Raw genomic sequence first — 51,701 nt, forward strand, 5'->3', positions numbered from 1 at the left:
ATACAAGAAGCCTTGCGCAACTGCCATCAGTCGCCCGAAGACCCAACATCGTGGTCGCGGCTTGGCGATATTCTCCAGAAATCCGGCGATTTCGACAGGGCGATAGCAGCCTATGACAAAGGATTGTCGCGCTTTCCCGAGGATTTTCGCTGCCTCTGCAACAAGGCGCAGGCGCTGGAGGCGACCGGTCGCTGGCGCGAGGGCCTAGCTACGGCGCAACGGGCGCTGCGTGTCGAGCCGACCGATCGCGAAGCATTGATGCTTTGCGGAAAGTTTGAGCTCAAGCTTGGAAATCCGGCGGCGGCGCATGTTTGTTTTCTGGCGGTCGCCGAGATGGGCGTCGTCCGCAACTATCCGGCGGCGAAAAGGCCAGCAAAGTTTCGAGTGCTGCTGCTCTTCTCACCCGAAGCTGGCAACACGCCCTATGAGGATCTGATCAGAGACAGTTACTTCGACACGGAGGTGATCTTTATCTTGCGTGGTTATCGCAATGACCCGCAAGTCCGCAGCGATCGGGTTGATGTCATCGTCAATCTCGTTTCGGACACTGATTTTGGGCTCGATGTGATGGCGTCTGCCATCGATGTTGCCGATTCCCTGGAAAGGCCGGTCGTCAATCACCCGCGGCTGATGTTGGCGACGGATCGCGAATCCATCTCGCGACGCCTGAGCAGCGTTGCGAACGCGGTCATGCCGACGACCATTCGTATCGAGGCCAAAGATCTGTGCCGGCGGGTGCGTGACGGCGACACCGGCGCCTTTCCGGTGATCGTGCGTCATACCGGCAAGCATGGCGGCGATATGATGGAACTGGTGGCGGATGCCGGCGCCCTGCTGAGCTTTGCCGAGGACGCCGGAGAGCAGACCCTCTATCTGACGGATTTCGTCAACTACAGTTCACCCGACAGGCTTTTCCGCAAGTACCGCTTCGTCTTCGTCGGAGATGAGATACTTCCCTATCACCTGGCCATCGGTGATGGCTGGAAGGTGCATCATGTCACGACGCGCATGTCCGACGTCGAGTGGATGCGCAAAGAGGAAGAGGCCTTTCTGAACGATCCCGGCAGCGTCTTCGGGCTAGAAGGCATGGCGGCCCTCGATGCCATCCGCCGTCAGATCGGTCTCGATTATTTTGGTATCGATTGTTCGCTCGATTCCCAGGGCAGGGTGGTGATTTTCGAGGTCAACGCCTCGATGCTGATCCACATTCACAATGAGCGCTTTGAGTATAAGACGCCGCATGTGAATAGAATCAAACGATCGTTTGAGCTGCTTCTGGAGCGGCGCGCCAACGAGTACCGCGCATCGGTTTTGGCTTCCCGGTAACGTCCCCTCACCACGCGCTTTCGCGCGACCTTTGCCGGGGTTGAGCCACAGGTCTCAACCCGTCCTTCAGACCCCCATTGGGGGCGAGGTATTCTACCGTGTCGGAACCGGCACTTCGCCGCGATAGTCGTAGAAGCCACGGCCGGATTTGCGTCCGAGCCAGCCGGCTTCGACATATTTCACCAGCAGCGGGCAGGGGCGATACTTGGAGTCGGCGAGCCCGTCATGCAGCACCTGCATGATCGACAGGCAGGTGTCGAGGCCAATGAAATCGGCGAGCTGCAGCGGGCCCATCGGGTGGTTGGCGCCGAGCCGCATGGCGGTGTCGATGGCATCGACGGTGCCGACGCCTTCATAAAGCGTATAGATCGCCTCGTTGATCATCGGCAGCAGGATGCGGTTGACGATGAAGGCCGGGAAGTCTTCGGCCACGGTGATCGTCTTTTCCAGCGAGGTGACGTAGTCTTTGGCGGCGGAGAAGGTCGATTCCTCGGTGGCGATGCCGCGCACTAGCTCGACCAGCTTCATCACCGGCACCGGGTTCATGAAATGGATGCCCATGAAGCGTTCCGGCCGGTCGGTCGCGGATGCGAGCCGCGTGATCGACAGCGATGAGGTGTTGGTGGCGAGGATCGCCTCGGGCTTCAGGATCGGACAGACCTGAGCGTAGATCTTGCGCTTGACGCTTTCGTCCTCAGTCGCGGCCTCGATTGCGAGATCGACGTGGGCAAGGTCGTTGAGATCGGAGGAGCCGGTGATGTGCGACAACGCCGCCTTGCGGTCCTCGTCGCTCATCTTGCCGGAAGCGACGTGCCGGGCAAGGTTGCCGTTGATGGTGGCAAGGCCGCTTTCGATGCGATCCTGCGACAGATCGTAGATGTGAACCTTGTAGCCGGCCAAGGCGGACACGTGGGCAATACCGCAGCCCATCTGGCCCGCGCCGATAATACCAATCGTCTTCAGCGAACTCATTGCCAACTCCCCGGCGGCGCGTTCTTGAAGGCGCGCCATGCTTTGCATCATAAATTTGCCGGACTATTTCTAGCCCGGCAAGATTGATAGCTCTATAAAGGACAATTTTCCAGTCTTTCGCAACTGCGAAAGAGAGTGATCGGTGCGATCACAGCGCCTTTTCGAGTTCGGGCAGCGCCTCGAACAAGTCCGCGACGAGGCCATAGTCGGCGATCTGGAAGATCGGGGCCTCTTCGTCCTTGTTGATGGCGACGATGACCTTGCTGTCCTTCATGCCGGCGAGATGCTGGATGGCGCCGGATATGCCGCAGGCGATATAGAGCTGCGGCGCCACCACCTTGCCGGTCTGGCCGACCTGCCAGTCGTTCGGCGCATAACCGGCATCGACGGCAGCACGGCTTGCGCCGACGGCAGCACCGAGCTTGTCGGCAACCGGCAGGATGACTTCCTTGAACTTTTCCGCCGAACCGAGGGCGCGACCACCGGAGATGATGATCTTTGCAGACGTCAGTTCCGGACGATCCGAGGTCGACAGTGCGTCGGCAACGAAGGTCGACAGACCGGGATTGGCGACCGCCGCGATCGCCTCGACGGTGGCCGAACCACCCTCTGTGGCGGAAGCAAACGAGGCGGTGCGCACGGTGATCACTCGTCTGGCATCGCTTGCCTGCACCGTCTGGATGGCATTGCCGGCATAGATTGGCCGCTTGAAGGTGTCGGACGACACGACTTCGATGATTTCCGAAACCTGGGCGACGTCAAGCAGGGCTGCAACCCGCGGCATGACGTTCTTGCCGACCGAGGTGGCGGCCGTCAGGATGGTGTCGTAGCCTGCCGCCAGCGACACGATGAGATCGGCAAGCGGCTCGGCAAGATTGTTGGCAAGCTCGTCGCTTTCCGCCAGCAGCACCTTGGAGACGCCGGCAAGTTTGGCCGCCTGCTCGGCCGCCGCCTTGGCGGCCTTGCCAGCGACGAGAATATGCACATCGCCGCCGATCTGGCTTGCTGCCGTCAGCGCCTTGGCGGTCTGGTCGGAAAGGCTTTGATTGTCGTGGTCAGCCAGAAGAAGAATGGCCATGGTGAAGTTCTCCCTTTCCTATCCTCAGAGCACGCCGGCTTCGGTCTTCAGCTTCTCGACCAGCTCGGCCACCGACTTGACCTTGACGCCGGCCTTGCGGCCGGACGGCTCCTCGGTCTTCAGCACCTTCAGCCGCGGCTCAGTCGAGACCCCGAAGTCGGCGGGTGCCTTCTTGTCGAGTGGCTTCTTCTTCGCCTTCATGATGTTCGGCAGCGAGGCATAACGCGGCTCGTTGAGGCGAAGGTCTGATGTGACCACGGCTGGAAGCTTGACCTCGATCGTCTGCAGGCCGCCGTCAACCTCGCGGGTCACCTGAGCCTTGCCGTCACCGATCTCGATCTTCGAGGCGAAGGTTGCCTGTGCCGTGCCGAGCAATGCCGCCAGCATCTGGCCGGTCTGGTTGCTGTCATCATCGATCGCCTGCTTGCCGACGATGATCAGGCCCGGCTGTTCGGCATCGGCGACGCCCTTGAGGATCTTCGCCACCGCCAGCGGCTCGACGGCGTCGTCGGTCTCGACCAGGATGGCGCGATCCGCCCCCATGGCAAGCGCGGTGCGCAGCGTCTCCTCGGCCTTCGCAGGCCCGATCGACACCACCACCACTTCCTCGGCCTTGCCGGCCTCCTTCAGGCGCAGCGCCTCCTCGACCGAAATCTCGTCGAACGGGTTCATCGACATCTTCACATTCGCAAGCTCAACGCCCGATCCATCCGGCTTCACCCGGATCTTGACGTTGTAATCCACTACCCGCTTAACAGGGACGAGAATCTTCATGGAATCCTTCCTTCAACACTGCGCCCACAGAACATGGCCTGTTCAGCGCCTCTCCGTTTGTCGAATGGCGACATGGATACGCGTTTTTACCCCAATTACAACGCTCGCATGACGCAGAATGGCAAATTGCTCTCGGGACATAAATAACGTTTACGTCAACGTCAATAGGATGGATGCCGGCAGGCACAATTTGCCTCACCCTACCGATTCTTACCCGGAACCCACAGCACATCGGCACGCCCCTGATCATTCGCGTGGCGCGCCGCGACAAACAGGAAATCCGAAAGACGGTTGACGTATTTCATGGCCGCCGCGCTGACGCGTTCGCCCTCGCTGCGCGACAGGGCCACCATCAGCCGCTCGGCGCGCCGCGCGATCGTGCGGGCGAGGTGGAGGTGCGCAGAGGCGGGGCTGCCGGCAGGCAGAATGAAGGATCTCAGCGGTTCGAGATGGGCATTGAGCGTATCGATATCCTGTTCGATGCGCTCGACCTGGCTTTCGATGATGCGCAGCGGCTCGTAGGAGAGTGGTTCGTCCGTTTCCGGTGTGGAGAGATCGGCGCCGAGATCGAAAAGGTCGTTCTGGATGCGCATCAGCATGGCATCCAGTTCGGGCATGTCGGCGGTATGCAGCCTGACAACGCCGATGACCGAGTTGGTTTCGTCGATCGTGCCATAGGCTTCGACGCGCAAATCGTGCTTCAGCCGGCGGGGGCCGGCGACAAGGCCAGTGGTGCCGGCATCGCCGGTTTTGGTGTAGATCTTGTTGAGCTTGACCATGGTGATCCCGCCGTCAGGTCGGACGGCCGCCGCCGGTCAGCCACAGCGTCAGCATGATCAGGATGACCGCGATTGCCTGCAGCAGCACGCGAAGCTGCATCAGCCGGTTGGAGAGATTCGGATTGTCGCCCTTCATCATGTTGAACAGGCCGCGAATGAGGACGATCACGACCAGGCCCATGACGATGATGGCGGCGATATAGGTAACGGTAGACATTGCTTCGGGCCTTCGTCTTTCAATCCAACCGGCGCATCAGACGATAGAAAAGGTTAGCCGGCAACAGCCTTTTCAGAAGAACACCCTGTTTTGCAGGCGTGGTCACAACATAATGCGGACGGGGATTCTTGGCGTTCAATGCGGATTTTAACACGTCATAGACCGCTTCGGGTCCCAATTTGTGCCTGTTGACCGGGCCTGTGCCATTCAGCCGCGCCAATTGCCGCCGATATTCGACAGCATGGGCCGAATGTTCGAGGTCGATATGCTCCTTGATCTTGGCGAGCGCATTGGCGGTAAAGCGCGAGGTGATCGGGCCGGGCTCGATCAGGCTGACATGGATGCCGCTATCCTGCAGCTCCATCCGGAGGGTGATCGTCAGGCCCTCCAGCGCGAATTTCGAAGCCGTGTAAGCGCCGCGGAAGCGATAGGGAACCAGGCCAAGAATGGAGGAAACATTGACGATGCGGCCTCGGCCCTGCCTGCGCATCAGCGGGATCACCTGCCGCGTCAGCTCATGCCAGCCGAAGAAATTCGTCTCGAACTGTTCGCGGAGCACATCCGTGGAAAGATCCTCGACCGCGCCCGGCTGGCCATAGGCGCCGTTGTTGAACAGGGCGTCGATACGGTCGCCGGTCCGTTCGCGCACGGTTGCGACCAGCGCCGAGATCGTTTCCGGCAGGGTATAGTCCATCAGCAGCGTTTCGATCCCATCGGCTTCGAGGGAAGCACGGTCGGCCTTCTTGCGCACGGTTGCGAAAACCCGCCAGCCGTCCGCCTTCAACGCGCGGGCGCAGAAAGCGCCGATGCCGGAAGAACAACCCGTGACGATGATGGTGCGTTGATCTGCCATGGAATGATTCCTGTACAAACGAAGAGTCGTTTCCCATATTCAAGGACCCGACACAATCGACAACCGGCAGACGAGAACCGGGCTCAAGCGGAGATGGAATGCCGATATTCGTTCGTACGCTCTATAGGGTCGTCTACGACGCGGTGTTTCATTTCGTCGAGGACGACGGTTTCGCGATGGCAAGCCATGTGGCGCTCTCGACGCTACTCGCTGTTTTTCCGTTTCTGATCTTCGGCACGGCGCTTGCGAGTTTCCTCGGAGCCAGCCAGTTTTCCTCGACGGCGGTGCATCTGATTTTCGATACCTGGCCGGAGGCGATCGCCAAGCCGTTGGCGGATCAGGTGGTGCAGGTGCTGACCATTCCGCGCGGCGGGCTGCTCACCATCTCCGTGCTGGCCGCGGCCTATTTCGCTTCCAACGGTGTGGAGGCGTTGCGCATCTCGCTCAACCGCGCCTACCGCGTGCCGGAAAACCGGCCCTGGTATTTCAATCGTCTTGCGAGCCTCGGCTATGTGCTGATCGCGGTTTTGATCTTTGCCCTCCTCAGCATCATGCTCGTCGCCGTGCCGCTGGTGCTGAATTATACGCGGGAGTGGGTGCCGCGGCTTGCCGATATTCTGGAGGTCGTCTTCAGTTGGCGCATCTATGGCACTGTCTTCCTGCTGCTTGCCGGGCTGCTGATCCTGCATCTGTGGCTGGCAGCCGGCCGGCGGCGGCTGTTGGATGTCATCCCCGGCGTGTTCCTGACATTGCTCTTCTGGTCGCTCGGCGCATTGATCTTTGCCTATTACCTCGCGACCTTCGCCAATTACACGGCCACCTATGCCGGTCTTGCCTCGGTCATGATCGTGCTGGTTTTCCTCTACATGCTCGCGGTGATCTTCATTCTGGGCGCGGAGTTCAATGCGGCGTTGATGAAGTTCAAGGTGCGGCGCATGCTCTTCGGCAAGGGCGGTCCCGAGGCGGATAAACAACGATTGGAAAACCAATCACAGGCCGAGGCGGCGGCGAAGCTCCGCCGGTGACCAGCCCTGCCGGCGCCATTCGGCAATGCCGGTATCGCCCTGGCTCTTCGAGAGCTTCTTGCCGTCTTCGCCGAGAATCAGCCGATGATGATGGTAGAGCGGCTGTGGCAGGTCGAGCAGGGCCTGCAGCAGGCGGTGGACCGCGGTGGCGTGAAAGAGGTCGAGACCGCGAATGACATGGGTCACGCCCTGTGCCGCATCGTCGACGACCACGGAGAGATGATAGCTTGACGGCGCATCGGAGCGCGACAGCACGACATCGCCCCAGGCAGAGGGATTGGCAAGAATATCGCCCCTCTCGCCATCGCCGTTTTCCTGCCAATGCAGCGCCCCCCCGACCTCGGTGATGGCTTTTTCCATGTCGAGCCGCCAGGCGTGTTTGAGGCCGGCGTCGAGCAAGCGCTTTCGCTCCGTGGTGCTACGCAGGCGATCGTCGGGCGGATAGAGCGGCGTGCCGTCCGGATCACGCGGCCACGGGCTGCCGCTGGCAAGGCCTGCCGCGACCCGTGCCTTCACTTCCCCGCGCGTCAGAAAGGCGGGGTAGACGAGGTCGCGCGCGATGAGCGACTGCAGGGCGGCTTGATAGGCCGGGAGGTGTTCGGACTGCCGGCGCACCGGTTTTTCCCAGGAGAGGCCCAGCCAGGCGAGATCGGCAAATATGCCCGCTTCGAATTCGGGTGTGCAGCGGGCCTGATCTATGTCTTCGATGCGCAGGAGGAAACGGCCGCCGGCCTGCTCCGCCATGTCGTGATTGAGGATCGCCGACAAGGCGTGGCCGAGATGCAGCGGGCCATTCGGGCTCGGCGCGAAACGGAAAATCGGCTTTTGACGGGGAATCGCGTTCATGCTTTCTTCTGCCACGAATTTTAATCCCGCACTACGAGAAGCCATGCACATCATCCGCGGCGAAGACGATATCAGGGAGGGGCTGGCGGCGCTGGTCGAGCTCGATCCGCGCCTGCGGCAGATTGTCTCCGAGGCGGGGCCTGTGCCGCTGCGCCTGCGCGAGCCGGGCTTCGAAGGGCTTGCCCATATCATCGTGTCGCAGGTCGTGTCGCGGGCGAGCGCCGATGCGATCTGGGGGCGGATGACGGCGAGGACCGGGCGGGTGACCGCCGAAGCCTATGCCGGGCTGGAGCCGGATGCCTGGCGTGGTTTCGGCCTGTCGCGAATCAAGGCGGATACGCTGGAGCGCGTTGCCGACGCCGTAGTCAGCGGCGGCCTCGATCTTCAGTCGCTGAGTGCCGAAAGCCCGGAAAAGGCGCTTTCCGGGCTGACTGCCATCAAGGGAATCGGCCCCTGGACGGCGGAGGTCTATCTGATGTTCTGCGGCGGTCACGCAGATGTGTTCCCGGTCGGCGACGTCGCCTTGCAGGCGGCTGTCGGCATGGCATTTGGGCATGAGGTCAGGCCCTTGCCCAAGGCTTTGGCCCGGGAAGCGACGGCTTGGATGCCCTGGCGCTCGGTCGCGGCCCGGCTCTTCTGGGCCTATTATGCCGTCAAAACCCGGCGTGACGCGCTGCCTATCGACTGATCGGACGCTCTCGTCGATTCGACGCTATGCACTGAATTTATTGGACTTCACAATCCTGTAACAACCGGCCTAATATACAGATACAGATGCCGAATCGATCAGGAGGGTTCCTTGACGATTGCAGTCTCGCCGCAGTCCTTGCCAGCGCTCGTGTTGAACGCTGACTATAGACCGCTAAGCTATTACCCCTTGTCGCTCTGGTCCTGGCAGGACGCGATCAAGGCGGTTTTCCTTGACCGTGTGAATATCATTGCTGAATACGATCAGTCCGTATCGTCGCCCAGCTTCTCGATGCGGCTGCCAAGCGTCGTCTGCCTCAAGACTTACGTCCAGCCCTCCCGCAACCCTGCCTTTACCCGGTTCAACGTCTTCCTGCGCGACCGGTTTGAATGCCAGTATTGCGGTAATCATGACGATCTGACCTTCGACCACGTCATCCCGCGCGCCCATGGCGGCGAGACGACTTGGGAAAATGTCGTCGCGGCCTGTTCCCCATGCAACCTGCGCAAGGGCAGCAAGCTGCCAAAGCAGGCCGGCATGTTCCCGGCGCAGAAGCCCTACCAGCCGACCGTGCAGGACCTGCACAACAACGGCCGCCTGTTCCCGCCGAACTATCTGCACGATAGCTGGCTCGACTATCTCTACTGGGATACGGAACTGCAGCCGTAAGGTTGATTGTCTTGGAAGGTCGGGCGAGTTCCGCTTTGCCGCGCTTATTTGCATGGCCCCTCACCCTAGCCCTCTCCCCGCAAGCGGGGCGAGGGGACGACAGCGCAAAATAATTGGCCTCACCATATGAACATAGGCGGCGTCGGGCATTGTAGAGCTCCCTCGCCCCGCATAGGCGGGGAGAGGGCTGGGGTGAGGGGCCAGGCACGTAGCTGCAACAGCCGCTCGCTCGCCTGACGAGCTCAGTTCAATCAACCCGCCTTCTTCACACCCATAAACGCAATCGCCGCCAGAATGACGCTGGCGATCACGTTCCAGCCGGCCATCGACAAGCCGAGGACGCGGAGTGCGGCTTCCGTGCAGGACGGGCCCTTGATGGTGCTGAGTTCGTTCAGCAGGTCGCCGGCATTCTGCGTCATGCTGCTGGCAGTCGTGGAGCAGGTCGTCGGGCCGGCCCAGAAGTGCCATTCGACGCCGGCGTGATAGACGCCGATGCCGCCGCCGACCACCATCAGGATGCCGGCAATGGCGAGCAGCGCGCGGGTGATCCACGAGGGCAAGCCGGCCACCGCCGTCAGAGCGGCAACGATCGCGACGGGAATGCCGTAATAATAGGGCTGGCGCTGCTCAAGGCAGAGCGCGCAGGGAATATAGCCGCCGATATATTGGAAGCCGAGCGCCGAGCCGATGACGATGATCATGCCGACGGCAAGCAGCGCGGAATAGGTGAGGCCGGCGCGAGAGGTCAAGGTCTTAGACATGCAAGGGCTCCGTGCTCAGTGCGCCAGCACATAATGGAAGAGGATATAGAGAAGAATGAGGACGACGGCGGCCGCCATGGTGATCTGGCCCAGGCGCTTCTCGATGAAATGCCGGATCGATTCGCCATAGCGGCGCAGCAAAAAGGCCAGGAAGAAGAAGCGGGCGCCGCGGGCGACGATGGCCGAGATGATGAACAGGCCGAGATCGATATGGGCGACGCCGGAAAGGATGGTGACCACCTTGATCGGCGGCAGATGCGCCAGGCCCGACGTGACGAGCAGCAGAACGACCCATCCGTAGGTGACGCCGGCGCTCATCTGGTTGAAGGCGTCGAGCTTGCCGTAGAAGATAAGGATAGGCTTGGCGATCGCCTCGAAGGCGTAATAGCCGAGCGCCCAGCCCGCAATGCCGCCGAGCACGGAAGCGACCGTCGCCGTCAGCGCATAGCGCCAGGCGCGCTCGGGCTTTGCGAGAGACATCGGCAGGAACAGGACGTCGGCGGGCACGAGGAAGATCGAGCTTTCAACGAAGGCGATAATGGCCAACCAAACTTCCGCCGATTTGCGGCGGGCCAGCGACATGGTCCAGTCGTAAAGTCTACGAAGCATTCTGCCCCCTTTTGCTGCGTTGCACACCTTTAGGGGGGAGGATTATGGCTGTAAATGGTCGGGGGATGACGGAAAGGGCACAAAATCAAAAATTTTCGTGATGGTGGGTGTTCGGCGCTGAGACTTTGCCCGGTCGTCAGTGCCCAAACCAAAATCCAACACCCTTGAAGTGCAGCGCATTGAATGCTCAATACTCGGTGTATCCAAGGGGGGCATCGATGCGTCACTTACTCTTTGCGGCGTTATTTTTGTTTTCTTCTCTCGCGGTCGGTCACGCAGCCCAAATAACCAGCGAGCCGGGTGTGAGCGGGATTGACCTAATTACTGTGAAGGGCGTGATCAACGTTGGTGATGACGCGGTGTTCCGCAGGTTGGCGACGGCATCTGATAAGGCCCTCGTCGTGCTGAACAGCGAGGGAGGCGCGCTCAGCGCGGGGATTGAGATAGGCCGCGCTATCCGCTTGCGTGGTTTTGCAACGGTGGTCGCGCAGCAGACATTATGTGCTTCTGCCTGTGCCCTCATATGGCTGGCCGGCTCTCCGCGCTTTCTCGATCGGGCATCGAAGATTGGCTTCCATGCTGCTTTTCGCTTGGCCGATGGAAAGGCGAGTGAAAGCGGGGTCGGCAATGCTCTGGTAGGTGCCTACCTTGATCAGATCGGGCTTCCAGAAGCGGCAATCATATATGTGACGACGGCCCCACCCGAGGGGATTGAATGGTTGACGCCAGAGAAAGCCACGCGGGTTGGCATAGCGTATCAGCCAATAGAACCGGAGACTGCAGCACGTGCACCGCGGTCGGAGTCGGAGAGTGTCTTTGACCCCATGACCACGGTAAGTGCCTTCTATTCTGCTCTGTCGGCGGCCGATGGAGAAAGGGCGTCAGCGCTGGTCGTGCCTGAAAAGCGCGGTAAAGGCCCCTTCAACGAACGGTCGATACAGGATTATTTTGGTGACATGTCGATGCCGTTAACTCTGCGCAGCGTCACTAGGTCAAACGATGAGGTTCGTGTCGCCTACGACTATGTAACGAATGCGGGGAGAACTTGCCATGGTCGCGCAGTCGTTCAGACTGTCTTTGTTTACGGAAAGACGCTCATTTCGCGCATCAAAGCTTTGGATGGTTGCTAAACTGGTCGAGCGCAGCGGTGTTCCGCTATTTGGCTGAACAGCATACCTTTTTAGCATAGGCATTTCCGTAAGTCGCAATGGAGTCGTCCGGGATAGAGCCATTTGCCTTCATCGTTTCCAGGAGGGTCTTCGCTTCATTGGGCTCAAACGTTCTGTCCAGCGCGATGGCGAACCATCCGTTTCTCGATATGTATGCAACAAGGGGCAGACCAGAGGAACGGACGTACTGCTCAGTCTGAGCCAGATTGTCAAAGCTCTTCACCTGCACGAATTGCCTGCCAAAAGGTGCTGCGTCGAATTGGTCCACCCAGACCCAATCGCGGAACATATACCCAACTCTTGAGCCCACCCTTACACGGTACCACTTGCCGGTGTCGCCAAGGATAGTGGCAGGCGAACCGTTGGCGAAATTCTCAACAGTTGGCGACGCCATCGTAGGGGTCGCCTTAAGAGGTGCCATCCCCTTGTAAGTCTGCACCTTCCCTGATCGCGCTGCGGGGATTGACAGGTCCAGGGTCGGTGCGAGGACCGGTGGAAGGCTTGCTACTGCCGGGGCAGTCTGTGCGTTCGGCCAGGATGTCGACGGAACTGCAGGAGTACCTGACGGATTGACCTGTGCAGAGGCGTTGGGCAGTGGTTTCGCCCCATTTAGGGCAACGCGATACTGTTCCATCTCGCTACCAGACAAATAGCGGATGTCGTCGCTGTCGTACTTCAAAGCGAGCTGCATCAGCGCGGGGTCAATGCCCATCTCAGTCATGTAGGTCATGACGTCGGCGGTGAGTTGCTGGACTGCGGAAACTGCGTCAGAGACATTCATCCCACTAGTGTCGGCAAATGACGACTTGTGCACGCCAATCGAGCCGGGGTCTGCAAAGCGAATGACACCGCCCATGAAGGCAAGCGCACACGCGGACTCGCACTCTCCGGCCCTCACTTGAACGGTCGCTAGCCGTAGCGAGCGGATCAATCTACCAAGCTCCATGGCTTTCAGGACATTGCCGCCCGGTGACTTGAAAAGGATCACGCGCGTATTGTTTGCTTGGACGGCCGTCACGAACTTTGACAAGTCTTCGTTTGCGTCAATCTCGCCAGCAACCAACAGGAAGTTTCCAGCCTCCGCGGTTTGTCCGGGAACATAAGAGAGGCTCGCCTGCGCGGTTCCACATCCTAGCATAAGCGCCATTAATGCGCCGGGCGCCCATCTCCACCAATACCGCCGGAACATAATACGCCCCCCACGCCATGCGACCTGACCCACCTTGATAGTGCGCCAGAGTAGGTTGAAGCGCAAGCTGCGTGTATTGGTGGAATATAATCGCCAAAAGGCTGCATATATCCTCCGGAAGTTTTAGCCGTGAGCGTCTTCGAATAAATCGCGACATCAGCCCGTGAACCGCATAACTCCTGTAAGCCACTAGCGGGTTCGGTAGAACGGCGTCAAAATAGGCGCGGCACCTGCCGCCTGTGTTCGAGGCTGCCGGTCTTTATCACGCATTTCACGGTAATTCTTTCGCACTCCATCCGCCTTCAGTACCGGCAGGACGAATTAGCGCGTTATTTCCAATGATATAGGGTTCTCAGTCTGTAAGATGGTGCCCCATGCCGGAGTCGAACCAGCACTTCTTTCGAAACTCGATTTTGAGTCGAGCGCGTCTACCAATTCCGCCAATGGGGCAACGGATCGCAACGAGGCGGGTGTCTAACATGTGATTGGCCGGACGCGCAAGACGGGTTGCGAAGGAATGCGTCTTGTTTTCCGGGACTTGCAATTCGGCCCATGGCGGCAGCGGACGCCATGGGCCGTTTTGTCTCTCGAGGCGCTGGCCTCAGTGGGCCATTGCCGGGGCCTTGTCCGTCGAGCCGGAGCGGCTGATCGTCAGTGCCAGGATGGCGGCGAGCACGCAGAAGGCGCCGGCGATGAAGAAGGCGGGCAGGTAGGTGCTGAGTTCGGTGCGCGACAGGCCTGCACCATAAGCCGCTGTGGCGGCGCCGAGCTGGTGGGCGGCGAAGACCCAGCCAAAGACGAGGCCGGCTTTTTCGCGGCCGAAGCGGTCGGCGGCGATCTTGACGGTCGGCGGTACGGTGGCGATCCAGTCGAGGCCGTAGAAGACGGCGAAGATCGACAGGCCATAGAAGGTGAAATTGCTGAAGGGCAGGTAGATCAGCGACAGGCCGCGCAGGCCGTAATACCAGAAGAGCAGCCAGCGATTGTCGAAGCGGTCGGACAGCCAGCCGGAGCCGATCGTGCCGAAGAAATCGAAGATGCCCATGACGGCCAGAACACTGGCGGCGGCCACCGGCACGATGCCGAAATCGCCGCAGAGTGTGACGAAATGCGTCTGGATCAGGCCATTGGTGGAAAGGCCGCAGATGAAGAAGGTGGCGGCGAGGATCCAGAAGGTGGAACTCGCGGACGCTTCTTTCAGGATGACGAGGGGCGAGGCCAAGGCCGCCTTGAGATTCTTGGTGGCGGGCGGTGTTGGCGAGACATGGATTTCACCGACGAGCGGCAGATTGACGTCGGCGGGACGGTCGCGCATCAGCAGCAGCACGACCAGAGCGGCAACGACGATCATGCCGCAAACGAAGAGCACGGTGGTACGCCAGCCATAGCGTTCCGTCAGCTCCGCCATCAGCGGTAGGAAAACGAGTTGGCCGGTGGCCGAACTCGCCGAGAGCATGCCGACGACGAGGCCGCGATGCTTGATGAACCACCGCGTCGACACCGTGGCGGCCAGCACCATGGCGGTGAGGCCGGTGCCGAAGCCGATGACGATGCCCCAGCAGAGCAGCAACTGCCAGACCTGCGTCATGAACAGCGAGCCGATGAAGCCGGCGCAGATGGTGATCAGCGCGAAGACGATGACCTTGCGGACACCGAAATGGTTCATGAAGGCAGCGGCGAACGGCCCCATCAGGCCGAAGAGCAGCAGGCGAACGGCAAGCGCGGAGGAGATGGAGGATGTGCTCCAGCCGAACTCATCTTCCAGCGGCTTGATGAGCACGCCAGGCGCGCCCATGGCACCGGCGGTGACCAGCATGGTCAAGAAGGTGGCGCCGACGACGACCCATCCATAGTGGATGTTGCGCCGGGCAAGCGTCGAAGCAAGGACTGTGGAAACCATGAGGTGCGTTCCGATAAAGTTGTGTGTCTTGACGTCTGGATCAGAAGGGTGGCGAAAGCGCTGGATCGCAGACGCCCAGGAGTGGCCGTGTCCGCTTCTAGCGCCATGCCGTTCTCCCGGCTTGAACGTTTGTGTAAAGGCATTTACATGATTGCTGTCATATTTGTTGCATATTGATGATGGTCATCATATAAATTGTCAATACAGATTTATTGATGCTCTGATGGAGTTTTTTGATGAGAGTGAGCCGGGAAAAATTCGCTGAGAATCGCGAGAAGATCCTTGCTGTCGCAGGCGAGCTCTTTCGCGAGAAGGGTTTCGACGGCATCGGCGTCGCCGACATCATGAAGGCGGCCGGGCTGACGCATGGCGGCTTCTACGGCCATTTCGAATCGAAGGACGAGCTGGCTTGCGAAGCCAGCAAGGCGCTGGTGGCGCGCTCGCAGGAGCGCTGGCAGCAGGTGGTCGAGGGAGCGCCGGAGGCGCCGCGCGATGCATTACTCACGCATTATCTCTCGCATCGCAACGTCGTCGAGCATGGCACCGGCTGCGTCTTTGCGGCGCTGACGCAGGAGGTCAGCCGTTACGGCCCCGAAATGCAGTCCACCTTCACCAACGGCCTGATGGGAATGGCGGCGATCCTGGAAGAGATCACGCCCGGAGAAACCCAGGAGGAGCGGCGGCGCAAGGCGCTTGCCGATCTCTCCACCATGGTCGGCGCGGTCATTCTTGCCCGCGCCATGGATACGCCCGCGCTTTCCGAGGAGCTTCTGGCCGCAACCCGGCAGGAGCTTGCCTCGCGCTAAAGACTGATTCGATCAGCCGCGGAAGGCGAGCAGACCGTTCGATTCGACGATCTCCGTGATTTTCCCGTCAGGGGCCGTGTCCAGCAGCTCGGCGCGCAACGCCGCCTCGAAATCCGCAAGCTTGTCGCCCAGCGCCTGCGGCGAGGTGGAGGACATCGAGAAAACGCGGCCGACGATATCCTCGATATCTTTTTGATATTCGCTGACAATGCCGATGCGCTCAAGGTTGTTGAAGGGCGAGGCGAGTAGCATGGCCTCATGCGGCGCCCAGGCCTTGCTCTTGCGCAACAGGCGCTGCTCATGGCGTTCCGGCGAAAAAGTTTCCGTCAGTTTATCAACGATGGTGCGCCAATCCGGGCTCGCCTCTATGTGTCTGTCGCCGAACAGTACGACGGCGCCGCCGGGCTCGATCAGCGTGTCGAGAGCCGTAAGCGTCGCCGGGCGATCCATCCAGTGGAAGGAGCGGCCCATGACGCAGAGATGCAGCCTGCCGATATCCGGCCCGAGATCATAGGAAGAACCCTGACGCAGGGTGATCTCGACGCCAGCGTCCTTCGCGCCGGCTTCGGCCGCGGCGAGCATTTCCGGCTCCGGGTCCATGGCGGTGACGGCGGCGCCCTGGAGGCGCGCAAAGGCGATGCCAAGCTGGCCGGGGCCGCAACCAAGGTCCAGCACATGGCCGCCGGCCTTCAGGCCGCTTCGCTCGGCGACACGGGCGATCAGGCTGTCCGGATAGGGGATGCGATAGCGCAGGTAATAGGCCGCGGTCGACTGAAAGCGCCGCGCTTCGAAGGGAGCTGTGATCATGGATTGCCATCCTCGGGGTGGGGGAATCTTGACCTGTTAAGCCTCACCGTGACCTTCTCGTGAAGTAACTTTTGCGCGATTTGCGGTGGGCTCAAGGCATCGTCATTGTCTGCGGTGGAAGGCCATTGCAGCTCAATTGGCTTCAGAGGGTGGGATTGCCCCTTACCCTAGCCCTCTCCCCGCAAGCGGGGCGAGGGGACTGCTCCGTATCTGTCGCTCTGTCCATTTATTCAGAAGGTGCTAATGGAATGCGATAACCCCCTCTCCCTGCATGGGCGGGGAGAGGGTTGAGGTGAGGGGCCGCTCAGGCAGGTACGTGCAACATCATTGGCCCAACCTGACCAGCTCCAAAATCTCCGGTCACTTAAACCCGGCAACCCCATGCGGGATATAGGGTGATTCCAGTGCCTCGATTTCCTGCGGCGTCAGTTTCACCGACAGCGAGGCGACGGCGTCGGCGATGTGGCCGGGCTTTGAGGCGCCGATGATTGGGGCGGTGACGGCGCTCTTCTGCAGGAGCCAGGCGGTGGCGACCTGGGCGCGGGCGACGCCACGGGCTTTGGCGATGGCGCCGACGGCTTCGACGACCTTACGGTCGGCCTCGACCGCCTGTGTGTAAAGTGTCTTGCCGAATTCGTCGGTTTGCGAGCGCGCCGTCGCCTCGTCCCAGTCGCGGGTGAGGCGGCCGCGGGCAAGCGGGCTCCAGGGGATGACGGCGATCTTCTGGTCTTCGCAGAAGGGCAGCATTTCGCGCTCTTCCTCGCGATAGAGCAGGTTCAGGTGGTTCTGCATGCTGACGAATTCGGTCCAGCCATTGAGGCGCGAGGTGTAGATCGCCTTGGCGAATTGCCAGGAATACATCGAGGAGGCGCCGATATAGCGGGCCTTGCCGGCCTTGACGACATCGTGCAGCGCTTCCAGCGTTTCCTCGATCGGCGTCGAATAGTCCCAGCGATGGATCTGGTAGAGATCGACATAGTCGGTACCGAGGCGGCGCAGGCTGTTGTCGATCTCATCGAAAATCGCCTTGCGCGACAGGCCGGCGCCGTTCGGGCCGGGGCGCATGCGGTTGAACACCTTCGTTGCGAGAACGATATCCTCGCGGCGCGCGAAAGCCTTGATGGCGCGGCCGACGATTTCCTCCGACGAGCCGTTGGAATAGGTGTTCGCCGTGTCGAGGAAGTTGATGCCTGCCTCGATCGCCTGCTTGAGCAGGGGGCGGCTGTCCTCCTCCTTCAGCGACCAGGCATGCGTGCCCTTGCCGGGATCGCCATAGGTCATGCAGCCCAGGCAGATGCGGGACACTTCAAGGCCGGTTTTGCCAAGCTTCACGTATTCCATCGGTAGTCTCCATCCTGTTTTAGGGTCCGATACGGAAACGCTCCGCCGCCGGACCGGAGGCAGAGTGGATGTGTCATCGAAGGCAGACTAGCGGAGCGCAGCTTCGCCGATTAGCTCAATAATTCGCAATAGGCTTTGAAGCAGTGCTAAATAAAGACGGCGATTTCCGCGGACGCTAAGGCAACAATCGCAATTGTTTTCCTTGAACCTGCGGCGCAACAGGTGTTAGCTGCACCGCAGCATTTTTCTGGACTTTGGTATGAAACTGCCCCCAAGCAACACCTATGATGCCCTTTATCGCGATTTTCGTTGGGACATTCCGGCGAAATTCAATATCGGGCGCGCGGTTTGCGATGACTGGGCTGAGCGGGAGCCGGACCGGGTCTGCCTTGAGCATTTCAACCCGGACGGCAGTCATCGGACGATGACCTATGGCGAGCTGCGGGACCGTTCCGCCGCTTTTGCCAATGCGTTGACGGCGCTCGGCGTGCGGCCGGGCGATCGGGTGGCGCTGCTTTTGCCGCAGAGTTTCGAGACCGTCATCGCGCATGTCGCCATCTACAAGATGGGAGCGATCGCACTGCCGCTGGCGCTGCTTTTCGGCGCCGAGGCGTTGGAATACCGGCTGGCGATTTCGGGAACCTCGGCGATCGTCACCAACCAGTTCGGCCTGTCGCGGCTGCGGCCGATCCGGGATCGCTTGCCGGACCTGGCGCATGTGATCAGTATCGACGGCGCCGGGGAGGGTGTCGCCGGCTTTGCAGAGTTGGTCGCCGCTCATCCGCCGCTTTTCGACGTGGCGGAAACCGGGCCGGACGCCCCGGCGCTGATGATTTTCACCTCGGGTACCACGGGACCGCCGAAGGGTGCCTTGCATGGCCATCGCGTTTTGCCGGGGCATATTCCGGGCATGCAGTTCGCCCATGAAGGTTTTCCTCAAGGAGGCGACAGGCTCTGGACGCCGTCGGATTGGGCCTGGGCGGGTGGGCTGCTGAACGCGCTGCTGCCGAGCCTCATGCTCGGCGTGCCCGTCGTCTCCTCGCCGGCGCAGAAATTCGATGCGCATATGGCCTTTCGCATCATGGCCGAGATGGGCGTGCGCAATGCCTTCATTCCGCCGACCGCCTTGCGGCTGCTGAAGTCGGTCAGCAATCCCCGGGCGCTTTACGATCTTAAATTGCGCACCGTCGGTTCGGCCGGTGAGGCGCTCGGGCGCGAGACCTATGAATGGGCGCGTTCCGCCCTCGGGGTCACCGTCAACGAGTTTTTCGGCCAGACGGAGTGCAATTTCGTTCTGTCCTCCAGCGCGGCCTTCGGCGTCAGCCGTGGCGGGGCGACCGGCAAGCAGGTGCCCGGTCATCGCGTTGCGATCGTCGACGTTGATGGCAGGGAGATGCCGGTTGGCGAGAGCGGGCAGATCGCCATTCAGCGGCCCGATCCGGTGATGTTCCTCGGCTATTGGCAGGACGAGAAGGCGACGGAGGCGAAATTCGTCGGTGACTGGCTGTTGACCGGCGATCTCGGCCGGCAGGATGCGGACGGCTACATTTCCTTTATCGGCCGCGACGACGATGTCATCACTTCGTCGGGCTATCGTATCGGTCCTAGCGAGATCGAGGACTGTCTCGGCGGTCATCCGGCCGTGCAACTGGCCGCCGCCGTCGGCAAGCCGGATGCGGTGCGCACGGAAATCGTCAAGGCCTATGTGGTTCTCGCGCCCGGCTTCGAGCCGAGCGAGGTGCTGGCCGCCGAGATCCGCGACTGGGTGAAAACGCGGCTTTCCATGCATGAATATCCGCGCGAGATCGAGTTTGTCGATGCCCTGCCGCTGACGACATCGGGCAAGGTCATCCGCCGCCTGCTGCGCGATCGTGCAGTGGCCGAGGCTCTGGAAGCAAACCGGATGTCTAGCGCTTCGTAAGCGACAATATCTTCTCGCGCAGCAGCTTCGCCATGTTGCGGGTGCTGCGGTACATGTGCAGTTGCGTTGCCACTTGGCGGACGTCGCGGTCGCCGTTCTGTGTCAGGCCGATGATCAGCGTGCCCATGTCTTCGCGCTCCTGCCAGAAGCGGCTCATGATCGGATGATCCGGCACGGCGCAGGAGTCGGAACGGACGATGTTGGCGTCGTCGAGATGCCATTCAGTCAGTTCGCCCATCAGCAGCTTGCCCGGCGAATAGCGGGCATAATCCTCGTTATAGGCTGTTTTCCAGGTATAGGCTTCGCCGCCCATCATCAGCACGATCATCGAGGCGATTGCCTTGCCGTTGAGGTCGATGGTGTGAATGCGTACGGCATCGACGGCGGCGAGGTTGGAGACGGCTTCGCGGGCGAAGGCCGCATGGTGGCGGTCCGTGACCAAGGCGCTGCGCTTCTTGCCCTTCCAGCCGCTCGCCTCCAACGCCATGAATTCTTCCATGCGCAGGTGAATGTCGCGGGGCTGGCGGGCGACGCTGTAGACGACCTCACCATGATTTTCCAGGAGGCGCCACTGGCGGCGCATTTCACGCAGATGCGCGTTCGAAATCGTTCGCTTGAGATAGGCGAGCGCGTCCTCGCTGCTGTCGAGCATCGGCCGTTGATAGGGATTGGCAACCGTGAGGGGCAGGTTGCGGCCGATGGCGACCGCTTTTGCCATCTGGGCGAAACGGCCGTTCAACCGGATATCCGGCAGTACCAGCGTGGTCGGCAGGCCCAGTTCACGTCGGGTCAGCGCCTCGAAGAGATTGTCGAGCGTCTCGCCGGCCTCTTCGGCATCCACCAGCGGCGTGCCGACCGGGCCGAAGGAATTCGACCAGACGCGGATAATCGAAGGACCGATCGCAAAACCCGGCTTGTCGACGGTAAAGGGCATCAGGAAGCGCATGCGGCTCCGGCTGCCATTTTCATCGCGCATCAAAGCGAGGCGGATCTGCCGATCCTCCAGGCGCGGCATGGCAGGCGCCAGGAAGCGACCGGAAAAGAAGACGTTCGGCTCCATGGCACGATTGGAGAGAAAATCCAGTTCGTCCTGCAGCTCATAGCCGAGCTTGCCGGGATAGAGGCAGAGTTCACGGCCGGCGCGTCCGACCTCGACGCGGGCCTCCGCCTTGGGTCGTTCGAAATGCAGCGCCGCGAGCGTGTGCGTCAGAGCGTTGACTTGGCTGTCTGTGCTTTCGGTAAAGGGAGGGCGCGCCATGGTCAGAGTGCCCCGTTCGTTGCTGGCGCCGTCGGCCGGCGGCTAAGGGCGAAGAGCACGATGCCGAACGCGCGGCGCACGGCGATATGCAGCAACACGGCCTCGACCATCATGGCGCTGGCCGCAGCAATGGCCGCGCCTTCGATGCCGAAATGCGGAATGAGAGCGACGTTGAGGCCGATATTAGCGATCAGCGCCGCGGCATAGAGATAGACGCAAAGCATCTGCCGGTCTGCCATCAGCAGCAGCACCTCGGCTGGACCGACGAGCGCCTTGGCGAGAACGCCGGCAAGCAGGATCGCGATGACCACCTGGCCTTCGGTAAAGGCCGCGCCGAAAAGCGAGAGCAGGAATTGCCCGGCCGCGAACACGACAAGACCGACGGCAAGAGCCGGGAAGAAGGTCCAGCGCGCGGCTTCCGTGGCGAAGGCTGCTAGTTTTTCCCGATCGTTCTCGGCCATGATGGCGGCAAAGCGCGGGCCGATGGCGGCCTTGACGGCGAAATAGATGAAATGCACCAGCGCCATGATCTTGGCAGCGGCGAAATAGACGGCGACCTCTGCGGGATCGAGGTAGATGCCGACCACGACGACATCGGAATTCGTCAGGAGATAACCGACGCCCTCGACCAGAAAGACCGGGAAAGCGACGGCAAACCAGGCACTGAATTCGATCGTTTTCGGGCCGTCGGGATAGTGGCGGCGCAGGCGAAAGGTGACGGCGAGATACTGGCAGCAGACGGTGACGAAAGCGGCGGCAAGGGCAGCCGCCATCGCCGTCACAGCACTATGGGCCGCGCCGGAAAGAATGGCCGTCAGCATGAACAGCAGGATCAGCGTCGGGCGGATGAGGAAGGTCGGGCTCAGCGCCATGACCGGCCAGTGATTGGCGCGCGCCGTCCCGTCCAGCACATCGCCGAGCGCGATCATCGGTACGGCGATCAGGCCGAGAAAGATCGGTGTGACGTAATAGTTTTCGACCATGCCGCTGAAAGCATAGAGCGCCGCCATGCCGATCAGCGCCAGCCCGCCGGCAACCGCCAGGACGAAGCGGCGGGCGGTGGCGGTCACACCGCGGATGGCATCGTGATCGCCGCTCGCATCATATTGCGGCAGGAAACGAATGATGGCGGTCGGGAAGCCGAGGCAGGCAAGATTGCCGAATAGGATCATCAGAACCCAGACGAAGACGAAGACGCCATATTCGAAACGGCCCATCATTCGGGCAAGGACGATCTGTGAGACGAAGGCAAGGGCGGCACCGGCAATGCGGATCGCGAAAGCGACCAGCGCCATGCGCTGCGAGACGACCTTTTCGTCATTGCCGGTGAAAAGGGGCGCGAGTTTGCGCAGATACGGCGACAGCACAGTCCGCAGCCCGGACGGCAGCATTTTCTCTGCTGTTTGAAAGACCGCCATGTCGATACGCAATACTTAAAACATGATTTAACCTAACGACAGTTTTCGCAGAGGGGGGTTAAGATTCGGTTCCTCGAATACACGAAAAGCGTGCGAAGACGGTGCCGGCGTATCAACAAAATGCCGCCCGAAGGCGACACTTATGGATCGATAGGATGCGAAGGCTTAAACAGGTCCTACGCCGTGTTGACGGAGTCGGTAAAGGTCTGCTTCGGACCGTCACCGTGTCATTTTGCGATTTTCTGAGGCGCATCCTTGTCCGCTACGAGCTGACCGCCCTTGGCCCAGTGTTCGCGAGGGACCTCGCTGATCAACACGTCCACGCTGTCCGTCGGGCAAGCAAGCGTCTCAGCGGTGACCTGAGTGACCTTGCGGACGAAATCACGCTTTTGTTCGAGGGTTCGGCCTGGATGCATTTCGAGGTGAATTGTTGGCATTGGAAAGCTCCTGTTTGGCTGCCGTCTCGACTTGAGAATGGCTGAGGCAAAGGAACTATGGCCGCTGGCTTCTCCGGAATAAACATGCTCTATGTTCATTCATTTAGAACCATTGGGTTTATAATATGGATAAGTTGTCCGCTATGACGATGTTCGTGCGGGTGGTTGAGCACGGCAGCTTCAGCGCCGCGGCCGACGCTGCCGGCGTGTCTCCCACCATGGCGGGTAAGCAGGTGCGGGCGATAGAAGCGCGCCTGGGAGCTCGCCTGCTGCATCGAACCACCCGGCGTCAGCAACTGACCGAAATCGGCCGACTATATTACGAGCGCTGCAAGCAAGTGCTGGCCGATGTGCAACTGGCTGACGCCAGTGCGAGCGAATTGCAATCCGAGCCTCGCGGCCTGCTGCGTATCGTCTCCCCCGTCACGTTCGGAAGTCACCGCCTGATGCCGGCACTTGCCGATTATCTCGCCATGTATCCCGCCGTGAGCGTGGACGTCATGCTGGACAACGGGGTGCCGGACCTGTCGCGAGAGGGGTGCGAACTCGCAATTCGGATAGGCGAGGTCGCCCAGGTCGATTTGGTGGCGCGCCCTTTGCAGCCGTATCGAAGGATAATGGCCGCGTCAGCGGCCTATCTGGAGCGGCGGGGTACGCCCGCGCATCCCAGAGATTTGTCCGTGCATGACTGCCTCGGCCTTTCTTATTGGCGTCGCCGCGACCAGTGGTATTTGTTCGGCCCGGATGGCGAATGGCGGCCGGATGTGAGCGGGCGATTGTCTGCCGACAATGGCGATGCGCTGCGCGTTGCGGCCTTGAATGGCGCTGGTATCGTCCTTCAGCCGGAAGTCATGCTTGCCGATGATCTTGCCAGAGGTCGCCTCGTGCAGGTGCTGCCGGAATGGACACCCGTCGCCTCACCGATGTACCTGTTATACGCCGTAGACCGTCGGCCGACGGCGAAGCTGCGCAGCATGATCGATTTCTTGCTGAAGCGTTTTGGCGCACATGCTGAGTAGTTATCGCCGCGGCATCCGACAAAATCGCGCATAAAAAATGCCGCCCGAAGGCGGCATTTTGATCATTGCAGAGATTGCGAAATCTCAAACCACTTCGTTGCTTTCAAAAGCCCCGTGGCAGTGCTTATACTTTTTGCCGGAGCCGCAGGGGCAGGTCTCGTTGCGGCCGATGCGGCCCCAGGTCGCCGGATTCTGCGGATCGCGGTTTTCCGGGGCAACGACGTTTTCGTTGACGAGGCTCAGCGGCGCAAATTCGTCTTCACCGGTCGTGGCATCGATATGGCGCGCCTGCATGGGCAGCGTCTGCGGCTCGGCCGGCTGCTGCACCAGTTCAACGCGCGACAACTGACCCGTGACGGCCTGGCGCAGGTTGTTCAGAAGCGACTGGAAGAGTTCGAAAGCCTCGGCCTTGTATTCCTGCAGCGGATCGCGCTGGGCGTAGCCGCGGAAGCCGATGACGGAGCGCAGATGGTCGAGGTTGACGATGTGCTCACGCCAGAGATTGTCTAGCGTCTGCAGCACGATGGAGCGCTCGACATAGGTCATGATCTCAGGGCCGAAGCGCTCGGCCTTTTCCGTGGCGGCCTTGTCTGCTGCTTCCGTCAGGCGGGTGCGGATATCGTCTTCGGCGATACCTTCTTCCTTGACCCAGTCATGCACCGGCATATCGAGATCGAAGAAGTTGGCGACCGCGGTCTTCAGGCCATCGGCATCCCACTGCTCGGCATAAGCGCGCTCGGGGATATACTTGGAAACCAGATCTTCGATGACCTCGTGGCGCATGTCGCCGACGGTTTCGGAGAGATCCGTCGCATCCATCAGCTCGACGCGCTGCTCGAAGATGACCTTGCGCTGATCGTTCAGCACGTCGTCATACTTCAGGACGTTCTTGCGGATATCGAAGTTGCGGGCTTCGACCTTCTTCTGGGCGCGTTCCAGCGCCTTGTTGATCCAGGGATGGACGATGGCTTCGCCTTCCTTGAGGCCGAGCTTCTGCAGCATGCCGTCCATACGATCGGAGCCGAAGATGCGCATCAGGTCATCCTGGAGCGACAGGTAGAATTTCGAGCGGCCGGGGTCGCCCTGACGGCCGGAACGGCCGCGCAACTGATTGTCGATGCGGCGGCTTTCATGGCGCTCGCTGGCGATAACGTAGAGACCGCCGGCGGTGAGCGCCTGCTGCTTGAGCTCCTTGATCTCTTCGGCGATCTTGGCGATTGCCGCATCGCGCTCCGGACCGGGCTCCATCCCGTCCAAATCGCGCTCGACGCGCATATCGAGGTTGCCGCCGAGCTGGATGTCGGTACCGCGGCCAGCCATGTTGGTGGCGATCGTGACCGCGCCGGGAACACCGGCCTGTGCAACGATATAGGCTTCCTGCTCGTGGTAGCGGGCGTTCAGAACCTGGAAGTTGCTGAAGCCCTGCTTGCGCATGAGGTCGGCAAGAAGCTCGGACTTTTCGATCGAGGTGGTGCCGACGAGCACCGGCTGGCCGCGCTTATGGGCGTCCAGAATTTCGGTGATGATCGCCTTATACTTCTCGTCGTGCGTACGGTAGACTTCGTCGTCCTCGTCGATACGCTGGATCGGCAAGTTGGTCGGCACTTCGACCACGTCGAGGCCGTAGATGTTGCCGAATTCTTCCGCTTCCGTCGACGCCGTACCGGTCATGCCGGCCAGCTTGCCGTACATGCGGAAGTAATTCTGGAAGGTGATCTGGGCCAGCGTCTGGTTTTCAGGCTGGATCTGCACCCGTTCCTTGGCCTCCAGCGCCTGGTGCTGGCCGTCCGAATAGCGGCGGCCCGGCATCATGCGGCCGGTGAATTCGTCGATAATGACGACTTCGTCGTTGCGGACGATATAGTCCTTGTCGCGCTGGAAGAGCTTGTGGGCCTTCAGGGCGTTGTTGACGTGGTGGACGATCGCAACGTTTTCGACGTCGTAGAGCGATTCAGCCTTCAGCAAGCCAGCGTCACGCAGCATGTTTTCCAGCTTTTCGGTGCCGTCTTCGGAGAAGTTGGCCGAGCGCTGCTTCTCGTCGATCTCGTAATCGTCCTTCGACAGGCGCGGAATGAAGGCGTCGATCGTGGTATAGAGATCGGAACGGTCGTCGAGCGGGCCGGAAATGATGAGCGGCGTGCGCGCCTCGTCGACGAGGATCGAGTCCACTTCGTCGACGATCGCAAAATTGTGACCGCGCTGCACCATCTGGCCGCGGTCGTATTTCATATTGTCGCGCAGATAGTCGAAGCCGAGTTCGTTGTTGGTGGCGTAAGTGATGTCGCAGGCATAGGCGTCGCGTCGTTCTTCATCCGACAGGCCGTGTATGATGACGCCGGTGCTCAGGCCGAGGAAGCCGTAAATGCGGCCCATGTGGCCACTGTCGCGCTGCGCCAGGTAGTCGTTGACGGTGACGACGTGAACGCCCTTGCCGGCAAGCGCGTTCAGGTAGACGGGCAGGGTCGCGACCAGTGTCTTGCCTTCACCCGTCTTCATTTCGGAGATCGCATTCGAATGCAGGATCATGCCGCCGATGAGCTGTACGTCAAAAGGTCGCATGCCGAGAACGCGCCGCGAGGCCTCGCGCACCACGGCAAAAGCGGGGACGAGAAGGTCGTCGAGCGTCTTGCCGTCGGCAAGCTGCTGGCGGAACTCGACCGTCTTCGCGGCCAAGGCTTCGTCAGACAAAGCGCGCATCTGTTCTTCGAGCGCGTTGATCGCAACGACATTCGGCTGGAATGACTTGACGCGACGGTCGTTGGACGAGCCAAACAACTTGCGGGCAATTCCACCTAGGCTGACCATATGACTGGTCCTTTCTGAGATTTCATCCTGTCGTTTTCTGCTTCATCCGCCACTGAAAAAATCGGGAGTATAGCACAAAACGCCCGGAAACTGTTCTGGACGCGAGGTTGCGTGACAGATAAGAGGGGGGTCGATTGATGTCAACGGGAATTGGCCGATACAGAAAGGCCACATTCTCCTGCTGAAGGCTTTTCCTACCGGATTCATTACTTGGAGCCGGTCGAGACCACCGAAAGGTTATTTTATGTTGAGCTACAACAAACTTGCTGCGGTTGCATTCGCAACATTCGTCACCTTGCAGGCGCCGGTGTTTGCCGCTGACGCCAAAGATCCCGTTGTCGCCAAGGTCGGCGATGTTGAAATCCATCAGTCCGAGCTCGATCTCGCGATCGCCAACCTCGACCCGCAGCTTGGCCAGCTTCCCGACGAACAGAAGAAGGTCGCGGCACTTTCGGCTTCGATCGACGTTAAGCTGCTCGCCAAGGACGCGGCTGCCGAAAAGCTCGACCAGACGCCGGACTTCCAGTCGCACATGGCCTATCTGCGCGATCGCGAGCTGCACAACGCCTATTTCAAGGCGCATGTCGCCGACGCGATCAAGGACGATGAGGTCAAGGCCCGCTACGACAAGGAAGTCGCCGCCCTGCCGAAGCAGGAAGAGGTCCACGCACGCCACATCCTGGTGAAGACCGAGGATGAAGCCAAGGCAATCATCAAGGAACTCGACGCCGGCAAGGATTTTGCCGAACTCGCCAAGGAAAAGTCGACCGACCCGAACAAGGGCGACGGCGGCGATCTCGGCTATTTCGCCCGCGGCCGCATGGTCAAGGAATTCGAAGACGCAGCCTTCGCGCTGCCGGTCGGCACCTACACCAAGACCCCTGTGAAGTCCGACTTCGGCTGGCACGTCATCAAGGTCGAAGACAAGCGCGTCGCTCCGCCGCCGCCGTTCGACCAGGTGAAGGATCAGGTTCGTCAGCTCGTCATGCGCGACAAGTATCTTGAACTCCTGAACAAGGCTAAGCAGGAATCGAAGGTCGTCATCAATGACCCGGCGCTAAGCAAGGCCTATGATGATGCGCAGAAGCAGCAGGATCAGGCGCCGGCAGACGACGTGGTTGCCCCTGACGCTCAGCCGCAGCAGTAAGTCGCAGCAGTCAAACCATCAGGGCCCGGTTTTTTCCGGGCCCTTCACTGGAGCCGGATGATTTTCTTCGGCATCATGCTCGTTCAGGTGGCCTCATGTCCGGTTCTGTCTCCCCGCTCGCTCCCAAATCCTTCGTTTCCATGCCGGCTTTGCGCGGCGTGCGCATGACCACGGCATCCGCCGGTATCAAATACAAGAACCGGACCGACGTCCTGCTCATGGTTTTCGACAGGCCGGCGGCCGTCGCGGGTGTCTTTACCCGCTCGAGGTGCCCGTCGGCTCCCGTCGATTTCTGCCGGTCGAACCTGCCGCACGGCAGCGCCCGGGCCGTCGTCGTCAATTCCGGCAATGCCAATGCTTTCACCGGCCTCAAGGGCCGCCAGGCGACCGAGCTCACCGCCAAGTCGGCGGCCGCTGCCGTCGGCTGCGACGAAAATGAAGTCTACCTCGCCTCGACAGGCGTGATCGGCGAGCCGCTGGATGCGACCAAGTTCGCCGGCGTGCTCGACACCATGGCCAAGGATGCGACCAGCGATTTCTGGTTCGAAGCCGCCAAGGCGATCATGACGACGGATACCTATCCGAAGGTTGCCACCCGCAGCGCCGAGATCGGCGGCGTCAAAGTCACCATCAACGGCATCGCCAAGGGTGCCGGCATGATCGCGCCCGATATGGCGACCATGCTGTCCTTCGTCGTCACCGATGCCGACATCTCTTCCGCTGCCTTGCAGACCCTTCTGTCGGAAGGCGTCGACCCAAGTTTCAATTCGATGACGGTCGACAGCGATACGTCGACGTCGGATACGCTGATGTTGTTCGCCACCGGTGCTGCCGCCGCTGACGGTCAGGCGCATATCGAACGCGCCGATGATCCCAAGCTTGTTGCTTTCCGCACGGCGCTGAACGAGCTCCTGAAGGATCTCGCCATCCAGGTGGTTCGCGACGGCGAAGGCGCCACCAAGATGCTCGAGATTACCGTGACCGGCGCCGAGAATGACGCGGCTGCCAAGCGTATTGCGCTCTCGATCGCCAATTCGCCGCTGGTCAAGACCGCTGCTGCCGGCGAAGACGCCAATTGGGGCCGCGTCGTCATGGCCGTCGGCAAGGCCGGCGAAATGGCCGACCGCGACAGGCTCGCCATCTGGTTCGGTGACGTCCGCGTCGCCGTCAATGGCGAACGCGATGCCTCCTATTCCGAGGAAGCAGCTTCCAACGTGATGAAGCAGCAGGATATTCCTGTGAAAGTCGACCTTGGGCTCGGCAATGGCCGGGCGACGGTCTGGACCTGCGACCTCACCAAGGAATATGTTGCCATCAATGGCGACTACCGGAGCTGATATCCTTCCGATGCATGCGCAGTCTACGATGAACAAGCTGCCTTTGGTGCGCAGGCTCGAAGCCGTTGGTTTCCGGGCATGGCCTGCCTCGTCCGTGCAGTATGATGGCAGTTGGCAGGTGCGGTTGACGGCGGGCCATCCGTCGAAACGGCTGAACTGCGTCGTGCCGCTCGATCCCTCTGACAGCCGCGATCTCGATATCCGGCTGACGAAGGCGCAGCGCAAGTTCGAAGCCTATGGCCGGCCAATGGTGGTGCGCGAGACGCCGCTGGCCTCGCCAATGCTGATCGAGCTGTTGCAGCGCCATGGCTGGACGCGGTTTGAAGAAACCATCGTCATGACCGCCGATCTGATCGATCTCGAGCTTCCCGATACGCTGGATCATCTGCCGAGCCATGATGTCGGCCGGTATGTCGACGCGAGCCTCTTGGTGGATAAAGCCGATCCTATTCTCAAGCCTGCCCTGGCCGAGGTGGTGAGCGGGATCAAGCCGCCGTCGGGCCTTTTCGTCATCGAGAATGACGAGGCCGGACCGGTGGCGACGACACTTTGCGTGCAGGATAACGACCTCGCCGGCATCATGTCGGTGTCGGTGGCGGCTGAGCACCGGCGCAAGGGATTGGCGATCGAGATCCTGACGTCGGCGCTGCGGTGGGCGCGCATGCGCAGCGCCCGGACCGCTTGGCTTCAGGTCGGCGCCTCCAACGAACCGGCATTGGCGCTCTATGCCCGTTTCGGTTTTCGCGAGGCCTATCGTTATTGCTACTGGCGCCCTGCGGGTGAAGCATGAGCGAGGCCGGTCGTAAGATCATTCTGGTCGCTGCCTGCGCGCTCATCGACACCGATGGCCGCATTCTTCTGGCGCAGCGGCCGGAAGGCAAATCGCTGGCCGGTCTTTGGGAATTTCCAGGCGGCAAGGTCGAGCCCGGCGAGACGCCGGAAGAGACCTTGGTGCGCGAACTTCAGGAAGAACTCGGCATCCAGACGAAGATCGCGTGCTTGGCGCCGCTGACCTTTGCTAGCCATACCTACGAAACCTTCCACCTGCTGATGCCTCTTTACATCTGCCGGCGTTACGAGGGGTTCCCGCACGGCCGCGAGGGCCAGGCGATCAAGTGGGTGCGGCCGCAGGCGCTGCGCGACTATCCAATGCCGCCGGCCGACGAGCCGCTGATCCCCTTCTTGCAAGATCTTCTGTAAAGCATCCTGAGCGATGGCGCGCCTACCGCGCCATTCTATAAACCTGTCTTCGAAGCTGGGTCTGCATCGACTTCGGCATCTTTTGATCGGCGCGCCACTTGCAGATATTTTCAGGCATTTCATGCGAAGTTGTGCAGCGTCTCGTCCATAACGGTATCGTTACCGCGGTTGCTGTTTCCGAAATTACAACCAGCTAAACATGGTTAACTGCAATTAAGTCTTCGATATCAATTGCTTAGTTCTTTTCAGGCTTTGCCCCGCGACTCAACGCATATCTAATTTACATGTGGATATTAAGGGATCGTTTATGACCTTCTGGCATTGAATGATCTCAATCAAGCGGTTGGGTGTGCGTTAGAGAAGGCTTGACATTATGGACGACGATTTCTGGAAAGCTGTTCAGGAAAAAGAACAGTCATATTCCTCGTCGCGCAAGACGGGCGCGTTGAATATCGCCTTGCTGTTTGGAACGGCGGCGGTCGCGCTTTCGCTTATCCTGACGCCAATGCTTTCCGACAAATCCAAGTCCAGCGTGCTCGCCAGCGCGCCCGATTTCGACAATATTACGACCGGCTCTATCCCGCAGACTGAAAACGGCAAGCGTTACACGATCCGCCGTAGCGTGCTGCAGCAGGAGCCCGGTTCGGTCTGCATCGTTCAAGGCTATGGCGCCGACAGCGGCTGCTGACTGTTATATTGGTAAAGCCTATCGGGTCCATGAAGGCGCCGGATACGCTCGTTTTCAGATGTTGGGGGTTTGAAGCGTATGCGTTCCGTACGGCGTTTTTTTCGTGACGAGACCGGTGCCACGGTCGTCGAATATGGCCTGATCGTCGCGCTGATGTCGGTGGCGATCATCAGTGGCGTCGGCGCCTTCGGCACCAGCCTGTCGGCGATGTTCAATTACATCTCCAACACGGTCGCTAATTCGCCGGCTAATTGACGGGTTCGCCCAGGTCAGCGAACCGGGTCCGATCCATTCACTGTTTCAGCTTGTGCTCTTCGACTTTCAGCGCATCGGCAAGCCGTGCCTTGGCTGAGCCGGGTTGCAGCGGCTTCTGCTGGCTTTCATGCGGCGTCCAGCCGGACGCGTAGATGATCGAGAAAGTCGCCCTTATTCTCCCATCGGGATCGGAATAGCGCTCGGCATAGAGTTCGGCTGCGCGCAGGAAGAAAGCGCGCGTCAGCGGCTTGCGGCTGCGGTCGGCCAGCGGATTGGTCATGCCCATGGCACGCAGGTCCCGCATCAGCGCAAAGAGATTGTCGTAGCGCACCGTATATGTCTCGGCGTCGATCACCGGCAAAGTGAAGCCCGCACGCTGCAGCAAGCCGCCGACATCGCGAACATCGGCAAAAGGAATGACGCGTGGGCTGGCGCCACCGGTCAGCTCGATCTCCGTCGCGAGCAGCACGTCGCGCAGTTCCTGCAGTGTACCGGAGCCGGGGATCGCAGCCAGAAACAGGCCATCGGCCTTCAGCGCGCGGCGGATCTGGATGAAGACACCCGGCGTATCGTTGGTAAGGTGCAGGCTGAGCGGCGACAGCACCAGGTTGACGGATTCCGCTTCCAGCGGCAGCTCTTCCAACGGAGCTTTGATCAGATCCTCGCCGCTCACGGCAAAGCCGGTCTCGCTTTCGATACGCTTGATATGGCCGATCTTGCCGGTCGCGAAGGCCTCACGAGCGGCAATCCCGGTTGCGCCGTGCAGTTCGACCGCCTCGTCAAAATGTCGCTCGATGACGGCAAGCCGTTCGGCCAGTTCGCGGGCGGCGATCTCCAGCAGGAAAGCCGCCCTGTGGTCTCCCTGGGCAAGCGCACGGTGCCTGCGGGCGGCGAGCAGCGATTGGTCGAAGACGATTTCCATGACGGTTTCCTGCGATCACTATTTCATTGATGGGGCCGAGCGGCCACGCGCGTTTTCCTTCGCAAAGGCGCCGGGAAAAAGCTAGTGTCAACCATATGGGGATGATGGGACGCGAAATCACGGTATCGATGCTGCGGGCCGGCTTGATAAAGCCGTGGTCGGCGCTGGCCGATCTCATCTATCCGCCGGCTTGCGCCGGCTGCGGCACGTCGACGGGGGCGCATCGCAGCCTTTGCCCCGCCTGCTGGTCCGGCATCCGCTTCATCGAGCGGCCCTATTGTGAGGTGCTGGGCAGTCCGTTTTTCCACGATCTCGGCACGGGGATTTTGAGCGCCGAGGCGATCGCCGATCCGCCTGTGTTCGATCGGCTGCGCTCGGCTGCCATTCACGACGGGGTGGTGCGCGATCTCGTGCTGGGATTGAAGTATCGCGACCGCACCGATCTGGCGCCAATGATGGCCGGCTGGATGCTGCGCGCCAGTGACGGCACCGTTGCCGCCTGCGATGCCATCATTCCGGTGCCGCTGCATCGGGCGCGGCTGTTCTCGCGCAAATACAATCAGGCGGCGGAACTTGCTTGCCACCTGGCGCGGCTTTCGGACAAACCGCTGCTGGCAGCGACATTGTTGCGCGTCAAGCGGACGACGCAGCAGGTCGGCCTCGGGGCGAGGGCGCGTCAGGACAATGTGCGGGGCGCTTTCGCCATTCCCGAAGGCCGGGCCGGCGATGTCTTTGGCCGCCGCATCGTGCTGGTAGATGATGTCTATACGACCGGCGCGACCGTTGCAGCGGCGACGAAAATGCTGAAAAAAGCCGGCGCGGCTGACGTAACGGTTTTAACCTTTGCAAGGGCTGTCGGCGATCTTATATGACAGTAAACCTGTCTTTTTCGGAGTGGATCATGGCATCCGTCGTTATTTATACGCGTGAATTCTGTGGCTATTGCGCCCGGGCAAAAGCGCTGCTCGACTCCAAGGGCGTCGATTATGTCGAACACAACGCCACTTATTCGCCCGAGCTGCGCCAGGAGATGATTTCGAAGGCGAAGGGTCGTTCGACCTTCCCGCAGATTTTCATCAATGGCGAGCATGTCGGCGGATGTGATGATATTCATGCGCTCGACCGGGCCGGCAAGCTCGATACGCTGCTTGCCGCCTGAACCGGACAAAACGGGGAGAGAACAATGACCTTCAAGGCTGCCGCCATTCAGATGTGCTCCGGTGTCGATCCGGTGAAGAACGCTGCCGATATGGCGCGGCTGGTTCGCGAGGCGGCGGCTAAAGGCGCCGTTTACGTGCAGACGCCGGAAATGACCGGGGCGGTGCAGAAGGATCGGCCGGGTCTGCGCGCGGTGCTGCGCGACGAAGCCAATGATATCATCGTCAAGACGGCCGCTGAGCTGGCTCAGGAACTCGGCATTCACCTGCATGTCGGCTCGACCGCGATCGCGCTCGACGACGGCAAGATCGCCAATCGTGGCTTCCTCTTCGGCCCTGATGGTAGGCTGCTCAGCCGCTACGACAAGATCCACATGTTCGACGTCGATCTCGATAATGGCGAGAGCTGGCGCGAAAGCGCGGTCTATCGTCCCGGCTCCGAGGCGCGCATCGTGTCGCTGCCCTTTGCCGAGCTCGGCTTCTCCATTTGCTACGACGTGCGCTTTCCGCAGCTCTTCCGCGCCCAGGCTGTCGCCGGTGCTCAGGTGATGACGGTGCCTGCCGCCTTCACCAGGCAGACGGGCGAGGCGCATTGGGAAATCCTGCTTCGGGCGCGCGCCATCGAAAACGGCATGTTCGTCATCGCCGCCGCTCAGGCAGGTACGCATGAGGATGGCCGCGAGACCTTCGGCCATTCGATGATCATCGATCCCTGGGGCAAGGTGCTGGCATCGGCCGGCGGCACGGGCGAGGCGGTCGTTATCGCCGAGATCGACGTCGCGGCTGTCAAAGCTGCTCACGACAAGATCCCCAATCTGAAGAATGCGCGCGAGTTTTCGCTGGAAAAGATCGCGACGCCGGCGGCTGGAGGCGTCGCTGCTTGATCCGCTATTCGCTGAGATGTGACAGTGCCCATGAGTTCGAGGGCTGGTTTTCGGAAAGCGCCGATTTCGACCGGCAGGTCGCAAGCGGTTTCCTGACCTGCCCCGTCTGCAATTCGGGTGTGATCTCCAAACTCCTGATGGCGCCGTCGGTTTCCACCGGGCGCAAGAAGGAGGAGTTGCAGACGCTTGCCATGGATACTGCGCGCAAGGAGGCCTTGAACAAGCTCAAGGAGGCCGTCGACGCCATCAAGGCCAATGCCGAGGACGTCGGCACGAAATTCCCCGAAGAGGCCCGCAAGATCCACTATGGCGAGGCGGACGCCAGGGGCATCATCGGCAAGGCGACGCCGGATGAGGCGCAGGCGCTGGTCGAAGAGGGTATCGAGATCGCCGCTATCCCGGTATTGCCGGACGACATCAACTGATGCCCAGCGGCAAGCATCTCGCCATGTATAATTTCGGGCTGCATGTTGCGCCCTATAGCAGCCCCGCAGTCGAAGGATTTCGCCTGCGGGAAGCGGCAAATTTCGAGGCAGCCGCCCGCGCCCATGGCTTCATCGGCCGCTCCGGTTACGATGGAGACCCGGGACCGGCATGTTGGGGTAAGCAGGTTTTCCCGCGCTTCATCGAAGGCAGCGGCTTTGCGACAGCGCCGTCTTCCCTGTCTCTTTGGACCGATATCGAATCACTGATGGCTTTCAGCTATGACGGCGTTCACGCCGATGCACTGAAGCACGCGCGGCACTGGAACGTGAAACAACGTTGGCCGGCGCTGGTTCTGTGGTGGGTGGATGCCGATGTCATTCCGGAATGGAAAGACGGTGCCGAGCGTCTGGAGCGGCTTCACGACGAAGGGCCGAGCGCGGCGGCGTTTTCATTCAAGCAGCCCTATGCTGCCACTGGCCATCCGGCGACGATCGATCGTAGCAGGGTGAAGGAAATTGCAGCAAAAAATGCGATGGGCCAGAGCGATTTGCTGGCGCATGTCCTGGCGCTGAAAGCTTAGCGGACACCCCCGGTCACCGGCGAAGAAGATTTCACCCCGCCCGCTTTGCCAGCAGCATGTAGTTCACGTCCATGTCCTTCGACAGGTTCCATCGGTCCTGCAGCGGCGAATAGAAGACGCCGGTGCGGGCGATGATGTCGAGGCCGTTTGCGCCGAGCGGCTTCTCTATCTCTTCCGGGCGGACAAGCTTCTCATATTGATGCGTGCCGCGCGGCAGCCAGCGCAGGACGTTTTCGGCGGCGAAGATGGCCAATGCCGCTGCTTTCATCGTCCGATTGATGGTGGCGACGAACATCAGGCCGCCGGGGCGCACCATCTTGGCGCAGGTCGAAAGGAAAAATTCGACGTCGGCAACGTGCTCCACCACTTCCATGTTCAGCACGATATCGAATGTCTCGCCGGCCTCAGCCAGTTGCTCGGCTGTGACGGCGCGGTAGTCGACGGGAACGCCGGAGGCTTTCGCATGGGTCGAGGCAATGCCGATGTTCTTTTCGGAAGGGTCGGCGCCGACGACCGAGGCCCCCATGCGCGCCACCGGCTCCGACAGCAATCCGCCGCCACAGCCGATATCGAGTACGCGCAGGCCCTCCAGTGGCCGTGCGCTCTTCGGATCGCGGCCGAAATTCTCGCAGGCATGGTCGCGGATATAGGCGAGCCGCACCGGATTGAACTTATGCAGCGGCTTGAACTTGCCGGTCGGGCTCCACCATTCCGCCGCCATCGCTGAAAAGCGGTCCACTTCGCTCTGGTCGATCGTGCTTTTCGCCGCTTCGGTCATGGTCTTGCTCCTTGGTCTACGCCGCGTCACCCGCCTGCCAATTGAGCAGGTGACGCCCTGGTAGATGTGAAGTCGGACGATCGGAAGCCGATGTCAAGGGTCCGGCTGCCTCAACGGCTATGGGCCGCTATGCTCAGCGCGCCGGAACGAGCATCCGGCGCAGCGTTCCGTCTTTCAAGAGGAACTGATGGTAGAGGGCGCCGGCGGCATGCAGGCCGATGAGGATGATGAATGCGGGCTTGCCCAGGCCGTGAATATCGCCAAAGGGATCGGAGAAATAATAGGCCAGCAGGCCGGTCAGGGGAACGAGCAGCAGAAGCGCGTAGAACAGCCAATGTGCCGCGGCGGCAAGTTTTACCAGCAGCGCGGAAGCGCCGGCGGGCTTGGGTGTTCCGAACGCGACGCGCAAGGCAAGGCGCAAAAGGACGAGCAACAGGACTGCGACACCCACCCAATAATGCGCCGTGCCCAAAGACATATCCGCCGGCGAAACGGTGTTTCCCCTTACCTGCGCGTCGACCACCGTAGTCATGCTCTCCCCGAACAGGAGCTGAAACAGGACCAGCGCTGCAATGATCCAATGCAATGAGATCTGGGTGGTGGAATAGCCAAGGGCGCGATTTGAAGTCATGAGGGTTGCTCTCTGAAGTTGACGTGCGCGGACTATCCTTTCCGTATCTGACATGGGCCTGAAGCAGGCTTTGCCCGCTTCAATTTTCATGAGGCTCGGTGTTTCCGACGCTTCACGCTGTTCAAGACATCGGCCAGCAACGCGAGGACAAGTGCCACCGCACCGCAAAGGAAGATGATGCCGTAGTTTTCGCCGGTGTGGATGAAGAGATAGGAATAGCCATAGCCGCCAAGCGCCTGGAAAAGAGCGAAAGCCGTCGTTGCCCGGCTCCAGGCGGCGCGTTGGGCGACGTGGCTATGCGGCAGGATTTCCTGGATGCGGCCGAGCACCAGCGGCACGATGCCTGGCGTGAAGATGCCAAGCAGCACCGTGGCAAAGCCGACCAGCCAGGGATTGCCGGATGTGGCCAGCGTGGCGGCGCCGACAGCCTGTAGCAGCAGAGCGCCGCGATAGGCTGGGGCAAAGCCGATGCGGTCTGCGGCATAGCCAGTTAGTACCGGGCCGGTGATGGCAGCAACGCCATAGAGCACCCAGCAGGCCGCTCCGATGTCGGCACCACGGCCGAGACCACGGGCGACGTAGTCGACCAACAGCACCATGACGGGCACGAGGCCGAGGGCATTGGCGGCATATTGGCCATAGAGGATACGCAGCGACCATTCGGCCTTTGCTGTGGGATGGTGGGCCGCGGCGTGCGCCGCCGGTGCCGGCGGATTGGTCGCAGGCCAGCCGAACCAACTGACGGCGGTCAGGATGAGTGACAGGACCCCTAAGCCGATCCAGGTTTCGCGAAGACCGATGCGCAGCAGTGCGGGCACCAGGGTTCCCGAGGCGGCGATGCCGAGACCGAGGCCGAGGAAAATCATGCCGCTGACGAAGCCGCGTCGGGGGACCGGGATGTGCGGCAGGATGGTGGTCGCGACGAGCACCATGATGGCGCCGCCGGCAAGACCGGAGAGGAAGCGCCAGACAAAAAACCAGGTGACGGAGACCGGAAAGGCGCAGGCGAAGAAGGCCGCGGTCGCGGCGACCATCAGCAGCCGCAGCGCCAGACGATTGCCGAGACCGGCAGCCAGGGGCCGGCCGAGCAAGGCACCGGCGAGGTATCCGGCAAAATTGGCCGCACCCAGCGTCACCGTATCGCCGGCCGAAAACCAATGTGCGCTGATGAGCGGCGGGATCAGCGGCGTATAGGCGAAGCGGGCGAGACCGATCGCAACGAGGCTCCCGCAGAGGCCGGCGATGGTGGCATACCAGGCGGCAGCGGTGAGAGGCGCAGGTTCCGTGACGGAGGGAGAGACGTTCGAACGGCGTAAGGGGGCAGACATGGCACAAAGCTTTTCTGTTCGGAGCGAGCTTGCCGCGTCCGGTTCGGTGTTTCGTGAAGAGAGGGTTCTATGGCGGAGGCTTATCCGTCCGGCCTGCTTTCGGGCAGCGGCCAGGGCAAGGTCAGCATGGCCATTGCCGGCCGCAGGATACCATTCAGCAATTCGCGCTCTGGCCGGACACGGACAAGCGCGCGCAAACCGAACTGCACCGAGAGCAGCAATTTGGCGAGGTCCTCCGGCGGCAGGTCTACGGGAATTTCACCGCTTGCCTGAGCGGCGACGACCGACCGAAGAAAAAAGGCTTCGATCTCGGCCGTCTCGTCGGCGACGACACGCCGCATTTCCAGATCGTCGGAACGTGCCTCCAGGGTGGTGTTGACCAGCATGCAGCCGCGATGCTCGGTATCGGCCAGGGAACGCTCGACGACTTCCTGGAAGTAGCCGACAATGCGAAGCCCCGGCGAGTAAATTGCCTCCATCCGTGTGATGCGGGCATGGAGGTTCCGATCGAGATAATGCTTCAGCGCCTTCAGATAGAGGCCGCGCTTGTCTCCGAAAGCATTGTAGAGGCTTGCATGCGTCAGCCCCATGCGGTCGGTCAGATCGCGGGTCGAGGTTGCTTCGTAACCCTTCGACCAGAATATCTCGCCCGCCGCCTCTAGAACGCTGTCCTCATCGAATTGCCGGGGTCTTGCCATCGGGAAATTCTCGCAACCTGTTCAAAGGCGATTTATTATGGAGCGTCTGCTCTAAAACGGGATATAGAGCATACGCTCTAAAATGGCAAGTCGATCGGCTATACTGCGCTGTTAACGAAGGCGCGTTCCTCAACAATCCAGTCGTGCTTAAAAGTGGGCTATTGAAGTGGAGGCGCGAAAGCCGACTGAGCCGCGCTATTGCACCCGCCCGCCAAACTCGTTAAGAGACGCCCCCATTGAGATCAGGCTTTTCCGGCTAATGGACTGGAAGGGCGATTTTGCATGCCGGGCTCGTAGCGTATCGGCCGCCCGGCGCTGGTACTGGTAGAGGCACATGGCACGTATCGTGATGAAATTCGGCGGGACATCCGTCGCGGATCTGGACCGTATCAAGAATGTCGCCCGCCATGTGAAACGTGAGGTCGACGCGGGCCATGAAGTGGCAGTCGTCGTCTCCGCCATGTCTGGCAAGACCAACGAGCTGGTTGGCTGGGTGCAGAACACGCCTAAGGTCGCCGGCGCCGATCACTCGATTTACGATGCCCGCGAATATGATGCCGTCGTCGCTTCCGGCGAGCAGGTGACCTCCGGGTTGCTGGCGATCGCACTGCAGGCGATGGGCATCAACGCCCGCTCCTGGCAGGGCTGGCAGATTCCGATCAGGACCGACAACGCTCACGGCGCGGCGCGCATTCTCGAAATCGACGGCGGCGAAATGGTCCGCCGCATGCAAGAGGGCCAAGTGGCCGTCGTCGCCGGCTTCCAGGGTCTTGGCCCCGACAACCGCGTCTCGACGCTCGGCCGCGGTGGTTCCGATACCTCGGCAGTGGCGATCGCCGCGGCCGTGAAGGCTGATCGCTGCGATATCTATACCGACGTCGACGGCGTCTACACGACCGATCCGCGCATCGAACCGAAGGCGCGGCGTCTGAAGAAGATCGCCTTCGAAGAAATGCTGGAAATGGCCTCGCTTGGCGCAAAGGTGCTGCAGGTGCGCTCGGTCGAGCTGGCCATGGTCTTTAAGGTTCGCACCTTCGTGCGCTCCTCTTTCGAGGATCCCGATGCTCCGGGCATGGGCGATCTGTTGAACCCGCCCGGAACGCTGATTTGTGACGAGGAAGAAATCGTGGAACAGGAAGTAGTCACCGGCATTGCCTATGCCAAGGATGAAGCCCAGATCTCGCTGCGCCGTCTCGCCGACCGGCCGGGCGTCTCCGCTGCGATCTTCGGGCCGTTGGCCGAAAGCCACATCAACGTCGACATGATCGTCCAGAACATCTCCGAGGACGGTTCCAAGACCGATATGACCTTCACGGTTCCTTCGGGCGATGTCGAAAAGGCGCTGCGCGTTCTTGGCGAAAACAAGGACAAGATCGGCTACGACGTCATCCAAAACGAATCAGGTCTCGTCAAAGTCTCCGTCATCGGCATCGGCATGCGTTCGCATGCTGGCGTTGCAGCGACCGCTTTCCGTGCACTTGCCGAAAAAGGCATCAACATCAAGGCTATTACGACGTCGGAAATCAAGATTTCCATCCTGATCGACGGTCCTTATGCAGAACTGGCAGTCAGGACTTTGCATTCCTGCTACGGTCTGGATAAGAGTTGATTCAGGACTGCTGACGACGGACCGCGACGGAGGTGAGTTTCGGCCGGCCCTGACGTGGGCAAGTCAGGCATGACATCTTGATTTCGGGAGCTAGAGACGCAATGAGAGACCTTTCCGGCGGTCCACGCGTTCTGCTCAAGCGGCTGCGCGAACTCATGGCGGAGCCGCTGGAGCCGCAAGAGCGTCTTGACCGGATCGTCCGCCAGATCGCCAGCAACATGGTCGCGGAAGTTTGCTCGGTCTACGTGTTGCGCGCCGATGGTGTGCTCGAGCTTTACGCCACCGAAGGTCTGAAAAAAGAAGCCGTCCACCTGTCGCAATTGAAGATGGGCCAGGGCCTGGTCGGCACGATCGCCGCTTCCGCCCAGCCGCTCAATCTCTCCGACGCGCAATCGCATCCCGCCTTCCGCTACCTGCCGGAAACCGGTGAAGAGGTCTACCACTCCTTCCTCGGCGTGCCGATCCTGCGCACGGGCCGCTCGCTCGGCGTTCTCGTTGTACAGAACAAGGCGAGCCGCAACTATCGCGAAGAGGAGCTGGAAGCGCTCGAAACGACGGCGATGGTACTGGCCGAGATGATCGCCACCGGCGAGCTGAAAAAGATCACCAAGCCGGGCCTCGAACTCGATCTTACCCGCTCGGTCACCATTGATGGCGACACCTACAATGAAGGCATCGGCCTCGGCTATGTCGTGCTGCATGAGCCGCGCATCGTCGTTACCAATCTTCTGAACGAGGATACCGAAAAGGAAATCCGCCGCCTGGCGGACGCGCTCGGTTCCCTGCGCATCTCGATCGACGACATGCTGTCGCGCCGTGACGTTTCAATGGAAGGCGAGCACCGCGAGGTCCTGGAGACCTACCGCATGTTCGCCCACGACCAGGGCTGGGTACGCAAGCTGGAGGAGGCTGTCCGCAACGGCCTGACCGCGGAAGCCGCGGTCGAGAAGGTGCAGAGCGACACCAAGGCGCGGATGATGCGCCTGACCGATCCTTATCTGCGCGAGCGTATGCATGACTTCGAGGATCTGGCGAACCGGCTGCTCAGGCAGTTGATCGGCTATTCCGGCCGCACCGTGGCCGAGGGTTTCCCGAACGATGCGATCATCTTTGCGCGCGCCATGGGTGCTGCCGAGCTGCTCGACTATCCCCGCGCCAATATTCGTGGTCTGGTGCTGGAAGAGGGCGCGGTCACCAGCCATGTCGTCATCGTCGCCCGCGCCATGGGCATTCCGGTCGTCGGCCAGGCGGCGGGGGTGGTGGCGCTCGCCGAAAATGGCGATCCTGTGATCATCGATGGCGATGGCGGCCATGTCCACCTGCGGCCGATGGCCGATCATCAGCGCTCCTACGAGGAAAAGGTGCGCTTTCGCGCCCGCCGGCAGGAACAGTTCCGGGCGCTGCGTGCGGTCGAACCGGTCACCAAGGACGGGCAGCGCATTTCGCTCATGATGAATGCCGGTCTGCTGGTCGATCTCCCGCAGCTTGCCGAATCCGGCGCGGAAGGCATCGGCCTGTTCCGCACGGAACTGCAGTTCATGATCGCCTCGACCATGCCGAAGGCGGAGGAGCAGGAAGCCTTCTACCGCAATGTCATGAAGCAGGCCGGTGGTCACGTCGTCACCTTCAGGACGCTCGATATCGGCGGCGACAAGGTCGTGCCCTATTTCCGCGCCCATGAGGAAGAAAATCCGGCGCTCGGTTGGCGCGCCATTCGCCTGTCGCTCGATCGGCCCGGCCTGCTGCGCACACAGTTGCGCGCCATGCTGAAGGCGGCGGCAGATGGCGAATTGAAGATGATGGTGCCGATGGTCACGGAAGTCTCCGAGATTGAAGCGGTGCGCGAACTCGTGCAGAAGGAAGTGCAGCATCTGTCGCGCTTCGGCCATAGCCTGCCGCGCAAGTTCCAGTTCGGCGCGATGCTGGAGGTGCCGGCGCTGTTGTGGCAGTTGGACGAGCTGATGGCGGCGGTCGACTTCGTATCGGTCGGCTCCAACGATCTCTTCCAGTTTTCGATGGCGGTCGATCGCGGTAATGCACGCGTCTCCGACCGTTTCGATCCGCTCGGACGCCCGTTCCTGCGCATTCTGCGCGACATCGTGCGCGCCGGCGAGCGCAACAAGACGCCGGTAACGCTTTGCGGCGAACTCGCCGGCAAGACGATTTCGGCCATGGCGCTGCTGGGTGTCGGTTTCCGCTCGGTGTCGATGTCGCCGGCATCCATCGGTCCGGTCAAGGCGATGCTGCTGGGTCTCGATCTCCAGGCATTGACCGCGGTCATGGAAGAAGCGCTGAACGACACGCATCCGAAGACCTCGATGCGCGAGATCCTTGTCCGCTTCGCCGAGAGCCACAATATTCCATTGTAGACCAGAACGAATAAGAAGAATCGGAGTGTGGGGTGGCGAATCTTCCCATTGAAAAAATGCGCGAATTGGAGCGCCGTTTCGGTGAGATCGAAGCGCGCATGTCGGCTGGTCCGTCGGCGGACGTCTATGTGAAGCTTGCTTCCGAATATTCCGAATTGCAGCCGGTCGTCACCAAGATCCGCGACTATGAGAAGGCGATCGCCGAGGCTTCCGATCTCGAAACCATGCTGACCGACAAGTCGGTCGACCGCGAGATGCGCGATCTCGCCGAGATGGAGTTGCCGGAGGTCAAGGAGCGGATCGAGACACTGGAGAAAGACATCCAGATCCTGCTGCTGCCAAAGGATGCCGCCGACGAGAAGAGTGCGATCCTGGAAATACGCGCCGGCACCGGCGGTTCCGAAGCAGCACTTTTCGCGGGCGATCTTTTCCGGATGTATGAGCGCTTCTCGGCCAATAACGGCTGGAAGGTCGAAATTCTCTCTGCCAGCGACGGTGAAGCAGGCGGCTACAAGGAAATCATCGCGACCATTAGCGGCAAGGGCGTGTTCTCGCGGCTGAAATTCGAATCCGGCGTGCATCGCGTGCAGCGCGTGCCGGAAACCGAGGCGGGCGGGCGTATCCACACCTCGGCGGCGACCGTGGCCGTGCTGCCGGAAGCCGAGGAAATCGACATCGAAATCCGCCCCGAGGATATCCGCATCGATACCATGCGCTCCTCCGGTGCCGGTGGTCAGCACGTCAACACGACGGACTCGGCGGTACGCATCACCCATCTTCCCTCGGGGATCGTGGTGACGAGTTCGGAAAAATCGCAGCATCAAAACCGCGCCAAGGCAATGCAGGTGCTGCGGTCGCGCCTCTTCGACATGGAGCGTCAGCGCGCCGACAGCGAACGGTCCGCTGATCGCAAGAGCCAGGTTGGTTCCGGCGACCGCTCCGAGCGTATTCGCACCTATAATTTCCCGCAGGGCCGGATTACCGATCATCGCATCAACCTGACGCTCTATAAGCTCGACCGGATGATGGAAGGCGAGATTGACGAGGTGGTCGATGCGCTTTTGGCGGATTACCAGGCGAGCCAGCTCGCCCAGCTCGGCGAACAGGCATGAGCAGCGGGCAGGGACCGACCGTCGCGGAGCTTTTCCAGGAGATACGTGCCCGCTTCATCGAGGCGGATCTCGATGATCCGGCCACCGAGGCGCGCATCCTCGTCGGCGGTCTTCTCGATCTTTCATCGACGGAACTCGTTACCTGCGGCTCCGATAGGGTGGCACAGGAGCGCGTCGAAACGGCCCGTGCGGCGGTGGCGCGACGGCTCAATCACGAGCCGGTGCATCGTATCCTGGGCGAACGGGAATTTTATGGCCTGCCGTTGAAGCTCTCGCCGGCGACGCTGGAGCCGCGGCCGGATACGGAAATCTTGGTCGATACGGTACTTCCGCATGCGCGACGTCTTGTATTAGAGCATGGGAATATCCATATACTCGACATCGGAACGGGAACCGGGGCCATCTGCCTCGCTTTGCTCCACGAATGTCCGCAGGCGACAGGTATTGGTTCCGATATTTCCAGCGAAGCTTTGGAAACGGCGCGGGCGAATGCAGCGCGCAATGGCTTGGCGGCACGGTTTGATACTGTGCAAGGAAGCTGGTTTGAAGCCATCCACGGTCGATTTCATGTGATTGTCTCAAATCCGCCCTATATTGAGTCCAGTGTCATTTCCACTCTCGCTCCAGAAGTAAAGAATTTCGATCCTCCGGCAGCTCTCGACGGTGGCGTTGATGGGCTGGATGCATATAGAGCGATCGCAAGAGATGCGGCGCGGTTTCTATACCGAGATGGTATCGTCGGAGTGGAAATCGGCCATAATCAGCGCAAAACAGTGACTTCGGTTTTTGAAGGAGCAGGATTTTTTCTCATTGATGCAGTTCGGGACTACGGTCACAATGACCGAGTTCTCGTGTTTAAACATCATGATTGACGCGACAATTTGCTGCAGGTTCATGGGACCTTGTTGTTATCGCAAAGAAAAGGCTTGGATTTCCTGAGGAAGCAATATAGGTTGCGCTCACGCGTTGGGCGGCTGGGAATAGGCGAGACGATTCGCCTGTCTTGGACAGCCTCGGGGAACCACTCTCTGATAAGAGTGACAAAGGTTGAAGATAACCCAATGCGTGATCAGTTAATCTGACGTAGTCGAGCGGCAGACGGGCGCTTAAGGCGCAGTTTGCTTGCGGCACGCAGGCCCTGGCTTGGAAGGTTCCGGCCACGGCGGCAGGTGCCGTGCATAATTTCATCCCAACTAAGAGAATTCAGGTGAAGGATCTATGAGGCCAGGACAGCAGAACAAGCGCGGTCGGGGGCGTGGTAACAACAACGGCGGCGGCGGCGGAAATAACAATAATAATAATTTCAACCGCAAGGGCTCGAACCCACTGACCAGGACTTATGACAGCTCTGGTCCGGACGTGAAAATTCGCGGAACCGCGCAGCATATCGCCGAGAAGTATTCGGCTCTCGCTCGCGACGCGCAAAGCTCCGGCGACCGCGTCATGGCGGAAAACTATCTCCAACACGCTGAACACTATAACAGGATCATTGCCAGCGCTCAGGCGCAGATGCAGGAACGCTATCAGCGCGACGAGCATCATAACTACAATGATCGCGACAATGCCGACCGCGACATCGATGATATCGATACGAACGAGATGGACGACCAGCCGCAGATGGCTCCGCCTCCGGCACGTCAGCAGCCTGCTCCCGCCGTTGCCGCAGCCCCCGCTCCCGAGCCGGAAGTTATCGATGGCACTGGCCCGCAGCCGGTGATCGAGGGTATCCCGGCCGAGGTGGCGATCGAAGAAGAGACGCCCGCCGCTGCGACCGAGCGCCAGCCGCGTCGCCGCAACGCCGGCAATCGTCCCCGCCGCCAGCCGCGCCGCAACGCCGATGGCGAAGGCAAGGGCGAAGCTGCTGCGACCGAAGCTCCGGCTTTGGCCGACGCCGCATCGGAATAAGAACGGCTTCGAGTGAACAGGTGGTCCCAGCAATCGCGGAGCACCGATTCCAATTCTGCAAAACCCCGGTGTGAAGCCGGGGTTTTTCATTTCCGTTGCCCTTTAAACTTTTCAAAACTCCTCCCATATTCTTCGCAGTTGCTTCGCCGCAAATCTCAATAAGTGGCGGGCGGGGTCTGCCTTTTCAGGGGGCTCAATCTCAGTCATCGGTCTGCGCCAATAAGGGCAGGGCGATCCATGGAGGTCCGATATGAATATTGAAAAATACTCCGAGCGGGTGCGTGGCTTTTTGCAATCCGCGCAGACCAATGCGCTGGCGCAGGGTCACCAGCAATTCACTCCCGAACATGTGCTGAAGGTGCTTCTGGACGACGATCAGGGCATGGCCGCGTCGTTGATCGAGCGCGCCGGCGGCGACGCCAAGGCCGCACGTCTTGCCAACGATGCCGCGCTGGCCAAATTGCCGAAAGTGTCCGGTGGCGACGGCCAGGTCTATCTTGCACAGCCGCTTGCCAAGGTGTTTACCGCGGCTGAAGACGCCGCCAAAAAGGCCGGAGACAGTTTCGTTACCGTCGAACGCCTGTTGCAGGCCCTGGCGATGGAGCCCTCGGCTTCGACGTCAACCACTCTGAAGAATGCAGGCGTTACGCCGGTAGGGCTCAATCAGGTCATCAACGACATTCGCAAGGGCCGCACCGCTGATTCCGCCAATGCGGAACAGGGCTTCGATTCCTTGAAGAAATATGCCCGCGACCTTACCGCCGAGGCTCGTGAGGGCAAGCTCGATCCGGTGATTGGTCGCGACGACGAAATCCGACGCACCATCCAGGTCCTGTCCCGGCGCACGAAGAACAATCCGGTTCTGATCGGCGAACCCGGCGTCGGCAAGACGGCAATCGTCGAAGGTTTGGCGTTGCGCATCGTCAATGGCGACGTGCCGGAATCGCTGAAGGACAAGAAGCTGATGGCGCTCGACATGGGTGCCCTGATTGCCGGCGCGAAATTCCGCGGCGAGTTCGAGGAGCGGCTGAAGGCCGTGCTCAACGAAGTGCAGTCGGAAAACGGCGAGATCATCCTCTTCATCGACGAGATGCATACCTTGGTCGGCGCCGGCAAGGCCGATGGCGCCATGGATGCCTCGAACCTCTTGAAGCCAGCGCTTGCCCGCGGTGAGCTGCATTGCGTCGGCGCGACCACGCTTGATGAATACCGCAAGCACGTCGAGAAGGATCCGGCGCTTGCCCGTCGTTTCCAGCCGGTCATGGTTGAGGAGCCGACGGTCGAGGACACGATCTCGATCCTGCGCGGCTTGAAGGAAAAATACGAGCAGCATCACAAGGTCCGCATCGCCGATGCGGCCCTGGTGGCCGCCGCGACCTTATCGAACCGCTACATCACCGACCGCTTCCTGCCGGACAAGGCCATCGACCTCATGGACGAAGCCGCCGCGCGCCTGCGCATGCAGGTGGATTCGAAGCCGGAAGAGCTCGATGAACTCGATCGCCGCATCATCCAGCTCAAGATCGAGCGCGAGGCGCTGAAGAAGGAGACCGACCAGTCCTCGGCCGACCGGCTGAAGCGGTTGGAGACCGACCTTACCGCACTGGAAGAGGAAGCCGATGCGCTGACCGCGCGTTGGCAGGCCGAGAAGCAGAAGCTGGGCCTCGCCGCCGATCTGAAGAAAAAGCTCGACGAGGCCCGTAACGAGCTGGCGATCGCCCAGCGCAAGGGTGAATTCCAACGTGCCGGCGAGCTTGCTTATGGGGTGATCCCCAATCTGGAGAAGGATCTCCAGGCTGCCGAAGAGCAGGATGGCGGTCGCGATTCCATGGTGCAGGAAGTCGTCACTGCCGACAACATCGCCCATGTCGTCTCCCGCTGGACCGGGATTCCCGTCGACAAGATGCTGGAAGGCGAGCGCGACAAGCTGCTCCGGATGGAAGACGAACTGGCGAAGTGGGTCGTCGGCCAGGGTGATGCCGTCCAGGCGGTATCGCGCGCCGTTCGCCGTTCGCGCGCCGGTCTGCAAGATCCGAACCGGCCGATCGGTTCGTTCATCTTCCTCGGCCCGACCGGCGTCGGCAAGACCGAACTGACCAAGGCGCTTGCCCGCTTCCTCTTCGACGACGAGACGGCGATGGTGCGCATGGATATGTCCGAGTACATGGAGAAGCACTCCGTTGCCCGGCTGATCGGTGCCCCTCCCGGCTATGTCGGCTACGAGGAAGGCGGCGCGCTGACCGAATCCGTCCGCCGCCGGCCCTATCAGGTCGTGCTGTTCGACGAGATCGAGAAGGCCCATCCCGATGTCTTCAACGTCCTGCTCCAGGTTCTGGACGACGGGCGCTTGACGGACGGTCAGGGCCGCACGGTCGATTTCCGCAATACCATGATCATCATGACCTCGAACCTCGGCGCCGAATACCTGACCCAATTGAAGGAAGGGGATGACAGCGATCTAGTGCGCGAGCAGGTGATGGATGTGGTGCGGGCGCATTTCCGGCCGGAGTTCCTGAACCGCGTCGACGAGATCATCCTGTTCCATCGTCTGAAGCGCGAAGAAATGGGGACGATCGTCAACATCCAACTGCAGCGGCTTTTGACCTTGTTGTCCGAACGCAAGATCACGCTCGAACTCGACGACGACGCCCGCACCTGGCTCGCCAACAAGGGTTACGATCCGGTCTATGGCGCAAGGCCGCTGAAGCGGGTCATTCAGAAATATGTCCAGGACCCGCTCGCCGAGCAGATCCTCTCCGGTCAGGTGCCGGATGGATCGGCGGTCAAGGTCACCAGCGGGACGGACAGGCTGCTGTTCCGCCCGCGCCAGCCGGTCAGCGCAGCGGCATAAGTGGCTGCATCAACCATGAAATGGCGGCTTTCGGGCCGCCATTTCGTTTTTCCGACCTGTTCGTAATCGTCGTCTTGCCGCGGCAATCCGCTTCTGTGATGTTGCCGTGGACTTTGGAGGATGTTCGGAGACGGGATCATGCTTGTTATCTTCGGCGGTTTGCCGGGCAGCGGAAAAACCACGATCGCGCTCTTGCTGGCGGAGCGGCTGCAAGCTGTGCATGTTCGGGTGGATACGATCGAGCAGGCATTGAGAGATTCGGGCATGTTGAAGGCCGAAGTCGGCCCTGCCGGCTATATCGCGGCCTATGGGGTCGCCGAAGACAATCTCCGTCTGGGAAGAACGGTGATCGCGGATTCGGTCAATCCCATCCAAGTAACGCGGGATGCCTGGCTGCAGGTCGCAAAACGGGCCGGTAGGCGCGCCATCGAAGTGGAAGTCGTCTGTTCCGACAAGGCCGAGCATCGCCGGCGCGCCGAAACCCGCGCGACCGATGTCGAAGGCCTCGTAAAACCGTCATGGGATGAGATCGTCAACCGAACCTATGACGATTGGAGCGGACGACAGATCGTCGTCGATACCGCCTACAAACGTGCGGATGATGCCGCTACCGAGCTGGTCGCCCTACTGAGGCGCGATCTCGCGTAGAGCGGTTCAGCGTTTCACGGAAGCGCTTTCCCGCTCTATCCCTCTGTCTTTACGCATTCCGGACGGAAAACCGCTTCGCACTTTTCCTGGAAGTGCTCTGGAAAATCCCGACAGGGATGTCAATCCTTGCTCGCAACCTGTTTGGACTTGTCGTCGCTCAGGAGCGTGTCGATACGCTTGCGCTCGTCCTGGAATTTGGCGAGCGTGTCGCCGTCCAAGGACTTGCCGCCGGGCAGGCGGACACGCAAGGGATCAACCTTGGTGCCGTTGACGATCAGCTCGTAATGCAGGTGCGGCCCGGTTGCGAGACCGGTCGAGCCGATGAAGCCGATGACCTGGCCCTGTACCACCTTCGCGCCTGGTACGATGCCCTTGGCTATGGCGCTTTGATGGTTGTAGGAGGAGACGTAGCCGTTGGCGTGGCGGATCAATGTCTGGTTGCCGAAGCCGCCGGAATCCCAGCCAGCCTTTTCGACGATGCCGTTGCCGGCAGCGATGATCGGTGTGCCGCGTGGTGCAGCCCAATCGGCGCCGGTATGCATGCGCGCAAATCCGAGGATGGGGTGGCGGCGCATGCCGAAGCCGGATTTGAAGATGCCGGTCGGGACAGGATTGCGCAGCAGGAATTGGCGGATGCTCTTGCCGTTTTCGTCGAAGTAATCGATCGAGTGATCGTCCGGATCTTCGAAACGATAGAAACGGGTGACGGTGTCGCCGAATTTGGCGTTGACGTAGAGCAGTTCGGAATCGGCTGTCGCCTGGCCGTTTTCGTCGGTGACGGAGAAGAAGGCCTCCAGTGAATCCGTCGGCTTTAGCTGCGCCTGGAAATCGACGTTGCTGGCGAGCAGTTTGACGATCTGCGCCACCATCTCCCTGGTCATGCCATAGGAAAGGGCAGCACGATATATGCCGTCATAGACGCTCGGCAGGTCTCGGCCGGCCGTGGCCACGGGCGCGTCGTTGTCAAAGGCGGTGGCGATGGCGTCAAGCATCGGAGGCTCGCTACCGGCAACGAAATCGCCATGATCGTTCTCGGCGACGGTCAAGACATGCTTGGTGCCGCGATAGATGCTCGCACGGATGATCTTTGCCTGCTCGCCCTTTTGTAGGATGCCGATGCGCAGCACGTCGCCGGCGGAAAGATCGGACGAGCCGAACAGTGGCTCGATCTTGGCCGCGATGTCGCTGGCATCCGTTTTGAGGTAGCCGGCATTGGTGAGCGCCGTCTCAATGGGCGTATCTTCGCGCACCGGAATGATGTCGTCGGCAAATTCCTGTGTCTGCGGCGTGACCGCTTCGGGAGCGGATACCGACATGTTCTCTTCGACGATGCGGGCGGCAAGCCCGGCTGTCAGATCGACATCAGCGTCATCCGTCGCAAACCGGCGCGGATCGACATAGTAGAGCGCGGAAAGCTGCGTGTTGCCGTCAATCAGCACGGAACCGTTGGAACGAACATTCGCTTCGACTTCATCGAGCGACATCGAACCGGCAAGGGCGAAGGGTACATCCTTGGCCGGAAACGGTATGGTTTTCAGGCTGACTTCGGATTCGACGTCGGACCCATAGATCGCACCGGTGCGGTTGGCCGCCGGCTGGACGTTCTCATCAGTGGAAAAGATCGCCAGCGGGTCAAAGGCGGGATAACTCTCGGTGGCGACACGCTTGGTGGCGAGCGCGATCTTCACATGTGCGAAGGGTTGGCGACGCACCACTTCCTTGTCGCCGTCGCGCACGACCGTTGAGACCTCGAGGATATTCCGGTCGGAAGGCTTTGCTGCGATCGCGGTGGGCACAAGACGGCCGCCACGGGTCACCTGATCCTCTGCGTCGTGGTTGCCGCTGTCGGTCGTTGCATAGGCTTCAGCGGGGATGGCGAGCTGCTGGCGGCCGTCGAGGGCCGCAAACAGTGCGACGCCCATCAATATGCTTGAGGTAATACCGGTGAGGAACGTGCCTGAGAGCCAACGGATGGAAACTTCGCGCCGATCCGGCGCTCGCCTGCCGTCGGCCAGGATTGGCGGCTCGTTGCCGAGCGATCGGAGCATTATTTTGTCCGTCATCATGCCAATCGAGATCCGGTTCCTTTATGCGAGCCGTATGGCTGGGGGCGAAGATGTGCATATTTATGACGGGCGAGTCAAATCCGGCGCATCTCGCTTGTGGAGTGTTTGACTGCTGTAAGTGCCCTGTTTGCAGCCGCGGTTGGCGATATCTGGTATCGGCGGACCTGGGTTCAAGAGCCGACCCTGTCATATTTTACGACCTAATGCGTGTAACTCGGCTCCACCAGCACGCGGGAATGGCGATGTCGGGAGATTTTGATGCCCGATCTGGCCGATTTTTGGCGACCTTCACAAAACTCTCATAAGAATCAATCACTTGTATGTTTTTTGATTTTTTTCCAAATCGCCTGTTGACTATGTTCGGGTGGGGGGTCTATAAGCCCGATCACTGACGAGGGCGGCGGCGCTGCTGGCGACGAAGTCTCTCGCTCTAGAGTTTCCTG

At 60.8% G+C, this 51,701-nt stretch carries 49 protein-coding genes and 1 tRNA gene (1 of these 50 cut by a window edge); 26 read left to right on the top strand and 24 right to left on the bottom strand.

Annotation, left to right across the window (positions count from 1 at the left end):
* On the top strand, positions 1–1,326 hold the 3' portion of the coding sequence (locus GGD50_RS13460; protein ID WP_107109503.1) for a tetratricopeptide repeat protein. The gene continues 510 nt to the left of window position 1, outside the view; 1,326 of the gene's 1,836 nt are visible here — the last part of the coding sequence; its start codon lies off the left edge, out of view; the stop codon is at positions 1,324–1,326.
* Positions 1,327–1,419: 93 nt separating this feature from the next.
* Here the strand turns inward: GGD50_RS13460 and GGD50_RS13465 are convergent, their stop codons facing one another.
* The 6 genes from GGD50_RS13465 to GGD50_RS13490 form a co-directional block, all read right to left on the bottom strand.
* Positions 1,420–2,298, bottom strand: coding sequence for a 3-hydroxybutyryl-CoA dehydrogenase (locus GGD50_RS13465; RefSeq protein WP_107109921.1), 879 nt, complete (start codon positions 2,296–2,298; stop codon positions 1,420–1,422).
* A gap of 148 nt (positions 2,299–2,446) precedes the next feature.
* Positions 2,447–3,376 (bottom strand): electron transfer flavoprotein subunit alpha/FixB family protein, encoded by a 930-nt coding sequence (locus GGD50_RS13470; protein ID WP_183937752.1) that lies wholly within the window; start codon positions 3,374–3,376, stop codon positions 2,447–2,449.
* Positions 3,377–3,400: 24 nt separating this feature from the next.
* Positions 3,401–4,150 carry an electron transfer flavoprotein subunit beta/FixA family protein gene (locus GGD50_RS13475; protein WP_183937754.1) on the bottom strand — a complete coding sequence of 250 codons (750 nt, stop codon included), beginning with the start codon at positions 4,148–4,150 and terminating at the stop codon, positions 3,401–3,403.
* Positions 4,151–4,350: 200 nt separating this feature from the next.
* On the bottom strand, positions 4,351–4,929 hold the full coding sequence (locus GGD50_RS13480; protein WP_183937757.1) for a cob(I)yrinic acid a,c-diamide adenosyltransferase: 579 nt from the start codon (positions 4,927–4,929) through the stop codon (positions 4,351–4,353).
* Positions 4,930–4,942: 13 nt separating this feature from the next.
* Complete coding sequence (locus tag GGD50_RS13485) at positions 4,943–5,146, bottom strand: twin transmembrane helix small protein (RefSeq protein ID WP_183937759.1); 204 nt, start codon at positions 5,144–5,146, stop codon at positions 4,943–4,945.
* A 19-nt stretch (positions 5,147–5,165) separates the two neighbouring features.
* Positions 5,166–5,999 (bottom strand): SDR family oxidoreductase, encoded by an 834-nt coding sequence (locus GGD50_RS13490; RefSeq protein WP_183937761.1) that lies wholly within the window; start codon positions 5,997–5,999, stop codon positions 5,166–5,168.
* Between the two features lie 98 nt (positions 6,000–6,097).
* Between GGD50_RS13490 and GGD50_RS13495 the strand changes: the two genes are divergently transcribed.
* Positions 6,098–7,024, top strand: coding sequence for a YihY/virulence factor BrkB family protein (locus tag GGD50_RS13495; RefSeq protein WP_107109431.1), 927 nt, complete (start codon positions 6,098–6,100; stop codon positions 7,022–7,024).
* Here GGD50_RS13495 and gluQRS read toward each other — a convergent pair.
* A complete protein-coding gene (gene gluQRS / locus GGD50_RS13500) occupies positions 6,989–7,870 on the bottom strand; it encodes a tRNA glutamyl-Q(34) synthetase GluQRS (RefSeq protein ID WP_107109430.1) in 882 nt (293 codons plus the stop codon). The genes GGD50_RS13495 and gluQRS overlap by 36 nt on opposite strands.
* A gap of 43 nt (positions 7,871–7,913) precedes the next feature.
* Here gluQRS and GGD50_RS13505 point away from each other — a divergent pair, with 43 nt between their 5' ends.
* Together GGD50_RS13505 and GGD50_RS13510 are read left to right on the top strand one after the other, a co-directional pair.
* A complete protein-coding gene (locus tag GGD50_RS13505) occupies positions 7,914–8,558 on the top strand; it encodes a DNA-3-methyladenine glycosylase family protein (RefSeq protein ID WP_107109429.1) in 645 nt (214 codons plus the stop codon).
* Between the two features lie 111 nt (positions 8,559–8,669).
* Complete coding sequence (locus GGD50_RS13510; RefSeq protein ID WP_028754837.1) at positions 8,670–9,227, top strand: HNH endonuclease; 558 nt, start codon at positions 8,670–8,672, stop codon at positions 9,225–9,227.
* 251 nt (positions 9,228–9,478) lie between these two features.
* Here GGD50_RS13510 and GGD50_RS13515 read toward each other — a convergent pair whose 3' ends face one another.
* Both GGD50_RS13515 and GGD50_RS13520 read right to left on the bottom strand, forming a co-directional pair.
* Positions 9,479–9,988, bottom strand: a complete 510-nt coding sequence (locus GGD50_RS13515) for a disulfide bond formation protein B (RefSeq protein WP_107109428.1) — start codon at positions 9,986–9,988, stop codon at positions 9,479–9,481.
* Between the two features lie 15 nt (positions 9,989–10,003).
* Positions 10,004–10,597 carry a YqaA family protein gene (locus GGD50_RS13520; RefSeq protein ID WP_107109427.1) on the bottom strand — a complete coding sequence of 198 codons (594 nt, stop codon included), beginning with the start codon at positions 10,595–10,597 and terminating at the stop codon, positions 10,004–10,006.
* 218 nt (positions 10,598–10,815) lie between these two features.
* On the opposite strand from GGD50_RS13520, the gene GGD50_RS13525 reads away from it, so the two are divergent.
* Positions 10,816–11,727, top strand: coding sequence for a COG3904 family protein (locus GGD50_RS13525; protein WP_107109426.1), 912 nt, complete (start codon positions 10,816–10,818; stop codon positions 11,725–11,727).
* Positions 11,728–11,752: 25 nt separating this feature from the next.
* Here GGD50_RS13525 and GGD50_RS13530 read toward each other — a convergent pair whose 3' ends face one another.
* From GGD50_RS13530 to GGD50_RS13540, 3 genes are all read right to left on the bottom strand, one after another.
* On the bottom strand, positions 11,753–12,829 hold the full coding sequence (locus GGD50_RS13530; protein WP_146144004.1) for a hypothetical protein: 1,077 nt from the start codon (positions 12,827–12,829) through the stop codon (positions 11,753–11,755).
* Positions 12,830–13,320: 491 nt separating this feature from the next.
* Positions 13,321–13,405 (bottom strand) — tRNA-Leu (locus tag GGD50_RS13535).
* Between the two features lie 151 nt (positions 13,406–13,556).
* Complete coding sequence (locus GGD50_RS13540; RefSeq protein ID WP_107109424.1) at positions 13,557–14,855, bottom strand: MFS transporter; 1,299 nt, start codon at positions 14,853–14,855, stop codon at positions 13,557–13,559.
* A gap of 236 nt (positions 14,856–15,091) precedes the next feature.
* Between GGD50_RS13540 and GGD50_RS13545 the strand changes: the two genes are divergently transcribed.
* On the top strand, positions 15,092–15,661 hold the full coding sequence (locus tag GGD50_RS13545) for a TetR/AcrR family transcriptional regulator (protein ID WP_107109423.1): 570 nt from the start codon (positions 15,092–15,094) through the stop codon (positions 15,659–15,661).
* 12 nt (positions 15,662–15,673) lie between these two features.
* Here the strand turns inward: GGD50_RS13545 and GGD50_RS13550 are convergent, their stop codons facing one another.
* Complete coding sequence (locus GGD50_RS13550; RefSeq protein ID WP_107109422.1) at positions 15,674–16,468, bottom strand: class I SAM-dependent methyltransferase; 795 nt, start codon at positions 16,466–16,468, stop codon at positions 15,674–15,676.
* Between the two features lie 360 nt (positions 16,469–16,828).
* Positions 16,829–17,809 (bottom strand): aldo/keto reductase, encoded by a 981-nt coding sequence (locus tag GGD50_RS13555; protein WP_107109421.1) that lies wholly within the window; start codon positions 17,807–17,809, stop codon positions 16,829–16,831.
* Between the two features lie 259 nt (positions 17,810–18,068).
* Between GGD50_RS13555 and GGD50_RS13560 the strand changes: the two genes are divergently transcribed.
* Complete coding sequence (locus GGD50_RS13560; protein WP_107109420.1) at positions 18,069–19,730, top strand: AMP-binding protein; 1,662 nt, start codon at positions 18,069–18,071, stop codon at positions 19,728–19,730.
* Here GGD50_RS13560 and GGD50_RS13565 read toward each other — a convergent pair.
* The 3 genes from GGD50_RS13565 to GGD50_RS13575 all read right to left on the bottom strand — a co-directional run bounded on the left by GGD50_RS13565 (position 19,717) and on the right by GGD50_RS13575 (position 22,942).
* Positions 19,717–20,988: a GNAT family N-acetyltransferase gene (locus tag GGD50_RS13565; RefSeq protein WP_107109419.1), complete on the bottom strand. Its 1,272-nt coding sequence runs from the start codon at positions 20,986–20,988 to the stop codon at positions 19,717–19,719. The two genes, GGD50_RS13560 and GGD50_RS13565, sit on opposite strands and share 14 nt — an antisense overlap.
* 2 nt (positions 20,989–20,990) lie before the next feature.
* The gene (locus GGD50_RS13570; RefSeq protein WP_107109488.1) at positions 20,991–22,406 is read right to left on the bottom strand and encodes a lipopolysaccharide biosynthesis protein; all 1,416 of its coding nucleotides are present in this window, start codon (positions 22,404–22,406) and stop codon (positions 20,991–20,993) included.
* 227 nt (positions 22,407–22,633) lie between these two features.
* Positions 22,634–22,942: a 4-oxalocrotonate tautomerase gene (locus GGD50_RS13575; protein WP_280951175.1), complete on the bottom strand. Its 309-nt coding sequence runs from the start codon at positions 22,940–22,942 to the stop codon at positions 22,634–22,636.
* Between the two features lie 26 nt (positions 22,943–22,968).
* Here GGD50_RS13575 and GGD50_RS13580 point away from each other — a divergent pair, with 26 nt between their 5' ends.
* Positions 22,969–23,862, top strand: coding sequence for a LysR family transcriptional regulator (locus GGD50_RS13580; protein ID WP_107109417.1), 894 nt, complete (start codon positions 22,969–22,971; stop codon positions 23,860–23,862).
* An 84-nt stretch (positions 23,863–23,946) separates the two neighbouring features.
* On the opposite strand, the gene secA is transcribed toward GGD50_RS13580, so the two are convergent.
* Positions 23,947–26,667 carry a preprotein translocase subunit SecA gene (secA, locus tag GGD50_RS13585; protein ID WP_107109416.1) on the bottom strand — a complete coding sequence of 907 codons (2,721 nt, stop codon included), beginning with the start codon at positions 26,665–26,667 and terminating at the stop codon, positions 23,947–23,949.
* Between the two features lie 244 nt (positions 26,668–26,911).
* On the opposite strand from secA, the gene GGD50_RS13590 reads away from it, so the two are divergent.
* From GGD50_RS13590 to GGD50_RS13615, 6 genes are all read left to right on the top strand, one after another.
* Positions 26,912–27,814 carry a peptidylprolyl isomerase gene (locus tag GGD50_RS13590; protein WP_107109415.1) on the top strand — a complete coding sequence of 301 codons (903 nt, stop codon included), beginning with the start codon at positions 26,912–26,914 and terminating at the stop codon, positions 27,812–27,814.
* Between the two features lie 95 nt (positions 27,815–27,909).
* A complete protein-coding gene (gene argJ / locus GGD50_RS13595; protein WP_107109414.1) occupies positions 27,910–29,151 on the top strand; it encodes a bifunctional glutamate N-acetyltransferase/amino-acid acetyltransferase ArgJ in 1,242 nt (413 codons plus the stop codon).
* A complete protein-coding gene (locus GGD50_RS13600) occupies positions 29,132–29,941 on the top strand; it encodes a GNAT family N-acetyltransferase (RefSeq protein ID WP_181316100.1) in 810 nt (269 codons plus the stop codon). The genes argJ and GGD50_RS13600 overlap by 20 nt, the downstream gene beginning before the upstream one ends.
* Positions 29,938–30,351, top strand: coding sequence for an 8-oxo-dGTP diphosphatase MutT (mutT, locus tag GGD50_RS13605; RefSeq protein ID WP_107109413.1), 414 nt, complete (start codon positions 29,938–29,940; stop codon positions 30,349–30,351). Before GGD50_RS13600 ends, mutT begins: the two co-directional genes overlap by 4 nt.
* A 373-nt stretch (positions 30,352–30,724) precedes the next feature.
* Positions 30,725–31,039, top strand: a complete 315-nt coding sequence (locus tag GGD50_RS13610) for a hypothetical protein (RefSeq protein ID WP_028754944.1) — start codon at positions 30,725–30,727, stop codon at positions 31,037–31,039.
* Between the two features lie 78 nt (positions 31,040–31,117).
* Entirely contained in the window at positions 31,118–31,294 is a 177-nt protein-coding gene (locus GGD50_RS13615) for a Flp family type IVb pilin (RefSeq protein WP_107109412.1), read from the top strand.
* Between the two features lie 37 nt (positions 31,295–31,331).
* On the opposite strand, the gene GGD50_RS13620 is transcribed toward GGD50_RS13615, so the two are convergent.
* Positions 31,332–32,216: a methyltransferase domain-containing protein gene (locus tag GGD50_RS13620; RefSeq protein ID WP_107109411.1), complete on the bottom strand. Its 885-nt coding sequence runs from the start codon at positions 32,214–32,216 to the stop codon at positions 31,332–31,334.
* A 95-nt stretch (positions 32,217–32,311) separates the two neighbouring features.
* On the opposite strand from GGD50_RS13620, the gene GGD50_RS13625 reads away from it, so the two are divergent.
* From GGD50_RS13625 to GGD50_RS13645, 5 genes are read left to right on the top strand one after another with little or no spacing between them, the layout of a single operon-like run.
* Positions 32,312–33,088 (top strand): ComF family protein, encoded by a 777-nt coding sequence (locus GGD50_RS13625; RefSeq protein WP_107109410.1) that lies wholly within the window; start codon positions 32,312–32,314, stop codon positions 33,086–33,088.
* Positions 33,089–33,117: 29 nt separating this feature from the next.
* Positions 33,118–33,375, top strand: coding sequence for a glutaredoxin 3 (gene grxC / locus GGD50_RS13630; protein WP_107109409.1), 258 nt, complete (start codon positions 33,118–33,120; stop codon positions 33,373–33,375).
* 24 nt (positions 33,376–33,399) lie between these two features.
* On the top strand, positions 33,400–34,257 hold the full coding sequence (locus tag GGD50_RS13635) for a carbon-nitrogen hydrolase family protein (protein WP_107109408.1): 858 nt from the start codon (positions 33,400–33,402) through the stop codon (positions 34,255–34,257).
* Entirely contained in the window at positions 34,254–34,682 is a 429-nt protein-coding gene (locus GGD50_RS13640) for a DUF1178 family protein (RefSeq protein ID WP_107109407.1), read from the top strand. The genes GGD50_RS13635 and GGD50_RS13640 overlap by 4 nt, the downstream gene beginning before the upstream one ends.
* Positions 34,682–35,263, top strand: coding sequence for a DUF3291 domain-containing protein (locus GGD50_RS13645; protein WP_107109406.1), 582 nt, complete (start codon positions 34,682–34,684; stop codon positions 35,261–35,263). Before GGD50_RS13640 ends, GGD50_RS13645 begins: the two co-directional genes overlap by 1 nt.
* A 31-nt stretch (positions 35,264–35,294) precedes the next feature.
* Here GGD50_RS13645 and ubiG read toward each other — a convergent pair whose 3' ends face one another.
* The 4 genes from ubiG to GGD50_RS13665 form a co-directional block, all read right to left on the bottom strand.
* Positions 35,295–36,041 carry a bifunctional 2-polyprenyl-6-hydroxyphenol methylase/3-demethylubiquinol 3-O-methyltransferase UbiG gene (ubiG, locus tag GGD50_RS13650; protein WP_107109405.1) on the bottom strand — a complete coding sequence of 249 codons (747 nt, stop codon included), beginning with the start codon at positions 36,039–36,041 and terminating at the stop codon, positions 35,295–35,297.
* 133 nt (positions 36,042–36,174) lie between these two features.
* A complete protein-coding gene (locus tag GGD50_RS13655) occupies positions 36,175–36,672 on the bottom strand; it encodes a cytochrome b (protein WP_107109404.1) in 498 nt (165 codons plus the stop codon).
* Positions 36,673–36,758: 86 nt separating this feature from the next.
* Positions 36,759–38,000, bottom strand: a complete 1,242-nt coding sequence (locus GGD50_RS13660) for a YbfB/YjiJ family MFS transporter (protein WP_107109403.1) — start codon at positions 37,998–38,000, stop codon at positions 36,759–36,761.
* An 80-nt stretch (positions 38,001–38,080) separates the two neighbouring features.
* A complete protein-coding gene (locus tag GGD50_RS13665) occupies positions 38,081–38,698 on the bottom strand; it encodes a TetR/AcrR family transcriptional regulator (protein ID WP_107109402.1) in 618 nt (205 codons plus the stop codon).
* A 334-nt stretch (positions 38,699–39,032) separates the two neighbouring features.
* Here GGD50_RS13665 and GGD50_RS13670 point away from each other — a divergent pair, with 334 nt between their 5' ends.
* The 7 genes from GGD50_RS13670 to GGD50_RS13700 all read left to right on the top strand — a co-directional run bounded on the left by GGD50_RS13670 (position 39,033) and on the right by GGD50_RS13700 (position 49,192).
* Positions 39,033–40,307, top strand: a complete 1,275-nt coding sequence (locus GGD50_RS13670; protein ID WP_104824476.1) for an aspartate kinase — start codon at positions 39,033–39,035, stop codon at positions 40,305–40,307.
* Between the two features lie 101 nt (positions 40,308–40,408).
* Positions 40,409–42,676, top strand: coding sequence for a phosphoenolpyruvate--protein phosphotransferase (gene ptsP, locus GGD50_RS13675; protein WP_107109401.1), 2,268 nt, complete (start codon positions 40,409–40,411; stop codon positions 42,674–42,676).
* A 32-nt stretch (positions 42,677–42,708) separates the two neighbouring features.
* Positions 42,709–43,788: a peptide chain release factor 1 gene (gene prfA / locus GGD50_RS13680; RefSeq protein WP_107109400.1), complete on the top strand. Its 1,080-nt coding sequence runs from the start codon at positions 42,709–42,711 to the stop codon at positions 43,786–43,788.
* Complete coding sequence (gene prmC / locus GGD50_RS13685; protein ID WP_107109399.1) at positions 43,785–44,660, top strand: peptide chain release factor N(5)-glutamine methyltransferase; 876 nt, start codon at positions 43,785–43,787, stop codon at positions 44,658–44,660. Before prfA ends, prmC begins: the two co-directional genes overlap by 4 nt.
* Positions 44,661–45,006: 346 nt before the next feature.
* Positions 45,007–45,693 (top strand): DUF4167 domain-containing protein, encoded by a 687-nt coding sequence (locus tag GGD50_RS13690; protein WP_107109398.1) that lies wholly within the window; start codon positions 45,007–45,009, stop codon positions 45,691–45,693.
* 250 nt (positions 45,694–45,943) lie between these two features.
* Positions 45,944–48,544, top strand: a complete 2,601-nt coding sequence (clpB, locus tag GGD50_RS13695) for an ATP-dependent chaperone ClpB (RefSeq protein WP_107109397.1) — start codon at positions 45,944–45,946, stop codon at positions 48,542–48,544.
* A gap of 138 nt (positions 48,545–48,682) precedes the next feature.
* On the top strand, positions 48,683–49,192 hold the full coding sequence (locus tag GGD50_RS13700; protein WP_107109396.1) for a P-loop nucleotide/nucleoside kinase family protein: 510 nt from the start codon (positions 48,683–48,685) through the stop codon (positions 49,190–49,192).
* A 119-nt stretch (positions 49,193–49,311) separates the two neighbouring features.
* Here the strand turns inward: GGD50_RS13700 and GGD50_RS13705 are convergent, their stop codons facing one another.
* On the bottom strand, positions 49,312–51,258 hold the full coding sequence (locus tag GGD50_RS13705; RefSeq protein WP_107109395.1) for a M23 family metallopeptidase: 1,947 nt from the start codon (positions 51,256–51,258) through the stop codon (positions 49,312–49,314).
* Between the last annotated feature and the right edge of the window lie 443 nt (positions 51,259–51,701).

This window comes from Martinezella paranaensis, from assembly GCF_014200235.1.
In the GTDB taxonomy this organism is placed as follows: domain Bacteria; phylum Pseudomonadota; class Alphaproteobacteria; order Rhizobiales; family Rhizobiaceae; genus Rhizobium; species Rhizobium paranaense.

What these genes read in the sequence shown, in the direction of transcription:
- GGD50_RS13625 (WP_107109410.1), top strand. Translation starts at nt 32,312, where the DNA reads ATGGGGATGATGGGACGCGAAATCACGGTATCGATGCTGCGGGCCGGC.
- GGD50_RS13490 (WP_183937761.1), bottom strand. Translation starts at nt 5,999, where the DNA reads ATGGCAGATCAACGCACCATCATCGTCACGGGTTGTTCTTCCGGCATC.
- GGD50_RS13560 (WP_107109420.1), top strand. Translation starts at nt 18,069, where the DNA reads ATGAAACTGCCCCCAAGCAACACCTATGATGCCCTTTATCGCGATTTT.
- mutT (WP_107109413.1), top strand. Translation starts at nt 29,938, where the DNA reads ATGAGCGAGGCCGGTCGTAAGATCATTCTGGTCGCTGCCTGCGCGCTC.
- GGD50_RS13520 (WP_107109427.1), bottom strand. Translation starts at nt 10,597, where the DNA reads ATGCTTCGTAGACTTTACGACTGGACCATGTCGCTGGCCCGCCGCAAA.
- ptsP (WP_107109401.1), top strand. Translation starts at nt 40,409, where the DNA reads ATGAGAGACCTTTCCGGCGGTCCACGCGTTCTGCTCAAGCGGCTGCGC.
- GGD50_RS13635 (WP_107109408.1), top strand. Translation starts at nt 33,400, where the DNA reads ATGACCTTCAAGGCTGCCGCCATTCAGATGTGCTCCGGTGTCGATCCG.
- GGD50_RS13660 (WP_107109403.1), bottom strand. Translation starts at nt 38,000, where the DNA reads ATGTCTGCCCCCTTACGCCGTTCGAACGTCTCTCCCTCCGTCACGGAA.
- GGD50_RS13655 (WP_107109404.1), bottom strand. Translation starts at nt 36,672, where the DNA reads ATGACTTCAAATCGCGCCCTTGGCTATTCCACCACCCAGATCTCATTG.
- clpB (WP_107109397.1), top strand. Translation starts at nt 45,944, where the DNA reads ATGAATATTGAAAAATACTCCGAGCGGGTGCGTGGCTTTTTGCAATCC.
- GGD50_RS13495 (WP_107109431.1), top strand. Translation starts at nt 6,098, where the DNA reads ATGCCGATATTCGTTCGTACGCTCTATAGGGTCGTCTACGACGCGGTG.
- GGD50_RS13550 (WP_107109422.1), bottom strand. Translation starts at nt 16,468, where the DNA reads ATGATCACAGCTCCCTTCGAAGCGCGGCGCTTTCAGTCGACCGCGGCC.
- grxC (WP_107109409.1), top strand. Translation starts at nt 33,118, where the DNA reads ATGGCATCCGTCGTTATTTATACGCGTGAATTCTGTGGCTATTGCGCC.
- GGD50_RS13615 (WP_107109412.1), top strand. Translation starts at nt 31,118, where the DNA reads ATGCGTTCCGTACGGCGTTTTTTTCGTGACGAGACCGGTGCCACGGTC.
- prmC (WP_107109399.1), top strand. Translation starts at nt 43,785, where the DNA reads ATGAGCAGCGGGCAGGGACCGACCGTCGCGGAGCTTTTCCAGGAGATA.
- GGD50_RS13690 (WP_107109398.1), top strand. Translation starts at nt 45,007, where the DNA reads ATGAGGCCAGGACAGCAGAACAAGCGCGGTCGGGGGCGTGGTAACAAC.
- GGD50_RS13580 (WP_107109417.1), top strand. Translation starts at nt 22,969, where the DNA reads ATGGATAAGTTGTCCGCTATGACGATGTTCGTGCGGGTGGTTGAGCAC.
- GGD50_RS13700 (WP_107109396.1), top strand. Translation starts at nt 48,683, where the DNA reads ATGCTTGTTATCTTCGGCGGTTTGCCGGGCAGCGGAAAAACCACGATC.
- gluQRS (WP_107109430.1), bottom strand. Translation starts at nt 7,870, where the DNA reads ATGAACGCGATTCCCCGTCAAAAGCCGATTTTCCGTTTCGCGCCGAGC.
- GGD50_RS13480 (WP_183937757.1), bottom strand. Translation starts at nt 4,929, where the DNA reads ATGGTCAAGCTCAACAAGATCTACACCAAAACCGGCGATGCCGGCACC.
- GGD50_RS13505 (WP_107109429.1), top strand. Translation starts at nt 7,914, where the DNA reads ATGCACATCATCCGCGGCGAAGACGATATCAGGGAGGGGCTGGCGGCG.
- GGD50_RS13575 (WP_280951175.1), bottom strand. Translation starts at nt 22,942, where the DNA reads ATGAACATAGAGCATGTTTATTCCGGAGAAGCCAGCGGCCATAGTTCC.
- GGD50_RS13470 (WP_183937752.1), bottom strand. Translation starts at nt 3,376, where the DNA reads ATGGCCATTCTTCTTCTGGCTGACCACGACAATCAAAGCCTTTCCGAC.
- GGD50_RS13525 (WP_107109426.1), top strand. Translation starts at nt 10,816, where the DNA reads ATGCGTCACTTACTCTTTGCGGCGTTATTTTTGTTTTCTTCTCTCGCG.
- GGD50_RS13515 (WP_107109428.1), bottom strand. Translation starts at nt 9,988, where the DNA reads ATGTCTAAGACCTTGACCTCTCGCGCCGGCCTCACCTATTCCGCGCTG.
- GGD50_RS13540 (WP_107109424.1), bottom strand. Translation starts at nt 14,855, where the DNA reads ATGGTTTCCACAGTCCTTGCTTCGACGCTTGCCCGGCGCAACATCCAC.
- GGD50_RS13570 (WP_107109488.1), bottom strand. Translation starts at nt 22,406, where the DNA reads ATGGCGGTCTTTCAAACAGCAGAGAAAATGCTGCCGTCCGGGCTGCGG.
- GGD50_RS13665 (WP_107109402.1), bottom strand. Translation starts at nt 38,698, where the DNA reads ATGGCAAGACCCCGGCAATTCGATGAGGACAGCGTTCTAGAGGCGGCG.
- ubiG (WP_107109405.1), bottom strand. Translation starts at nt 36,041, where the DNA reads ATGACCGAAGCGGCGAAAAGCACGATCGACCAGAGCGAAGTGGACCGC.
- GGD50_RS13545 (WP_107109423.1), top strand. Translation starts at nt 15,092, where the DNA reads ATGAGAGTGAGCCGGGAAAAATTCGCTGAGAATCGCGAGAAGATCCTT.
- GGD50_RS13670 (WP_104824476.1), top strand. Translation starts at nt 39,033, where the DNA reads ATGGCACGTATCGTGATGAAATTCGGCGGGACATCCGTCGCGGATCTG.
- secA (WP_107109416.1), bottom strand. Translation starts at nt 26,667, where the DNA reads ATGGTCAGCCTAGGTGGAATTGCCCGCAAGTTGTTTGGCTCGTCCAAC.
- GGD50_RS13600 (WP_181316100.1), top strand. Translation starts at nt 29,132, where the DNA reads ATGGCGACTACCGGAGCTGATATCCTTCCGATGCATGCGCAGTCTACG.
- GGD50_RS13590 (WP_107109415.1), top strand. Translation starts at nt 26,912, where the DNA reads ATGTTGAGCTACAACAAACTTGCTGCGGTTGCATTCGCAACATTCGTC.
- GGD50_RS13465 (WP_107109921.1), bottom strand. Translation starts at nt 2,298, where the DNA reads ATGAGTTCGCTGAAGACGATTGGTATTATCGGCGCGGGCCAGATGGGC.
- GGD50_RS13620 (WP_107109411.1), bottom strand. Translation starts at nt 32,216, where the DNA reads ATGGAAATCGTCTTCGACCAATCGCTGCTCGCCGCCCGCAGGCACCGT.
- argJ (WP_107109414.1), top strand. Translation starts at nt 27,910, where the DNA reads ATGTCCGGTTCTGTCTCCCCGCTCGCTCCCAAATCCTTCGTTTCCATG.
- GGD50_RS13610 (WP_028754944.1), top strand. Translation starts at nt 30,725, where the DNA reads ATGGACGACGATTTCTGGAAAGCTGTTCAGGAAAAAGAACAGTCATAT.
- GGD50_RS13555 (WP_107109421.1), bottom strand. Translation starts at nt 17,809, where the DNA reads ATGGAATACGTGAAGCTTGGCAAAACCGGCCTTGAAGTGTCCCGCATC.
- GGD50_RS13475 (WP_183937754.1), bottom strand. Translation starts at nt 4,150, where the DNA reads ATGAAGATTCTCGTCCCTGTTAAGCGGGTAGTGGATTACAACGTCAAG.
- GGD50_RS13565 (WP_107109419.1), bottom strand. Translation starts at nt 20,988, where the DNA reads ATGGCGCGCCCTCCCTTTACCGAAAGCACAGACAGCCAAGTCAACGCT.
- GGD50_RS13485 (WP_183937759.1), bottom strand. Translation starts at nt 5,146, where the DNA reads ATGTCTACCGTTACCTATATCGCCGCCATCATCGTCATGGGCCTGGTC.
- GGD50_RS13645 (WP_107109406.1), top strand. Translation starts at nt 34,682, where the DNA reads ATGCCCAGCGGCAAGCATCTCGCCATGTATAATTTCGGGCTGCATGTT.
- GGD50_RS13705 (WP_107109395.1), bottom strand. Translation starts at nt 51,258, where the DNA reads ATGATGACGGACAAAATAATGCTCCGATCGCTCGGCAACGAGCCGCCA.